At 67.5% G+C, this 57,671-nt stretch carries 45 protein-coding genes and 2 tRNA genes (1 of these 47 running past the window's edge); 31 read left to right on the top strand and 16 right to left on the bottom strand.

What is annotated here, in order from left to right; genetic code table 11:
• From carA to ABDW59_RS18505, 4 genes are all read left to right on the top strand, one after another.
• Positions 1-786, top strand: partial view of a glutamine-hydrolyzing carbamoyl-phosphate synthase small subunit gene (carA, locus tag ABDW59_RS18520; RefSeq protein ID WP_343631815.1) — the 3' portion only. Its footprint begins 375 nt before the window's first position; 786 of the gene's 1,161 nt are visible here — the last part of the coding sequence; its start codon lies off the left edge, out of view; it ends in the stop codon at positions 784-786.
• Positions 787-804: 18 nt separating this feature from the next.
• On the top strand, positions 805-4,071 hold the full coding sequence (gene carB / locus ABDW59_RS18515; RefSeq protein ID WP_343631813.1) for a carbamoyl-phosphate synthase large subunit: 3,267 nt from the start codon (positions 805-807) through the stop codon (positions 4,069-4,071).
• A gap of 84 nt (positions 4,072-4,155) precedes the next feature.
• A complete protein-coding gene (gene greA, locus ABDW59_RS18510) occupies positions 4,156-4,632 on the top strand; it encodes a transcription elongation factor GreA (protein WP_343631810.1) in 477 nt (158 codons plus the stop codon).
• Positions 4,633-4,645: 13 nt separating this feature from the next.
• Positions 4,646-5,095: a DUF4149 domain-containing protein gene (locus ABDW59_RS18505; protein ID WP_343631808.1), complete on the top strand. Its 450-nt coding sequence runs from the start codon at positions 4,646-4,648 to the stop codon at positions 5,093-5,095.
• A 124-nt stretch (positions 5,096-5,219) separates the two neighbouring features.
• On the opposite strand, the gene ABDW59_RS18500 is transcribed toward ABDW59_RS18505, so the two are convergent.
• Positions 5,220-5,696 carry a YhbY family RNA-binding protein gene (locus ABDW59_RS18500; RefSeq protein WP_343631806.1) on the bottom strand — a complete coding sequence of 159 codons (477 nt, stop codon included), beginning with the start codon at positions 5,694-5,696 and terminating at the stop codon, positions 5,220-5,222.
• A gap of 18 nt (positions 5,697-5,714) precedes the next feature.
• Between ABDW59_RS18500 and ABDW59_RS18495 the strand changes: the two genes are divergently transcribed.
• The 11 genes from ABDW59_RS18495 to phoR all read left to right on the top strand — a co-directional run bounded on the left by ABDW59_RS18495 (position 5,715) and on the right by phoR (position 18,302).
• Positions 5,715-6,389, top strand: a complete 675-nt coding sequence (locus ABDW59_RS18495) for an RlmE family RNA methyltransferase (protein ID WP_343631804.1) — start codon at positions 5,715-5,717, stop codon at positions 6,387-6,389.
• A gap of 255 nt (positions 6,390-6,644) precedes the next feature.
• Positions 6,645-8,549, top strand: coding sequence for an ATP-dependent zinc metalloprotease FtsH (gene ftsH, locus ABDW59_RS18490; protein ID WP_343631802.1), 1,905 nt, complete (start codon positions 6,645-6,647; stop codon positions 8,547-8,549).
• Positions 8,550-8,717: 168 nt separating this feature from the next.
• Positions 8,718-9,566, top strand: coding sequence for a dihydropteroate synthase (folP, locus tag ABDW59_RS18485; RefSeq protein ID WP_343631800.1), 849 nt, complete (start codon positions 8,718-8,720; stop codon positions 9,564-9,566).
• A gap of 142 nt (positions 9,567-9,708) precedes the next feature.
• A complete protein-coding gene (gene glmM / locus ABDW59_RS18480) occupies positions 9,709-11,043 on the top strand; it encodes a phosphoglucosamine mutase (RefSeq protein ID WP_343631798.1) in 1,335 nt (444 codons plus the stop codon).
• Between the two features lie 517 nt (positions 11,044-11,560).
• Entirely contained in the window at positions 11,561-12,550 is a 990-nt protein-coding gene (pstS, locus tag ABDW59_RS18475; RefSeq protein ID WP_343631822.1) for a phosphate ABC transporter substrate-binding protein PstS, read from the top strand.
• Between the two features lie 218 nt (positions 12,551-12,768).
• A complete protein-coding gene (gene pstC, locus ABDW59_RS18470; RefSeq protein WP_343631796.1) occupies positions 12,769-13,704 on the top strand; it encodes a phosphate ABC transporter permease subunit PstC in 936 nt (311 codons plus the stop codon).
• Positions 13,701-14,561 (top strand): phosphate ABC transporter permease PstA, encoded by an 861-nt coding sequence (pstA, locus tag ABDW59_RS18465; protein WP_343631794.1) that lies wholly within the window; start codon positions 13,701-13,703, stop codon positions 14,559-14,561. The genes pstC and pstA overlap by 4 nt, the downstream gene beginning before the upstream one ends.
• A 50-nt stretch (positions 14,562-14,611) precedes the next feature.
• Entirely contained in the window at positions 14,612-15,397 is a 786-nt protein-coding gene (pstB, locus tag ABDW59_RS18460; protein WP_067064275.1) for a phosphate ABC transporter ATP-binding protein PstB, read from the top strand.
• A gap of 19 nt (positions 15,398-15,416) precedes the next feature.
• Positions 15,417-16,124: a phosphate signaling complex protein PhoU gene (gene phoU / locus ABDW59_RS18455; protein WP_067064277.1), complete on the top strand. Its 708-nt coding sequence runs from the start codon at positions 15,417-15,419 to the stop codon at positions 16,122-16,124.
• An 89-nt stretch (positions 16,125-16,213) separates the two neighbouring features.
• Positions 16,214-16,915, top strand: coding sequence for a phosphate regulon transcriptional regulator PhoB (phoB, locus tag ABDW59_RS18450; protein WP_343631736.1), 702 nt, complete (start codon positions 16,214-16,216; stop codon positions 16,913-16,915).
• Between the two features lie 7 nt (positions 16,916-16,922).
• Positions 16,923-18,302 (top strand): phosphate regulon sensor histidine kinase PhoR, encoded by a 1,380-nt coding sequence (gene phoR, locus ABDW59_RS18445; RefSeq protein ID WP_343631734.1) that lies wholly within the window; start codon positions 16,923-16,925, stop codon positions 18,300-18,302.
• A 141-nt stretch (positions 18,303-18,443) separates the two neighbouring features.
• Here phoR and ABDW59_RS18440 read toward each other — a convergent pair whose 3' ends face one another.
• From ABDW59_RS18440 to trxA, 4 genes are all read right to left on the bottom strand, one after another.
• A complete protein-coding gene (locus tag ABDW59_RS18440) occupies positions 18,444-20,093 on the bottom strand; it encodes a hypothetical protein (protein WP_343631732.1) in 1,650 nt (549 codons plus the stop codon).
• A 166-nt stretch (positions 20,094-20,259) separates the two neighbouring features.
• Positions 20,260-20,526, bottom strand: a complete 267-nt coding sequence (locus ABDW59_RS18435) for a type B 50S ribosomal protein L31 (RefSeq protein WP_343631730.1) — start codon at positions 20,524-20,526, stop codon at positions 20,260-20,262.
• Positions 20,527-20,765: 239 nt separating this feature from the next.
• Positions 20,766-22,028, bottom strand: a complete 1,263-nt coding sequence (rho, locus tag ABDW59_RS18430; RefSeq protein WP_343631728.1) for a transcription termination factor Rho — start codon at positions 22,026-22,028, stop codon at positions 20,766-20,768.
• Between the two features lie 240 nt (positions 22,029-22,268).
• Positions 22,269-22,598 carry a thioredoxin TrxA gene (trxA, locus tag ABDW59_RS18425; RefSeq protein WP_067064289.1) on the bottom strand — a complete coding sequence of 110 codons (330 nt, stop codon included), beginning with the start codon at positions 22,596-22,598 and terminating at the stop codon, positions 22,269-22,271.
• Positions 22,599-22,850: 252 nt separating this feature from the next.
• Here trxA and ABDW59_RS18420 point away from each other — a divergent pair, with 252 nt between their 5' ends.
• Together ABDW59_RS18420 and ABDW59_RS18415 are read left to right on the top strand one after the other, a co-directional pair.
• A complete protein-coding gene (locus tag ABDW59_RS18420; protein ID WP_343631724.1) occupies positions 22,851-25,709 on the top strand; it encodes a PD-(D/E)XK nuclease family protein in 2,859 nt (952 codons plus the stop codon).
• Positions 25,706-29,188 carry a UvrD-helicase domain-containing protein gene (locus ABDW59_RS18415; RefSeq protein WP_343631722.1) on the top strand — a complete coding sequence of 1,161 codons (3,483 nt, stop codon included), beginning with the start codon at positions 25,706-25,708 and terminating at the stop codon, positions 29,186-29,188. The genes ABDW59_RS18420 and ABDW59_RS18415 overlap by 4 nt, the downstream gene beginning before the upstream one ends.
• A 63-nt stretch (positions 29,189-29,251) precedes the next feature.
• On the opposite strand, the gene ABDW59_RS18410 is transcribed toward ABDW59_RS18415, so the two are convergent.
• A complete protein-coding gene (locus tag ABDW59_RS18410) occupies positions 29,252-29,998 on the bottom strand; it encodes a hypothetical protein (protein ID WP_343631720.1) in 747 nt (248 codons plus the stop codon).
• A gap of 85 nt (positions 29,999-30,083) precedes the next feature.
• On the opposite strand from ABDW59_RS18410, the gene ABDW59_RS18405 reads away from it, so the two are divergent.
• A complete protein-coding gene (locus tag ABDW59_RS18405) occupies positions 30,084-30,776 on the top strand; it encodes a glutathione binding-like protein (RefSeq protein ID WP_343631718.1) in 693 nt (230 codons plus the stop codon).
• Between the two features lie 65 nt (positions 30,777-30,841).
• Here ABDW59_RS18405 and ABDW59_RS18400 read toward each other — a convergent pair whose 3' ends face one another.
• A complete protein-coding gene (locus tag ABDW59_RS18400; protein ID WP_343631716.1) occupies positions 30,842-31,069 on the bottom strand; it encodes a hypothetical protein in 228 nt (75 codons plus the stop codon).
• Positions 31,070-31,078: 9 nt separating this feature from the next.
• Positions 31,079-31,900, bottom strand: coding sequence for a PEP-CTERM sorting domain-containing protein (locus ABDW59_RS18395; protein WP_343631714.1), 822 nt, complete (start codon positions 31,898-31,900; stop codon positions 31,079-31,081).
• A gap of 358 nt (positions 31,901-32,258) precedes the next feature.
• On the opposite strand from ABDW59_RS18395, the gene ABDW59_RS18390 reads away from it, so the two are divergent.
• Together ABDW59_RS18390 and ABDW59_RS18385 are read left to right on the top strand one after the other, a co-directional pair.
• Positions 32,259-32,516 carry a hypothetical protein gene (locus tag ABDW59_RS18390; protein WP_343631712.1) on the top strand — a complete coding sequence of 86 codons (258 nt, stop codon included), beginning with the start codon at positions 32,259-32,261 and terminating at the stop codon, positions 32,514-32,516.
• A 105-nt stretch (positions 32,517-32,621) separates the two neighbouring features.
• Positions 32,622-32,698, top strand: a tRNA-Pro gene (locus ABDW59_RS18385).
• Between the two features lie 360 nt (positions 32,699-33,058).
• Here the strand turns inward: ABDW59_RS18385 and ABDW59_RS18380 are convergent.
• Positions 33,059-33,301 (bottom strand): hypothetical protein, encoded by a 243-nt coding sequence (locus tag ABDW59_RS18380; protein WP_343631710.1) that lies wholly within the window; start codon positions 33,299-33,301, stop codon positions 33,059-33,061.
• 387 nt (positions 33,302-33,688) lie between these two features.
• On the opposite strand from ABDW59_RS18380, the gene ABDW59_RS18375 reads away from it, so the two are divergent.
• Positions 33,689-35,674, top strand: coding sequence for an OPT family oligopeptide transporter (locus tag ABDW59_RS18375; RefSeq protein ID WP_343631708.1), 1,986 nt, complete (start codon positions 33,689-33,691; stop codon positions 35,672-35,674).
• Positions 35,675-35,764: 90 nt separating this feature from the next.
• Positions 35,765-35,841: transfer RNA gene (locus ABDW59_RS18370), tRNA-Arg, on the top strand.
• Between the two features lie 51 nt (positions 35,842-35,892).
• Here the strand turns inward: ABDW59_RS18370 and ABDW59_RS18365 are convergent.
• Positions 35,893-36,930, bottom strand: a complete 1,038-nt coding sequence (locus ABDW59_RS18365; protein ID WP_343631820.1) for a phosphotransferase family protein — start codon at positions 36,928-36,930, stop codon at positions 35,893-35,895.
• 102 nt (positions 36,931-37,032) lie between these two features.
• Positions 37,033-37,746 (bottom strand): Crp/Fnr family transcriptional regulator, encoded by a 714-nt coding sequence (locus tag ABDW59_RS18360; protein WP_343631706.1) that lies wholly within the window; start codon positions 37,744-37,746, stop codon positions 37,033-37,035.
• A gap of 259 nt (positions 37,747-38,005) precedes the next feature.
• Between ABDW59_RS18360 and ABDW59_RS18355 the strand changes: the two genes are divergently transcribed.
• Positions 38,006-40,153: a hypothetical protein gene (locus tag ABDW59_RS18355; RefSeq protein WP_343631704.1), complete on the top strand. Its 2,148-nt coding sequence runs from the start codon at positions 38,006-38,008 to the stop codon at positions 40,151-40,153.
• 27 nt (positions 40,154-40,180) lie between these two features.
• Here ABDW59_RS18355 and ABDW59_RS18350 read toward each other — a convergent pair whose 3' ends face one another.
• From ABDW59_RS18350 to lptF, 5 genes are all read right to left on the bottom strand, one after another.
• Entirely contained in the window at positions 40,181-41,350 is a 1,170-nt protein-coding gene (locus tag ABDW59_RS18350; RefSeq protein ID WP_343631702.1) for a pyridoxal phosphate-dependent aminotransferase, read from the bottom strand.
• A 20-nt stretch (positions 41,351-41,370) separates the two neighbouring features.
• A complete protein-coding gene (locus tag ABDW59_RS18345) occupies positions 41,371-42,315 on the bottom strand; it encodes a CysB family HTH-type transcriptional regulator (RefSeq protein WP_343631700.1) in 945 nt (314 codons plus the stop codon).
• Positions 42,316-42,322: 7 nt separating this feature from the next.
• Entirely contained in the window at positions 42,323-42,742 is a 420-nt protein-coding gene (locus ABDW59_RS18340; protein ID WP_343631699.1) for a CbiX/SirB N-terminal domain-containing protein, read from the bottom strand.
• A 71-nt stretch (positions 42,743-42,813) separates the two neighbouring features.
• On the bottom strand, positions 42,814-43,974 hold the full coding sequence (lptG, locus tag ABDW59_RS18335) for an LPS export ABC transporter permease LptG (protein WP_343631698.1): 1,161 nt from the start codon (positions 43,972-43,974) through the stop codon (positions 42,814-42,816).
• Complete coding sequence (gene lptF / locus ABDW59_RS18330; protein ID WP_343631696.1) at positions 43,971-45,158, bottom strand: LPS export ABC transporter permease LptF; 1,188 nt, start codon at positions 45,156-45,158, stop codon at positions 43,971-43,973. Before lptF ends, lptG begins: the two co-directional genes overlap by 4 nt.
• Before the next feature lie 28 nt (positions 45,159-45,186).
• On the opposite strand from lptF, the gene ABDW59_RS18325 reads away from it, so the two are divergent.
• The 8 genes from ABDW59_RS18325 to ABDW59_RS18290 form a co-directional block, all read left to right on the top strand.
• A complete protein-coding gene (locus tag ABDW59_RS18325) occupies positions 45,187-46,650 on the top strand; it encodes a leucyl aminopeptidase (protein ID WP_343631694.1) in 1,464 nt (487 codons plus the stop codon).
• A 40-nt stretch (positions 46,651-46,690) separates the two neighbouring features.
• Positions 46,691-47,119 carry a DNA polymerase III subunit chi gene (locus ABDW59_RS18320; RefSeq protein WP_343631692.1) on the top strand — a complete coding sequence of 143 codons (429 nt, stop codon included), beginning with the start codon at positions 46,691-46,693 and terminating at the stop codon, positions 47,117-47,119.
• Between the two features lie 263 nt (positions 47,120-47,382).
• Positions 47,383-48,525, top strand: a complete 1,143-nt coding sequence (locus ABDW59_RS18315) for a branched-chain amino acid ABC transporter substrate-binding protein (protein WP_343631690.1) — start codon at positions 47,383-47,385, stop codon at positions 48,523-48,525.
• A gap of 478 nt (positions 48,526-49,003) precedes the next feature.
• The gene (locus tag ABDW59_RS18310; RefSeq protein WP_343631688.1) at positions 49,004-50,383 is read left to right on the top strand and encodes a TIGR03013 family XrtA/PEP-CTERM system glycosyltransferase; all 1,380 of its coding nucleotides are present in this window, start codon (positions 49,004-49,006) and stop codon (positions 50,381-50,383) included.
• A gap of 89 nt (positions 50,384-50,472) precedes the next feature.
• Complete coding sequence (gene prsK, locus ABDW59_RS18305; RefSeq protein ID WP_343631686.1) at positions 50,473-52,611, top strand: XrtA/PEP-CTERM system histidine kinase PrsK; 2,139 nt, start codon at positions 50,473-50,475, stop codon at positions 52,609-52,611.
• Entirely contained in the window at positions 52,608-53,972 is a 1,365-nt protein-coding gene (gene prsR, locus ABDW59_RS18300; RefSeq protein ID WP_343631684.1) for a PEP-CTERM-box response regulator transcription factor, read from the top strand. Before prsK ends, prsR begins: the two co-directional genes overlap by 4 nt.
• A gap of 87 nt (positions 53,973-54,059) precedes the next feature.
• Positions 54,060-56,936 (top strand): XrtA/PEP-CTERM system TPR-repeat protein PrsT, encoded by a 2,877-nt coding sequence (gene prsT / locus ABDW59_RS18295; protein WP_343631682.1) that lies wholly within the window; start codon positions 54,060-54,062, stop codon positions 56,934-56,936.
• Positions 56,937-56,998: 62 nt separating this feature from the next.
• A partial coding sequence (locus ABDW59_RS18290; protein ID WP_343631680.1) for a GNAT family N-acetyltransferase occupies positions 56,999-57,671 on the top strand: 673 nt, incomplete at its 3' end.

Genomic DNA, 57,671 nt, shown 5'->3' with positions numbered 1-57,671 from the left:
CGCGTGCTGCGCGAGAACGGTGCCCAGAACGGCTGCATCTTGGCGCTGGACGCCGGTGAGCACATCACGCAAGCCCACATCGACGAAGCCGTCGCGCTGGCCAAAGGCGCGCCCAGCATGGCAGGCCTGGATCTGGCCAAAGTCGTGAGCCGCACCGAGCGCGAAACCTGGACCGAAACCGAGTGGACGCTCGGCCAAGGCTACGGCGAGCAGACCGCCCCGAAGTTCCATGTCGTCGCCTACGACTTCGGCGTGAAGAGCAACATCCTGCGCATGCTGGCCTCGCGCGGCTGCAAGATCACCGTCGTGCCGGCGCAGACGCCCGCGTCGGAGGTCTTCGACCTCGAGCCGGACGGCGTCTTCCTGTCCAATGGCCCCGGCGATCCGGAGCCTTGCGACTATGCGATCAAGGCGACCGCGCAGCTGATCGAGGCGGGCATTCCGACCTTCGGCATCTGCCTGGGCCACCAGATCATGGCGCTGGCCTCCGGCGCCAAGACCTTCAAGATGAAGTTCGGCCATCACGGCGCGAATCATCCAGTGAAGGACCTGGACAACGGCCGCGTCAGCATCACCAGCCAGAACCACGGATTCGCGGTCGACCCCGAGTCGCTGCCCGCGAACCTGCGCCCCACGCACGTGAGCCTGTTCGACGGCACGCTGCAGGGCCTGGCCCGCACCGACAAGCCGGCCTTCTGCTTCCAGGGTCACCCGGAAGCGAGTCCCGGCCCGCACGACATTTCGTATCTGTTCGACCGCTTCATCGGTCTGATGTCCAAGGCCTGATGAAGGGGGAGACGAGTTATGCCCAAGCGTTCTGACATTAAAAGCATCCTCATCATCGGCGCCGGCCCGATCATCATCGGTCAGGCCTGTGAGTTCGACTATTCGGGCGCCCAGGCCTGCAAGGCGCTGCGCGAGGAGGGCTACAAGGTCATCCTGGTGAACAGCAACCCGGCGACCATCATGACGGACCCGGACACCGCGGACGTCACCTACATCGAGCCCATCACCTGGCAGGTGGTCGAGAAGATCATCGCCAAGGAGCGTCCCGACGCGATCCTGCCGACCATGGGCGGCCAGACCGCGCTGAACTGCGCGCTGGACCTGCACAAGCACGGCGTGCTGGACAAGTACAAGGTCGAAATGATCGGCGCCAACGAGCACGCGATCGAGAAGGCCGAGGACCGTCTGAAGTTCAAGGACGCGATGACCAAGATCGGACTGGGCTCGGCCCGCTCCGGCATCGCCCATTCGCTGGAAGAGGCCTGGGGCGTGCAGAAGCGCATCCACGCCGACATCGGCGGCAGCGGCTTCCCGATGGTGATCCGCCCCAGCTTCACGCTGGGCGGCACCGGCGGCGGCATCGCCTACAACCCGGAAGAGTTCGAGGAGATCTGCAAGCGCGGCCTCGACCTGTCCCCGACCAATGAGCTGCTCATCGAGGAGTCGCTGATCGGCTGGAAGGAATACGAGATGGAAGTGGTCCGCGACAAGGCGGACAACTGCATCATCGTGTGCTCGATCGAGAACCTGGACCCGATGGGCATCCACACCGGCGACTCGATCACCGTGGCCCCGGCCCAGACGCTGACCGACAAGGAGTACCAGCTGCTGCGCAACGCCTCGATCGCGATCCTGCGCGAGATCGGCGTGGACACCGGCGGCTCGAACGTGCAGTTCTCGATCAACCCGGTCGACGGCCGCATGGTCGTGATCGAGATGAACCCGCGCGTGTCGCGTTCGTCGGCGCTGGCCTCCAAGGCCACCGGCTTCCCGATCGCCAAGATCGCCGCGAAGCTGGCCGTCGGCTACACGCTGGACGAGCTCAAGAACGACATCACCGGCGGCATCACCCCGGCCTCGTTCGAGCCCAGCATCGACTACGTCGTGACGAAGATTCCCCGCTTCGCCTTCGAGAAGTTCCCGATGGCCGACTCGCATCTGACGACGCAGATGAAGTCGGTCGGCGAAGTGATGGCCATGGGGCGCAACTTCCAGGAGTCCTTCCAGAAGGCGCTGCGCGGCCTGGAAACCGGCATCGACGGCCTGTCCGAGGTCAGCACCGATCGCGAGGAGATCGTGCAGGAAATCGGCGAGCCGGGCCCGTCGCGCATCCTGTTCCTGGGCGACGCCTTCCGCATCGGCATGACGCTGGACGAGGTCTTCGAGGAAACCAAGATCGATCCGTGGTTCCTGGCCCAGATCGAGCAGCTGATCAAGATCGAGCAATCGCTGGACGGCCGCGCGCTGGCCTCGCTGAGCGCCGATGAACTGCGCCTGCTCAAGAAGAAGGGTTTCTCGGACAAGCGTCTGGCCAAGCTGCTGGGCACGAATCAGCACGAAGTCCGCAAGACCCGTCACGCGCTGAACGTGCGTCCGGTCTACAAGCGCGTCGACACCTGTGCCGCCGAATTCGCGACGCAGACGGCCTACATGTACTCGACCTACGACGAGGAGTGCGAGGCCAATCCGACCGACAAGAAGAAGATCATGGTGCTGGGCGGCGGCCCGAACCGGATCGGCCAGGGCATCGAGTTCGACTACTGCTGCGTCCATGCGGCCCTCGCGATGCGCGAGGACGGCTACGAGACCATCATGGTCAACTGCAATCCGGAGACTGTCTCGACCGATTACGACACCTCCGACCGCCTGTACTTCGAGCCGGTGACGCTCGAGGACGTGCTGGAGATCGTGGCCAAGGAAAAGCCGGTCGGAGTGATCGTGCAGTACGGCGGCCAGACCCCGCTGAAGCTGGCGCTGGACCTCGAGGCCAACGGCGTGCCCATCATCGGCACGACCCCGGACTCCATCGACATCGCCGAGGACCGCGAGCGCTTCCAGAAGCTGTTGCATGAGCTGGGTCTGCGTCAGCCGCCCAACCGCACCGCGCGCAATGAGGACCAGGCCGTCGCGCTGGCCAATGAGATCGGCTACCCGCTGGTCGTGCGCCCGAGTTATGTGCTGGGCGGCCGCGCGATGGAGATCGTCCACGGCGACAAGGACCTCGAGCGCTACATGCGCGAGGCCGTGCGCGTCAGCGAGAAGTCGCCGGTGCTGTTGGACCGCTTCCTGGAGGACGCGGTCGAGGTTGACGTCGACTGCATCTGCGACGGCGAGGACACCATGATGGGCGGCATCATGGAGCACATCGAGGCGGCGGGCATCCACTCGGGCGACTCGGCGTGCTCGCTGCCCCCGTACACGCTGTCCAAGGAACTGCAGGACGAGCTGCGCCGTCAGACCGCGGCCATGGCCAAGGCGCTGAAGGTTGTGGGCCTGATGAACGTGCAGTTCGCGATCCAGGGCGACGTGACCAAGGGCCTGGCGGAGAACACGGTTTACGTGCTCGAAGTCAATCCGCGCGCGTCGCGCACGGTGCCGTTCGTGTCGAAGGCGACCAGCCAGCCGCTGGCCAAGATCGCCGCGCGCTGCATGGCGGGCGTCAAGCTCAAGGATCAGAAGGCCGCGGGCGGCAAGCCCCCGGTCGAGATCCAGCCGCCGTACTTCAGCGTCAAGGAGGCCGTCTTCCCGTTCAACAAGTTCCCTGGCGTGGATCCGATCCTGAGCCCGGAAATGCGTTCGACCGGCGAGGTGATGGGCGCGGGCCGGACCTTCGGCGAAGCGATGCTCAAGAGCCAGCTCGGCGCGGGCTCGCGCCTGCCGCGTCAGGGCAACGTGCTGATCACGGTCAAGAACAACGACAAGGACCGCGCGGTGGTGCTGGCGCGCGACCTGGTGGCGCTGGGCTTCGGCGTCGTCGCGACCAAGGGCACGGCGGCCGCGATCGAAGCGGCCGGCGTGCCGGTGCGCGTCGTCAACAAGGTCAAGGACGGGCGTCCGCACATCGTCGACATGATCAAGGGTGGCGACATCCAGCTGGTCTTCACGACGGTCGATGAGACCCGCACCGCGATCGCCGACAGCCGTCACATCCGTCAAGCCGCGCTGGCCAATCGTGTCACCTACTACACGACCATGGCCGGCTGTGAAGCGGCCGTCGAGGGCATGAAGCACAAGGACGGTCTACTGGTGCAATCGCTGCAAGAGCTGCACGCCGAACTGCATTAAACTGCCCCGTCCATTCCGCCGCCGCTCGCTCAGCGTCCCTGAGCGGCAGCGGCGGTTTGTTTTGTTTTTCAAGGTTCTAGAGACATGGCCACGATCCCATTGACCAAGCGCGGTGCTGAGAAGCTCAAGGAAGAACTGCATCGACTCAAGACGGTCGAGCGTCATGCCGTGATCAACGCGATCTCCGAAGCTCGTGCCCAGGGCGATCTGTCCGAGAACGCCGAGTACGAAGCGGCCAAGGACAAGCAGGGCTTTATCGAGGGCCGCATCCTCGAGATCGAGGGCAAGCTGGCCGCGGCGCAGGTCATCGATCCGGCGTCGGTGGACGCCGGCGGCAAGGTGGTCTTCGGCACCACGGTCGATCTGGAAGAAGAAGCCTCCGGCAACGAGGTGACCTATCAGATCGTCGGCGACGACGAAGCCGATCTGAAGCAGGGCCTGATCTCCATCAGCTCCCCAATCGCGCGCGCACTGATCGGCAAGGAAGCCGGCGACGTGGCCGAGGTGCAAGCCCCGGGCGGCATCAAGCGCTACGAGATCGTCGAAGTCCGCTACATCTGAGGACGGGCCGGCGATGCTGCTGCGCATCCGTGCCCTGCTGGCGACCCTGTGGGCTGGCGAGTTGCTGACGGTGGCCTTGCTGGCCGCGCCGAACGCGTTCGCCACCTTGGAGCGCGCGGTGGCGGGTCGTTATGTCGGGCGACTGTTCGAGATGGACGCGCGATTTGCATTGGTCGCGGGCATTCTGCTGATCCTGATGGAGCGGCGTCTGCATCGGGACGGCGAGGTCGGCGGTTCGGCGATGAGCGCCGGCTTCCTGCTGCCGCTGCTGGCGATCGGCTTCACCGCGGCGGGCTATTACGCGCTGGAGCCGATGATGGAGGCGGCGCGGCAAGGGCAGGGTAGCTGGACCTTCCTGCAACTGCATGCGGTGTCGCTGGTCTTCTTCGGTTTGCGGACGCTCGCGGTGTGCGTGCTGGCGTGGCGGGTGATGCCGCGCTTCGCGTCAGCCTTGCGGACCTGAGTGTTCCATGGCGGCCATTGACGCGGCCGCGACGTGTCAAGCTGAAAAAAGAAAGACGGCCGAAGGGCCGTCTTGTCGTTGATGTCCTCGCGAATCCCGAAGGCTGCAAGAACCTTGAGCGGGCTCAGCCTTGGCTGGCCTTCTTGACGCTGGTCTGGCGCGGCTTCTTGGCGCGCTTGACTTCGCCCCCCTGCGTGACGCGCTGGTTGCCTAGCACGGTGACCTTCTTGATCTGCGGGCGGTTGTTGCCGCTCTTGGAGAACTTGACGATCTTCACCGTCCTCGGAGCGGGGCGGGCGTTCTCGCTGACGACCTTTTCCTTCTCCGGCATCGGGCGCCACAGGACCAGCAGCTTGCCGATGTGCTGAATCGGGGCGGCGTCGAGCGAGTCCGACAGTTGGGCGAGGATCTCCTCGCGACCTTGGCGATCGTCCGACATCACGCGGACCTTGATCAGGCCATGGGCCTTGAGCGCGGCGTCGACCTCCTTGGTCACGGCGGCGGTCAGGCCATCGGCGCCTATCATCACCACCGGGTCAAGATGGTGTGCGTCGGCACGCTTTTCCTTGCGCTGGGCAGGGGTCAATTGAATAGCAGGCATGTGCCTATTATCCGTGCAATGAAAGTCGATACCAAAAGCAAGAAGGTCAACAAGGCGTGGCTCAACAACCACGTCAACGATCCTTACGTCAAATTGGCCCAAAAAGAGGGTTATCGCTCCCGCGCGGCCTACAAGCTCAAGGAAATCGACGAGGAGTTCCAGCTGATCCGTCCGGGGCAGGTGGTTGTCGACCTGGGGGCGTCGCCAGGCGCCTGGAGCCAGTACCTGCGCCGCCGCTTCGCGCCGAAGGAGGCGGGGGCAGGCGGCGCGGCAGTCGGCCAGCTGAATGGCCGCATCATCGCGCTGGATCTGCTCGATTTCGAAGCCATCGAGGGTGTGGAGTTCATCCAAGGCGATTTCCGTGAGGACGAGGTGCTCGCGCGGCTCGAGGCCATGCTGGGCGGCTCGAAAGTGGATCTTGTGGTGTCGGACATGGCGCCCAATCTCTCCGGCATCGAGAGCACCGACGCGGCTCGCATCGAGCACCTCATCGAGCTGGCGCTGGACTTCTCGAAGCAGCATCTGAAGCCGGAAGGTGCGCTGGTTGCCAAGGTGTTCCATGGCAGCGGCTACGACCAATTGGTCCACGCGTTCCGGGCGCAGTTCAAAAAGGTCAAGACGAGCAAGCCGAAGGCGTCTCGGGAGCGGTCGTCGGAGAACTTCCTCGTGGGCATCGGACTGAAATCGACGTGAGACCCGTGTCGTGCATGGTCGGTCCGGGTCGGAAAGCATCAGGATTCGATGGGGAAGTCGTGATCAGGCGGGCAAGTCCGGCGCGCTTCTCCCCGTCGAAACGATGACGCCGTGGCAATATCTATCGAGGCGTGTGGAAATGCCAATCAGGGCAGGGGACTTGACTGTCCTAGAATCAACCCTATATGCCGTGAAAGACTGCCTCGGCCGCTTATCGGCGGGCAAGGGCAGTGATGGAATGACAAAGGAGTCGCGGTGAACAATCAGTGGTTCTCGAAAGTGGCTGTGTGGATGGTGATCGCCCTCGTGCTGTTCACCGTCTTCAAGCAGTTCGATCGCAGCGCAACCCAGGGGAATCCGATCGTCTACTCTGACTTCCTCGAGGAAGTTCGCGCGAAGCGCATCAAGCAGGTGACGCTGCAGGAGACCCCAGCCGGTACGGAAATCGTCGCGCAGACGAGCGATGGCAACAAGCTCCGCACGACCGCCCCCTACATGGATCGCGGTCTGGTCGGCGACCTGATCAACTACGGCGTCAAGTTCGACGCCAAGCCGCGTGAGGAGCCCTCGGTCCTGATGAGCATCCTGCTCAGCTGGGGGCCGATGCTGCTGCTGATCGCCGTGTGGGTGTACTTCATGCGGCAGATGCAGGGTGGCGGCAAGGGCGGTGCGTTCAGCTTCGGCAAGTCCAAGGCGCGCATGCTCGACGAGGCCAACAACAGCACGACTTTTGCCGACGTTGCCGGCTGCGATGAGGCCAAGGAAGAGGTCAAGGAGCTGGTGGACTTCCTGAAGGATCCCCAGAAGTTCCAGAAGCTGGGCGGCCGCATCCCGCGCGGCGTGCTGCTGGTCGGCCCGCCGGGTACCGGCAAGACGCTGCTGGCCAAGGCCATCGCCGGCGAGGCCAAGGTCCCGTTCTTCACGATCTCGGGCTCCGACTTCGTCGAAATGTTCGTCGGTGTCGGCGCCGCTCGCGTGCGTGACATGTTCGAGCAGGCCAAGAAGAGCGCCCCCTGCATCATCTTCGTCGACGAAATCGACGCGGTCGGCCGCCATCGCGGCGCGGGCCTGGGCGGCGGCAACGACGAGCGCGAGCAGACCCTCAACCAGATGCTGGTGGAGATGGACGGCTTCGACACCAACCTGGGCGTCATCGTGATGGCCGCGACCAACCGTCCGGACATCCTGGACCCGGCGCTGCTGCGCCCGGGCCGCTTCGACCGCCAGGTCTACGTGACGCTGCCAGACGTGCGCGGTCGCGAGCAGATCCTGAACGTGCATATGCGCAAGGTGCCGGTCGGGCAGGACATCCGCGCGGACATCCTGGCGCGCGGCACCCCGGGCTTCTCCGGCGCGGATCTCGCCAACCTGGTCAACGAAGCCGCGCTGTTCGCCGCCCGCCGCAATGGCCGGGTCGTGGACATGCAGGACTTCGAGAAGGCCAAGGACAAGATCATGATGGGCCCCGAGCGCAAGTCCATGGTCATGCCCGAGGAAGAGCGCAAGAACACCGCCTATCACGAGGCCGGTCATGCGCTGGTCGCGCGCCTGCTGCCCAAGACCGATCCGGTCCACAAGGTGACGGTGATCCCGCGTGGTCGTGCCCTGGGCGTGACGATGCAGCTGCCGGAAGGCGACCGCTACAGCATGGACAAGGAGCGCATGCTGTCGACGATCTCGGTGCTCTTCGGCGGTCGCATCGCCGAGGAGGTCTTCATGAACCAGATGACCACCGGCGCCAGCAATGACTTCGAGCGTGCCACGGCGATCGCTCGCGACATGGTCACCCGCTACGGCATGACCGACGAGCTGGGTCCGATGGTCTACGCGGACAACGAAGGTGAAGTCTTCCTGGGCCGCTCGGTCACGAAGACGACCAACATGTCCGAGGAGACCATGCGCAAGGTCGATCAGGAGATCCGCAAGATCATCGACGAGCAGTACACGACTGCTCGCGACCTGATCGAAGGCAACAAGGACAAGATGCACGCGATGGCGACGGCGCTGCTCGAATGGGAAACCATCGACGCCGAGCAGATCGACGACATCATGGATGGACGTCCGCCCCGTCCGCCCAAGGACTGGACGCCCCCGAGCAACAAGGCTGACAGCGGCGGTACGCCGGCGGTCACCACGGGCGGAGCTCCGGCAGCGGCCTGATCTCGAGGCGTACCACCACGTGGAGCCCCTGCAACTCCCTTTGAAGGCCGGTCCCAGGACCGGCCTTCTGCATTTCATATGCGCCAAGGGCTCTTTCGGCTTACGTCATACTGGCGGCTTGGCCGCGGCGCGCTGAGCGCTTGCCGCGAGCATGAGACTCACCCGCCCATGACCATCTCCCAGATCTGGAAAACCACCCGCTTCGACCTCGACTTGGCGGAGCGTCCGCTTGTCATGGGCATTGTCAACGTGACGCCGGATTCGTTCTCCGACGGCGGGCAGCACGATGACGCGATCCGGGCCATCGACTTTTGCGAGCGCCTGTTGGACGAGGGCGTCGACATCCTCGACATCGGCGGTGAATCGACGCGGCCCGGCGCCCCGCGACTGGCTGTCGACGAGGAATGGCGTCGGTTGGAACCGGTGCTGCGCGCCGCGGTGAACTTCGGCGTCCCGGTCTCGGTCGATACCTGCAAGACCGAGGTCATGCGGCGCGCGCTTGACCTGGGCGTGGACATCATCAACGACGTGCAGGCCTTGCGCGACGAGGGCGCCTCGGCGCTTCTTGCCGCACATGGCACCGCCGGCATCTGCCTGATGCACATGCGCGGCCAGCCGGCCGGTATGCAGCAGCTGACCGATTACGGCGATGTGGTGGCGGAGGTCGCCGTTTTTCTGCGGGAGCGCCTGGATCACCTTCTGTCGCTGGGCGTGGCGGCGGATCGAGTGACGCTGGATCCGGGCTACGGATTCGCAAAGACTGTCGAACAGAATCTGGAGTTGCAGCGACGTCAGCGGGAGCTTCTGGCGCTGGGGAGGCCGCTGTTGATCGGCTGGTCGCGCAAGTCGACGCTGGGCGCGGTGACGGGCAAGGCGGTGGATGAACGGGTTGCCGCCAGTGTGGGCGCAGCGGTGGCCGCTGTGTCGCTGGGCGCGCGCGTGGTGCGTGTGCATGACGTCGCGGCGACGGTCGACGCGCTCAAGGTCTGGCAGGCCTTCGGCGGGCTGCAGGCCTGAGCATTTCTCCCCCATTTCTCCTCCTCATTCCCCCTGATGGTGGATTGAGCGCGCTGACGAGCCTGGCGGGCGTCTGCCGCCCCTGCGGCTTCGGCGACAATCGTCGGATTCAGAAAATCCGATGCAGCAGGAGGTTGATTCAATGAGCCGGAAGTATTTCGGGACCGATGGAATCCGCGGGACCGTGGGCCAGACCCCGATCACCCCTGATTTCATGCTTCGACTGGGCCACGCCGTGGGGCGCGTGCTCAAGCGCAGCTACAGCAAGCCCAGTGTTCTGATCGGCAAGGACACGCGCATCTCCGGCTACATGCTCGAATCGGCGCTCGAGGCGGGCTTTGCTTCCGCCGGCGTGAACGTGCTGTTGACCGGTCCGTTGCCGACGCCCGGCGTCGCCTATCTGACTCGTGCGCTGCGCCAGCACCTGGGCGTGGTGATCTCGGCCTCGCACAACCCGTTCGAGGACAACGGCATCAAGTTCTTCTCGTCCAAGGGCGAGAAGCTGCCCGACGCCTGGGAGCTGGACGTCGAAGCCGTGCTCGATGAGCCGCCCGTCTGGGTGGACTCGGCGGGTCTGGGCCGCGCGCGTCGACTGGATGATGCGCAAGGGCGCTACATCGAGTTCTGCAAGGCCAGCTTCAGCAGCGATCTCAGCCTGCGTGGCATGAAGCTGGTGGTGGACGCGGCGCACGGCGCGGCCTATCAGGTGGCGCCATCGGTGTTCCATGAGCTCGGCGCCGAGGTCATCCCCATCGGCACCAAGCCCGACGGCTACAACATCAACGACAAGGTCGGCGCCACGGCGCCGGCGGCGGTGGTCGCCGCGGTCAAGGAGCATGGCGCCGATTACGGCATCGCGCTCGACGGCGATGCGGACCGGCTGCAGATGGTGGATGGCCAAGGCCGCCTCTACAACGGCGACGAGCTGCTCTACGTGATGGTCGCGGACCGTCTGGCCCGTGGCGAACGCGTCCCCGGCGCGGTCGGCACGCTGATGACCAACATGGCGGTCGAGGTCGCGCTGCGCCAGCGGGACGTCGAGTTCGTCCGCGCCAAGGTCGGCGACCGCTACGTCCTGGAGGAGCTGGCCGCTCGCGGCTGGCAACTGGGTGGAGAGGGCTCCGGCCACCTGCTCGCGCTGGACCGCCACACGACCGGCGACGGCATCGTGAGCAGCTTGCTGGTGCTGGAGGCCGTCTGCCGCAGCGGTCGTCCGCTGGCGGATCTGTTGGACGGGGTGTCGCTGTTCCCGCAGACCCTGATCAACGTGCGCCTGCAGGCTGATCAACAGGACTGGAAGAGCAATGCCGCGCTCGCCCGTACCGAGGCCGAAGTGACGGCCGAACTCGGCGACCGAGGTCGGGTGCTGATCCGCAAGTCCGGCACCGAGCCGCTGCTGCGCGTCATGGTCGAGGCCAGCGATGCGGCGCTCGCGCGGCGCTGCGCCGAACGTCTGGCGGACGCGATCCGCGGTTGAGAGGCGTCACGCGCCTGGCCGGTCGATGATTCGATCGGCGCGCTCCGAAGCCGGGCCTGGGCCCGGCTTTTTCGTTTCCGCCTTGCCGAGCCCCGCTGAATGATCTGCCCAAAAAATGGCCGCCGACGCGTGAGCGACGGCGGCTGAATGGCATTGGTTGCGGTCGCTCGGTGCGACTCTTCGGGGGCTGTTTGGGGAGGCCGGAGACAATCGGCCGACCTGGTCGGTGCCCGATCATGGTGCGAGACAGGCGCCGAGAAGGGTTTCCCCGCACGGCCTGCAGGCTAGGGGTCGAAAATGACAGGTCGGTGAATCGAATATGACAGAGCGGCTGACAATCCCGTTTCTCCTCTGGGGCGCTCTCCGTAACGAGATTTTTCCGAGCCTGGGTCGGCGTCATGGATGTGTCACATAGAGGTCATAGCATCCGTCCCGTTCGCCAACCAACCCCTAGCGATAGGACTGAATGACCATGAATCAACTGCGTGCTGGCCTGCTGTTCGCCGCTTGCGCCGCCATGTTCTCCGCGGCCCATGCTCAAGAGGTGACCGGTGCGGGAGCCTCCTTCCCGGCGCCCGTCTACACGAAGTGGGCCGACGCCTATAACAAGGCCACCGGTGTCCGCATCAATTACCAGTCCGTCGGTTCCGGTGCCGGCATCAAGCAGATTCAAGCCAAGACCGTCGACTTCGGCGCGTCGGACGCTCCCCTGAAGGACGACCAGCTGGCCAAGGACGGCCTGGTGCAGTTCCCGACCGTGATCGGCGGCGTGGTGCCCGTCATCAACGTCAAGGGCATCAACCCCGGTCAGCTGAAGCTGGACGGCAAGGTTCTGGCCGACATCTACCTGGGCAAGGTCACGAAGTGGAATGACCCCGCCATCGCCGCCCTGAACGCGGGCGTGTCGCTGCCGGACGCCACCATCGCCGTGGTCCGCCGCGCCGACGGCTCGGGCACCAGCTTCCTGTTCACGAACTACCTGTCCAAGGTCAATCCCGAGTGGAAGGACAAGGTCGGTGAAGGCACGGCCGTGAACTGGCCCACCGGCGCCGGCGGCAAGGGCAACGAGGGCGTGTCCTCGTACGTGACCCGTCTGCCCAACTCGATCGGCTACGTCGAGTACGCCTATGCCAAGCAGAACAAGATGACCTACGTCCTGATGAAGAACGCCAGCGGCGCCTTCGTCAGCCCCAGCGATGACGCCTTCAAGGCCGCCGCCGCCGGTGCCAAGTGGGAACAGTCCTTCTACCAAGTCCTGACCGAGCAACCGGGCAAGGACAGCTGGCCCATCACCGGCGCGACCTTCATCCTGATGCACATCGCCCAGGACAAGCCGGCCAGCGCCGCCGCCACCCTGAAGTTCTTCGACTGGGCCTACACCCAGGGCGACAAGATGGCCGACGAGCTGGACTACGTGCCGCTGCCCACCAGCGTCAAGGATCTGGTCCGCAAGCAGTGGGCCTCCCACGTGAAGGACGCTTCCGGCAAGGCCATCGCTTACAAGTGATCGCCATCTGCTGAAAACAGCCCGGCGCTCCTGATTCAGGGGTTCCGGGCTTTCGTACAAGACGCGTCCGGCGACGCATCGGACGCGACAAGACGTCGTCTGAGATTCAAAACACCAGCGGAGGCCCCGTGGCCGCAATACTTCCAGCCAATTCCCTAGATCGACAGCGCGGCGAGGAGCGTACCCAACCCCAGGGCCGTCCCCCGCAACGCCGCCGCGTGGCCCCTTGGGCGGACACGGTGTTCTCCCTGCTGACCCATGGCGCGGCCTGGCTGACCTTGGCCCTGCTGGCCGGCATCATCGGCTCGCTGCTGATCGGCGCGGCACCCGCCATCAAGCAGTTCGGGCTGGGCTTCCTGGTGAACACGGACTGGGATCCGGTCCAGGAGAAGTTCGGCGGCCTGGTGATGATCTACGGCACGCTGATGACCTCGTTCATCGCGCTGCTGATCGCCGTCCCGGTGAGCTTCGGCATCGCGCTGTTCCTGACGGAACTGGCCCCGGGCTGGCTGCGCCGCCCGCTGGGCATCGCCATCGAGCTGCTGGCCGCGGTCCCGTCCATCGTCTACGGCATGTGGGGCCTTTTCGTCTTCGGCCCCATCCTGGCAACCTACGTCCAGGAGCCGATGCAATCGCTGCTCAGCGGCATCCCGTACCTGGGCGCGCTGGTGTCCGGCCCGCCCGTCGGCATCGGCATTCTGTCGGCCGGCATCATTCTGGCCATCATGATCATCCCGTTCATCGCGTCGGTGATGCGTGACGTGTTCGAAGTCACCCCGGCGATGCTGAAGGAGTCGGCCTACGGCCTGGGCTCCACGACCTGGGAAGTGGTCTGGAAGGTCGTGCTCCCGTACACCAAGACCGGCGTGGTCGGCGGCGTGATGCTGGGCCTGGGCCGCGCGCTGGGCGAAACCATGGCCGTCACCTTCGTGATCGGCAACATGAATCAGCTGAAGTCGCTGTCCATGTTCGAGGCCGCCAACACCATCACCTCGGTGCTGGCCAACGAGTTCGCCGAATCCGGTCCCGGCAGCCTGCATCAGGCCTCGCTGCTGTACCTGGGCCTGGTGCTGTTCTTCATCACCTTCGTGGTGCTGGCGTTCTCCAAGGTCCTGCTCAACAAGCTCAAGAAGAACGAAGGAGCCCGTACATGAGCGCCACCTCCGCCAACCGCATGGCGATGTACCAGAAGCGCCGGCGCATCAACGTCATCGCGCTGACGCTCTCGCTGGGGGCGATGTCCTTCGGCCTGATCTGGCTGGTCTGGATCCTGTTCGAGACCATCACGCAAGGGATCGGCGGCCTGAACTGGGCCACCTTTACCCAGATGACTCCTCCGCCGAACTCGGATGAGGGCGGCATCGCCAACGCGATCTTCGGTTCGGCGCTCATGGTCTGCCTGGCCACGTTCGTGGGCACCCCGATCGGCGTGCTGGCCGGTGTCTACCTGGCCGAGTACGGGCAGAAGACCTGGCTGGGCGCCTCGGTCCGCTTCATCAACGACATCCTGCTGTCGGCCCCGTCGATCGTGGTGGGTCTGTTCGTCTACACCATGATCGTGGTGAAGCTGCGCAGCTTCTCCGGCATGGCGGGTGTGATCGCGCTGGCGCTGATCGTGATCCCGGTGGTCATCCGCACGACCGAGAACATGCTGAGCCTGGTCCCCAACGCGCTGCGCGAGGCGGCCTACGCGCTGGGTACGCCCAAGTGGAAGGTCATCATGACCGTGACGCTGAAGTCGGCGCGCGCGGGCGTGATCACCGGTGTGCTGCTGGCGCTGGCCCGTGTCTCGGGCGAGACCGCGCCGCTGCTGTTCACCGCGCTGAACAACCGCTTCTGGTCCACCGACCTGACCGGCCCCATGGCCAACCTGCCCAAGGTGATCTTCGACTTCGCGATGAGCCCCTACGGCAACTGGCAGAAGCTGGCCTGGGCGGGCGTGTTCATCATCACCATCGGCGTGCTGCTCCTGAACATCCTGGCCCGTGTCCTGTTCAAGGAAAAGCACTGACCGGCCCGTCGGTCTCCGCCCCGCATTCAAACGAATTCAAGAGAATCAACATGGACGTCAAAGTCGATATGCCGGTGACCGAGAAGGCCAAGCTCTCGGTGAAGAACCTCAACTTCTACTACGGCAGCTTCCACGCGCTGAAGAACATCAACCTGGACATTCCGGAGAACAAGGTGACCGCCTTCATCGGTCCCTCGGGCTGCGGCAAGTCCACGCTGCTGCGCACGCTGAACCGCATGTTCGAGCTCTATCCGGAGCAACGCGCCGAAGGCCAGATCCTGCTGGACGGGGAGGACATCCTCACCAGCAAGGAAGACGTGTCGCTGATCCGTGCCAAGGTCGGCATGGTGTTCCAGAAGCCGACGCCGTTCCCGATGTCGATCTACGACAACATCGCCTTCGGCGTGCGTCTGTTCGAGACGCTGTCTCGCGTCGAGATGGACGAGCGCGTGGAGTGGGCGCTGAAGAAGGCCGCGCTGTGGAATGAAGTCAAGGACAAGCTGAACCAGAGCGGTTCGGGCCTGTCGGGCGGTCAGCAGCAGCGTCTGTGCATCGCCCGGGGTATCGCCATCAAGCCGGAAGTCCTGCTGCTGGACGAGCCCTGCTCGGCGCTGGATCCGATCTCGACCGGCAAGATCGAGGAGCTGATCCACGAGCTCAAGCACGAGTACACCGTCGCGATCGTGACGCACAACATGCAGCAGGCCGCGCGTTGCTCGGACTACACCGCCTACATGTACCTGGGCGACCTGATCGAATTCGGACCGACCGCGGAGCTCTTCATGAAGCCCAAGCGCAAGGACACGGAAGACTACATCACCGGTCGTTTCGGCTGATCAAACAGGGAGCAACAACATGACCGACAAGCATCTCTCTACTCAATTCGACGCCGAGCTCAGCGGCATCTCCACGCGCGTCCTGGAGATGGGCGGCCTGGTGGAATCGCAGGTCGCGCAGGCCGTCGAGGCGCTGGGCTCCTTCAGCGGCGACATCGCCAGCCACGTGCTGAAGCAGGAAGAGATCGTCAACACGATGGAGATCGAGATCGATCGCGATCTGTCGACCATCATCGCCCGCCGTCAGCCGACGGCCCGCGATCTGCGCTTGCTGATCGCCGTGTCCAAGACCATCGCGAATCTGGAGCGCGTCGGCGACGAGGCGGCCCGCATCGCCCGCACGGTGCAGCGCCTGATCAATACCGGCGTGTCCAGCCGCCTGCGTCTGCCGATGTCCGACCTGTCGTACGAGGCCGAGCTGGCCACCGCGCAGCTGCGCAAGGCGCTGGACGCCTTTGCCCGCCTGGACGTGGACCGCGCGCTGGAAGTGCTCAAGGCCGACGACCAGATCGACAAGGAATTCGACGGCCTGATGCGCAAGCTCATCACCTACATGATGGAAGACCCGCGCACCATCTCGTCGTCGATCGACCTGGTCTTCGTCGCCAAGGCGATCGAGCGCGTGGGCGACCACGCCAAGAACCTGGCCGAAGTCATCATCTACGTGGTCAAGGGCACCGACGTCCGCCACAACACCCCCGACGCCGTCGAGAACATGGTGCGCTGAGCACCGCAGCGATGAACCCGAGCGGGCCGGCGCCGCTCCCCTGAGGGAGCCGCCGCCCCGCGAGGAACGAACAAGAGGAGTTACCCCGCATGAGTCGCATCCTGGTCGTCGAAGACGAATCCGCCATTGCCGAACTGATCTCCATCAACCTGCGCCACGCCGGTTTCGAAGTGACCCTGGCCGGCAATGCCGAGCAGGCCCAGCTCGAAGTCGACCGCGTGCTGCCGGATCTGGTCGTGCTGGACTGGATGCTGCCGGGCCAGACCGGTCTGGCGCTGGCCCGCCAGTGGCGCGGCGCCACCCGCACGCGCGAGCTGCCCATCATCATGCTGACGGCGCGCGCGGAAGAGATGGACAAGGTGTCCGGTCTGGACGCCGGCGCCGACGATTACCTGACCAAGCCCTTCTCGACCAACGAGCTGCTGGCCCGCATCCGCGCGGTGCTGCGCCGCAAGGCGCCCGAGGCCCTGGATTCGGCGGTCGACGTGGGCGGTCTGGTGCTGGATCCGGGCACCCGCCGCGTCAGCCGCGAGGGCGTCGAGGTCAAGCTCGGCCCGACCGAGTTCCGCCTGCTGCATTTCTTCATGACGCACCCGGAGCGCGTGCACAGCCGCTCGCAGCTGCTGGACCGCGTCTGGGGCGATCACGTCTTCATCGAGGAACGCACCGTCGATGTCCACGTCAAGCGGCTGCGCGAGGCGCTGGAAAAGGTCAACTGCCAGCGCATGATCGAAACGGTGCGCGGCGCCGGCTATCGCCTGACCCAGCAGAGCAGCGCCCTGTCGGCCTGATCCCGCCATGGCCTGGATGTTGTCGCGGGTGCTGATGCTGGTGCTGTGCACCGGCGTCGCGGGTGGCTTGGGGTGGTGGCTGGGTGACTGGATCCGGATGCCGCATCTGGCGGCCGCGCTGGCCGCTGGTCTGGCCGTCGTGATGATGGCGCTGTGGGATGCGGCGCGCGCGCACCGCTTGATCGGCTGGCTGCGCGGCGACCAGGAGGACGACGCGCCCCGGCTCGGCGGCCTCTGGGGCGAGATCGCCTACCGCGTCGAGCGCGGCCTGCGCGACCGCGAGCGCCGTTATGAGCGCGAGCGCCAGCAGTTGGAGCAGTTCCTGCTCGCGATCGAGGCCTCGCCCAACGGCGTGATCCTGCTCGACGGGCAGGACCACATCCAGTGGTGCAACGTGGTCGCGGGCGATCATTTCTCGCTCGATCCGCAACGGGACAAGCTGCAACGGATCACCAACCTGGTCCGTTATCCGGCATTCGTTTCGTATCTCCAGAACGGCAACTTCCAGCAGCCGCTGACGCTGAGCAACCTGCGCGGCAAGTCCACCGTGCAAGTGCTGGTGCGGGATTACGGCGTGGCCGGCGAGTGTCGCCGGCTGGTGCTCTCGCTGGACGTCACCGACCGCGAGCGCAACGAGGCGATGCGGCGCGACTTCGTCGCCAACGTCTCGCACGAGGTCCGTACGCCGCTGACCGTGCTGGCCGGCTTCATCGAGACCATGGCCAGCCTGCAGCTGACCGAGGCCGAGCGCAAGCGCGTGCTGCATCTGATGCAGCAGCAGACGACGCGCATGCAGACGCTGGTCGGCGACCTGCTGACGCTGGCGCAGCTTGAGGGCAGCCCGCGTCCGCCGGCTGATCATTGGATCTCGCTGGATCCGCTGCTGACCCGCATCGCGGCCGATGCGCAGGCGCTGTCGGGCGGTCGGCATGAACTCGTCTGCGAGCGCCAGACCGGCGTCGAGCTGGCGGGCGTCGAGACCGAGGTGCTGAGTTCCATCGCTAACCTGATGAGCAACGCGGTGCGCTACACGCCGGAGGGCGGGCGCATCGAGCTCCAGTGGCGCTGGTTGCCGGACCATGGGGGAGAGATCGCGGTGATCGACAACGGCCCGGGCATCGCGCGCGAGCATCTGCCGCGTTTGACCGAGCGCTTCTATCGCGTCGATGGGAGCCGCTCCCGCGACACCGGCGGCACGGGGCTGGGGCTGTCCATCGTCAAGCACGTCGTGCAGCGCCATGGCGGCGAGCTGCGCATCGAGAGCGAACCGGGCAAGGGCTCCAAGTTCAAGCTGATCTTCCCGGCGGCGCGCATCCGGCTGGCTGACTCGACGGCGATGGGCGATGAGTCCGCACCCGCAGCGCTGGCGGGCGGCGAGGATCTCTGATCCGCCATCCGCCATCCGCCATCCGCCATCCGCCATCCGCCATCCGCATTCAGCGTTCCAAAGATCCGATGAAGAACGGCCGCTCGATGGGCGGCCGTTTTGCTTGGCGCGCAGCTTGGAGGGGCTTGCGCCTCCCGCCGATCAGCGGTCGCGCGCCAAGACCAAGTAGGTGCCGAAGCGATCCGTCGGGCGCCGCACGACGCCGAGCACATGCCAGCCTGATGGCGCTGCGGGCGTGGCCTCGCCCTGCGCCAGCATGCCGAAGGAGCACTGGGTGGCGTTGAACTCGCGCGTGGCGTCCACGGTCCAGTGACCTTGGAACTCAAGCGCCGCCAGTGTCGGCAAGGGCAGGGCGGGCGCGGCGATGCAGTCGACCTCGGCCGGCAGGTGGGCCGCGATGCGGTCCACCAGCGGCTTGTTGCTGCGCGCGTAGTCCAACGGATGCAGGCCCAACGTCATCGCCAGCAGCCAGGCCAGCGCCACGCCGCCGGCGGGCAGGGCCAGGCTCTTCCAGATCGCGTGGCGATGGCGCGCGGTGCGCCAGCGCACCAGCCAGATCCAGGCCAGCGAGCCCAATACCGCCAGCACGAAGCTCAACAGCCCGAACTGCGGTTCATAGCCTTGCGCCAGGCGGCGGACATTGGACAGGAACTTGGCCGGCCAGCCCAGCTGCAGCGCGCTGTAGTAGAGCCACAGGAAGATCGCCCCGGCGCTGAAGAAGAAGACCGAGAACCAGTCGAGCAGGGCGCTCGCGCTGCGTTGGAAGGTCGGCAGGGCGAAGCTCGCCAGCACGGCCAGCGGCGGCAGGGCCAGCAGCAGGGCGCGGTCATCGGCGCCCATCAACAGGCTGCACAGCAGGGGCACCAGCGCGGCCAGCAGCGGCACCGAGATGTGGCGCCGCATCAGGTGCGAGCGCCAGCGCCACAGCGACCAGGCCGCCAGCGGCCAAGCCGGCCAGCAGAACCAGCCGATCAGGCGCAGCCAATCGAGCACGCTGCGGCCGCTGCCACGCAAGCGCCAGGCCCAGCCATGCATGGGCCAGGCGACCAATGCCGCCAGCGCCATCGCCGCCAGGATCCAGGGCAGGAACTTGCGGGCGTCCTCATAGGTCGAGCGGTGGCAGAGCCAGAGTGCTCCGAGGGCCAGCGCCAAGGCCACGGCGGGTGCGCCGCTGGTGGCCAGGACGGGCAGCGCGGTCAGCATCGCGGCGCGCGCCTTCCAGGTGCGGAAGGGCAGTGCCGCCAAGCTGTAGACGAACAACGTGATGCCCAGCAACTGGAGGATCTCGGGTGTCGTCTCGTGGCCCAGGCGCAGCAGGCCGACGCTGGCGATCAGCGCGAGCAGGCAGCCATCGGCCATCGCGCGGGCGTAGTCGACCGCATGGGCCTCGCCACCGAAGGCGAAGGCCACGGGCTGGGCGGCCTCGGTGCGGGCCAGGTGCAAGCAGCTATACCAGGCCAGTGCCAGGACCGCGGCCAGCATCAGGCCGAAGGGAATGCGCGCGGCCAGCGAGGGCTCCAGGAAAGGGAGCAGTTTGATGCCGAGTGCGCCGATCCAGTACGGGAGCAGGCCGCCCTCGGCGGGGATGCCAGCGATGGCGGGTTGCAGCCAGGACGCGTGGCCCTGCGCGATGCTGGCGATGAAGCCGAAGGCGGTCAGGTCCGCATTGCGCCAAGGGTCGCGGCCGAACAGGCCGGGCAGCACGTAGGCGGCGCACAGCAGCAGCAGGGCCCAGCGCGGAATCGGGTGCGTGCTGCGCTCGGCCACGACGGCCGGGGTGGGCAAATTCATGCGCTCGTCTCGTTCTCGTTGTTCGATTCTGGGGCGCATCATGCCGCAGCTTGGCAGGGCTCAAGTGAAGAAAGCCCGAAGCCGAGCGGACATGAAAAAAGGCAGCCGGATCGGCTGCCTTCTGTTCGTCGTCTGACGGGCCCGAAGACCCGGCAGAGAAGCCTGATCAGGCCTTCTTGGGGACGATGCCGGCAAACTTGTTGCGGAACTTCTCGACGCGACCGCCCAGGCTGTCCACGCTCTTTTGCGTGCCGGTGTAGAACGGGTGCGATTCGCTGGAGGTTTCCAGCTTGACCAGCGGCAGCTCGCGGCCGTCGTCCAGCTTGATCGAGTCCTTGGTCGTCACCGTCGAGCGGATGATGAACTGCGAACCGTTGGACTGGTCCACGAAGACCACGTCGCGATAGTTGGGGTGAATGCCTTCTTTGGCCATGTCGAATACCTCGCTGCGGTGCCGCCAGCCACACTGCCCCTTGCAGTGCACTTGTCGACAGCGGAAAAACGCGGAGTATAGCTGAAAACGCAGAAGCCGCCCAGAGGGCGGCTTCCTTGAAGTCCAGCATGCGATGAAGGCGGTCCTACTGCGCCGACCTTCCCAGCCAGTGCGCGCACGACGCGCACTGTCCTTCGATCGGCGTCGGACAGGCCGCAGGGCCTGTCCTCGGTCCGATCTCAGCCCCCGCGCCGCATCATGTCGAAGAAGTCATGGTTGTTCTTCGAGGACTTCATCTTGTCGAGGATGAACTCCATCGCCTCGATCTCGTCCATCGGATACAGCAGCTTGCGCAGGATCCAGGCCTTTTGCAGGATCTCCGGCTTGAGCAGCAGCTCTTCGCGGCGGGTGCCCGACTTGTTCAACAGGATCGACGGGTAGACGCGCTTCTCGGCCATGCGGCGATCCAGGTGGATTTCGCAGTTGCCGGTGCCCTTGAACTCTTCGTAGATCACCTCGTCCATCTTGGAGCCGGTGTCCACCAGCGCGGTGCCGATGATGGTCAGCGAGCCGCCTTCCTCGATGTTGCGCGCCGCGCCGAAGAAGCGCTTGGGGCGCTGCAGCGCGTTGGCGTCCACGCCGCCGGTCAGGACCTTGCCCGAGCTCGGGAGCACGTTGTTGTAGGCGCGCGCCAGGCGGGTGATCGAGTCCAGCAGGATGATCACGTCCTTGCGCAGCTCGACCAGGCGCTTGGCGCGCTCGATGACCATCTCGGCGACCTGCACGTGGCGGGCGGCCGGTTCATCGAAGGTCGAGCTGATGACCTCGCCGCGCACGGTGCGCTGCATCTCGGTCACTTCCTCGGGGCGCTCGTCCACCAGCAGCACCATCAGGTGGGCGTCGGGATAGTTGGCCGCGATCGAGTGCGCCAGATGCTGCATCATCATCGTCTTGCCCGACTTCGGTGGGGCGACGAGCAGCGCGCGCTGGCCTTTGCCCAGCGGAGCGATCAGGTCGATGATCCGGCTGGTGATGTTGTCCTCGCTGCGGATCTCGCGCTCAAGCTTGAACTGCTCCTTCGGGAAGAGCGGGGTCAAGTTCTCGAACATGATCTTGTGCTTGGACTCCTCCGGGGTCAGGTCGTTCACGCGGTCGACCTTGACCAGGGCGAAGTAGCGTTCACCGTCCTTGGGGACGCGCACTTCGCCTTCGATCATGTCGCCGGTGTGGAGGTTGAAGCGGCGGATCTGGCTCGGAGACAGATAGATGTCGTCCGTGGACGCCATGTAGCTGGTCTCGGGGGAGCGCAGGAAGCCGAACCCGTCGGGCAGGACTTCCAGCACGCCGTCGCCGAACACCTGTTCGCCGGCCTTGGCGCGCTTTTTCATGATCGCGAACATCAGCTCCTGCTTGCGCATGCGGGCGACGTTGTCGATCTCCAGCTCTTCGCCCATCTTGATCAGGGCGGAGACGTGAAGCGCCTTCAGTTCAGAAAGATGCATGGGGGGGTTGACCCGGTCTGTCGTCCAGGGCCTGCCAAGGCCAGGGACACAAACAACGGCGAGCCCAAGGGACGCGCGTGCCGCGTTGGTGCGGACTTGAGAGATGCGTGGAGTCTTGGGCGCCGAGTCCACGCGCTCACCCGGAACGATCAACGGCGTCCAAGAGACGCCGAGAAGAGCCCGGGAGGGCGTGTTGGCAGTTGACCGCCGAGGTCGCTAGGGCCCCGGCGGATCGGATGATTATAGATTGGCGTCGAGGAAGGACGTCAACTGGGCCTTGGAGAGCGCGCCGACCTTGGTCGCCGCCAACTGGCCGCCCTTGAACAGCATGAGCGTCGGGATGCCGCGGATGCCGAACTTGGCGGGGATGTCGCGGTTCTCGTCGACGTTGAGCTTGGTGATCTGCAGGCGGTCGCCGTAGTCCTTGGCCACTTCGTCCAGGATGGGGGCGATCATCTTGCAGGGGCCGCACCATTCGGCCCAGTAGTCCACCAGCACGGGCTTGTCGGACTGGATGACGTCGCTGTCGAACGAGGCGTCGGAGATGTGTTTGATCTGTTCGCTGCTCATGGAGATGGTCCTTGCGTGATGTCCCTGCCGGGGCAGGATGCCTCGGTCGGTCAGGCGGCCGGCCGGGAGACAATGCGTCGCCACGAGGGCCCAGGGCTGCAGGGAGCGATGATTCTCACACAAGCCCGGAAACCTCGGCCCGAGTAGGCGCACCGGCTACATGACGGTGCGCGAAGCGGATCTCAAGGCGGCCGGACATGGCCGTTCGCTATCGTCGCCATCAACCGAATCTTCAGCCTGTCCACTCTGTCGATGCCGCCGTCCTTCGCTCCGCCCGCCTCATCGCTTGCCTCGCCGCTCGCTTCATCGTCTGCCGCGGCCTTCACGCCGGGGCAAGCGCCGACCCCGGTCGACTTCCCGCTCACTCCGGCCCACACCAGCGCCGCGATCTGGGAAGGCGTCACCCGCCGGGCCTCGGACTGGCTGGAGGCCCAGGGCCTGTCGGCCCGCGACGCGGTGCTGCTGCTTCCCTTTGCCCAGCATCTGCAGCCGGCGCGGCTGGCGTGGATGAAGCTCTCGCGTTGGCAGCCGCGCATCGAGACGACGCGCAGCCTGGCCTCGGCGCTGGGGCCGGCGGCGCTGTCGCAGCCCCTGCAATTGACCGGAGACGCCGCGATCGACGCGCTCACGGCTCGCACACTGCTGCGGGGGCAGACCTGGGCCGAGGGGCTGCGGGACGAGGATCCGCGCGCCCACGATGCCGCGGTCGAGCGTCTGGTCGAGGCCGCGAATGCGCTGGCCGCCGCCGCCCGACTTCGCGCGCCCGATCGCCGTGCCGAGTTCTGGGAGCGGGGGCGACAGCTGCTGGCCGCGCAGAGCGGCGTCGGGCATCTGGAGCGCGCGCTGCTGGCCGTGGCGCTGGAGTGGGCCGCCTCGGACCCGCGCGCCCCGGCCACCGACGGGCTCTTCGCGCTGCGCCCGAGCGCTTGGCTGCATTTGCAATGCGGCGGGCCGGACCTGCTGGCGGACGCGCTGCTGGACAGCGCCGAGGCGGCCGGCATTCCGTGCCTGCGTCTGAGCGCGGACCTGCCGCTGGATGAGCTCTTCGCCGGCGGCGCGCCGCAGGGGCGCATCGAGCAAGCCGTCTGCGAGGACTTCGAGGACCTCGCCCAGTGCAGCGCGGCCTCGGTGCTGGATCACTTGCAGGCCGGCCGCGCGCCGGTGGCGCTGATCGCGCAGGATCGGGTGCTGCTGCGCCGCGTGCGCGCGCTGCTGGAGCGTCAGGGGCTGGGCATCAAGGACGAGACCGGCTGGACGCTGGCCACCACCGCGCCGGCGGCGCAGCTGATGGCGATGCTGCGCGCGGCTCGGCACGGAGCCGGCGTCGACGACTGGCTGGCCTGGCTGAAGACGCCGCTGGCCGCGTCGCTCAGAGACGTGGGCGGCGCGGGCGCGCTGTCGGCGTTGGAGGCCAAATGCCGGCAACGCGGCTGGTCCTCGCCGCTGGCGGTGCGTACCGACTGGCTGCCGGCGGGGAGCGCCCGGATCTGGGCGCGCGCGCAAGAGGCGCTCGCCCCCTTGCAGCACCGCGGCGCGCAAGCGCTGGAGCAATGGCTCCAGGCGCTCAAGGACGTGCTGGAAAAACTCGGCGCCGACGAGCAGCTCAAGCGACAGCCCGCCGGCGGTCCGCAGGTGCTGGACACGCTGTGGCTGAGCAAGTCGCCCTGGCCGGGCTCGGCGCACGAGGCGGTGCTCAAGGAGGCGCAGCTCAGCGCGTCGGAGTTCGTGGGCTGGGTGTCCGACACGCTGGAGGCCGGCCAATACCAGCCGCCGCTGGAGGGCGGACTGCAAGTGATGATCACGCCGCTGGCGCGCACCATGCTGCGGCCCTTCGGCGCGGTGGTGCTGCCGGGCGCGGACGCGGCGACGCTCGGCCCGGTGCCGCCCGGACCGGTGCTGGTGGGGGACCGGCTCGCCCGTGAGCTGGGTCTGCCGACCGTTGAGGACAAGCGCCAGGCACTGGCCTGGCAATTCGCGCAGCTGATGCGCGCACCGGCGCTGACGCTGCTGCGTCGCGGCCACGTCGGCAGCGAGCCGCTGGCTGCCAGCCCGTTGCTGGACCGGCTGGATCTGGCACTGCAGGCGGGCGGTCACGGCCCGCTGCCGCACTGGACTGATCCGCGCATCGCCGCGCCGGTGGCGCCCGCGCACACGGCCCGGGCGAGTGCGCGCGCGCAAGGCCGCTTGCCGTCTGCGATGAGCGCGAGCGCCGTTGAATCGCTGCGCCAGTGTCCCTACCAGTTCTTCGCCCGCGTGCTGCTGGGTCTGCGCGAGTCCAACGAGCTCGAGGTCCAGGCCGACAAGCGCGATTACGGCACCTGGCTGCATGCGGTGCTGCACCAGTTCCATGACGAGCGGGCGCGGGGCGTCGATCCGCTGCTCGACGACGCGGCGCGGATCGAGCGCGCGGCGCAGGACCAGATGCGCGAGCTAGGCCTGTCGGCGGCGGAGTTCCTGCCGTACTCGGCCAGCTTCGCGCGCTTCGCGCCGGCCTATCTGGGCTGGCTGGCCGAACGCGAGGCCGAGGGCGAGCGCTTCGCCCAAGGCGAGGTCGAGCGGCGCGTGCGGCCCTGGGCCGGCATCGAGCCGGCGCTGGAGGACCTGGTGCTGCTGGGCCGGCTGGACCGCATCGACGCGGCGCCCGACGCGCGCGTGCTGATCGACTACAAGACCGGCAGCGTGAAGGGCCTGAAGGACAAGGTCGCCGATCCGCTGGAGGACACGCAGCTCGGCGTCTACGCCATCCTGATGGGCGCCGGCCACGCCGCAGACTCCTCGCACCGATTGAATCTCTCCCAAGGTTCGAATCTCTCCCAAGGCTCAGCCCCCTCGCAAGCCTCGGTCAACCCCCTCTCCCGCAAGGCGGGAGAGGGTGGGGGAGAGGGTCTTCGCGCCCAATACCTCGCCCTCGACGACAGCAAAGGCATCGCCTCGATCGAGCACGAGGACGTCTCGACCACCGCCGCCGTGATGCTCGACGGCCTTCGCGCCGACCTGATGTCCATCCACGCCGGCGACCCCTTGCCCGCCCTGGGCGAGGGCGCCGCCTGCGACTACTGCGAGATGCGCGGCCTATGCCGCCGCGACGATTGGGAAGGAGCCGCGCCGTGAGCGCTCAAGCCGCCTACACGCTCAACGACGCGCCGGTCGCGCGCGAGCGCTTCTACGAACTCGCCTGCGACCCCGCGCGCAGCGTCGTGGTCGAGGCCTGCGCCGGCGCGGGCAAGACCTGGATGCTGGTGTCGCGCATCCTGCGCGCGCTGCTGGACGGCGCGCAGCCGCAGGACATCGTCGCCATCACCTTCACCCGCAAGGCTGCCGGCGAGATGCGCGCCCGCCTGAGCGAGTGGCTGCACGAGTTCGCCCATTGCGACCACGACGGCCGCATCACCGCGCTGCGCCAGCGCGGCCTGCCGCAGGCGCAAGCCGAGGCGCTCGCGCCCCAGCTGGCGACGCTGCAACAGCGGCTGCTGCAATCAGCGCGTCCTGTCGAGATCCGCACCTTCCATGCCTGGTTCTCGCAGCTGCTGCGCGCCGCGCCGCTGGAGCTGCTGCGCGTGCAAGGCCTGTCCCCCGAGCTGCAGCTGCTGGACGACGAGAGCGACCTGATGCCCGAGCTCTGGCAGCGCTTCCACACCGCCGTGCTGGCCGACGAGACGCTGCTGGCCGATTACCGCTCGCTGAGCCTGATCCACGGCCGCAACAAGCTGATCGGCTGGCTGGAGTCGGCATTTTCCAAGCGCGTCGAACTGCGGCTGGCGCATCAGCATGGCCGCCTCCTGGACAGCATGCCGACGGCGGCCGAGGTGGTGCCCGAGTTCGCCGCCTTCGCCACACCGCTGGACGCCTTCGGGCCGATGCGATCGGACCTGCAGTCGCTCGCCATCGAGCTGGGGCAGGGCAAGAACAAGACGCAGAAGACCGCCGCCGTGGCGGTCGAAACCGCGCTGACGAACTTTCCCGCCGGCGCGGGCGCCGATGCCGAGGCACTGGCCGCCGTGCGCGCCGAGCTCTTCACCCAGAAGGGCACGCTGGTGAAGGCGCTCGGCGATTCGCCCTTGCTGCTGCAGCTGGGCGATCAGCTCACGCGCTTGCAGCAGGCGCTGGATCAGGAGTGCGCGCGGGCCTGGCATCAGCAGATGTGCGGGCTGGCGCTGGTGCTGCTGGACGAGTTCGAGGGCCTCAAGCGCGAGCGCGGCTTCGTCGACATGAACGACCTGGAGCGCGGCGCGCTGGCGCTGCTGGGCGATCCGGCGCTGTCGGGCTGGGTGCAGGAGCGGCTGGACAGCCAGGTCCGGCATCTGCTGATCGACGAGTTCCAGGACACCAGTCCGCTGCAATGGCATGCCCTGTATGCGTGGCTGTCGGGCTATGTCGGCGCGGGGGGCGGCGTCAGCGGGCAGCGGCCGCCGTCGGTGTTCATCGTCGGCGACCCCAAGCAGAGCATCTATCGCTTCCGCCGCGCGGAGCCGCGTGTCTTCGCCGCGGCGCGCGATTTCGTGCGCGAGGGGCTGGCCGGCGTGCTGCTGGCCTGCGATCACACGCGGCGCAATGCACCGCCGGTGCTGGATGCCGTCAATGCGGTGTTCGAATCGGCGAGCCTGGCGCAGCAGTACTCGGGCTTCCGCGCGCACACGACCGAGGCGTCGGAGCCGCAGCCGCTGGATGGGGTGTTCTTCATCGACGGCGATGAAGAGGAGGGCGATGAGGCCGAGGGCTCGTCGCGCGATCCCCGGGTTTGGCGCCCCAGTCTCACCGAGCCGCGCCGCGAGCCCGAGCTGCATCGTCGCGAGGCCGAGGCGGCGCGCATCGCCGCGTGCGTCGCCGATCTGCTGACGCGTGGCGAGGCGACGCCGGGCGAGATCTTCGTGCTCGCCCGCAAGCGCGAGGGGCTGCGGGTGCTGGCGCAGGTGCTGAAGGCGCGCGGCATCGCGCATGCGGCGCCCGAGGACATGGCGCTGCTGGACGCGCCCGATGTGCGGGACCTGCTCGCCTTGCTGGATGCGTTGGCGTCGAGCGGGCATCAGCTGTCGCTGGCGCATGCGCTGCGCAGTCCGCTGTTCGGCGCGAGCGAGGCCGATCTGCTGTGGCTGGCCGCCGAGGCGCGCTCGGCGCGCTGGCTGGGCGTCGAATGGCCGGTGGAAGCGCCTGCGCGAGCGGCCGAGCCGGCGAGCGAATCGGCTGTGATGGACGAAGCCGTTGGGGTGGACGAAGCCGTCGCGCTGAGCCAGGCGCCGACCCCGGCCCCGACCTCCCGGAGCTGGTGGGAAGTCCTGCTGCAAGCGGAGCCGGAGACGCTCAGCGACACGCTGCGCCGCGCGCAGTCGCTGCTGTCGCGCTGGGCGTCGATGGCGGTGCTGCGCAGCCCGCACGACCTGCTCGACGCGATCGTCCATGAGGGCGATCTGATGGCGCGTCTGGCCGCGGCTGTCCCGGGCAGCGAGCGCCGCGCGCGTCTGCATGCGGTGGAGGCGCTGCTGTCGTTGGCGCTGGAGCTGGACGGCGGACGCTACGCGGGGCTCTATGGTTTCGTGCGCGCGCTCAAGAGCCGGGCGCTCAAGCTGGGCGCGCCGGCCGAGCCGGACGCGGTGCAGTTGCTGACGGTGCATGGCGCCAAGGGACTGGAGGCCAAGGTCGTCATCCTGATGGACGCCGAGGCGGGCCCCGCTCGCGCCGAGAGCATGGCGCTGGCGATCTCGTGGCCCGTTCACGAGCCCGTGCCTCGCACGGTCGCTTTCATCGTGTCCGAGGCCAAGCCGCCGCCCGCGTTGCAAGCGCTGCTGGACGACGAGAAGGATCAGCGCCAGCGCGAGGAGCTCAATGCGCTCTACGTCGCGATGACGCGGGCACGGAGTCGATTGATGCTGAGCCGCACGCCGGCTCGGCGCGCCAGCGCGAGCGCCACGTGGTGGGCGCGGATGCAGCCGCTGGCGACGGCGCTCGCCGTGCCGGAGGTCGAGGTGTCGGCGACGTCGGCGGAGGTCGGCCTCTCAGGGTTGAAGCTGCTGCCGCGCGTGGAGCCGCTGCCGGCGCCCGATGAGACGGTGGACGATGCGGAGGTCGCGGTCGGGCAGAGTCCCGACGAGGTCGACGAAAGCGCCGCGCTCGGCGAGGCGCTGCATCGGGTGCTCGAGTGGCGCAGCGGGCCGCAAGGGCGCGCGCATTCGCTGGAGCGTCTGATGGACGCCGCCGCGCAGATGTACGGGCTGGACAAGCGTCGCGACGATAGGCTGCGCCGCAGTGTCGCCGCCATCCTCGGGAGCCGGGATTGCGCGCCGTTCTTCGATGGGGAGGCGCTTGAGTGGCAGGGCAATGAGGTGCCGCTGAGCTGGCGTCATCACGACATGCGGCTGGACCGGCTGGTCTGCCGTCTGGATGCGGCGGGTGTGCCGACGTGGTGGGTGCTCGACTACAAGCTGCACCCGGCGCCGCAGAACAACCCGGAGTACATCGCCCAGCTGTGGCGCTATCGCGAGGCGGTGATGGCCTTGCAGCCCGGTGAACCGGTCCGCTGCGCCTTCATCACGGGGCAGGGGAGGCTGGTGGATTGCACCGAGCAGGTCGCGGGGGCGGCGGATCTGTTTGCGTGAGCGCGGAAGACCCTCTCCCCAGCCCTCTCCCGCAAGCGGGCGAGGGGGGCAGGCAGCCTCCCTTCACCCCGCCGCGTTGTAATCCCCCTCCGATGGCCGGCTGTGCCATGCCACCGACGTCGTCGTTGGCCACGGTCCCCCGTCCCCGATCCGCTGATGCACGGCCTGGGCCGCGATCGCCGCCGCCTCCAGCACCCGCACCAGCGCCTGGATCTCGCCCAGCGACGGCTCCGGCATCGCCGTCCGCAGATAGACATTCCCGCGCAGGCTCAGCAGCACGAACGGCCGTCCCTCGATCAGCACATCCTGCGTGGCCTGCGCCAACCGGTCTGACAAATCCTTGTCCAGCCAGGCCATCAGCAGCTCGCGGTTGATGCCCAGCGCGCCGAAGCGCTGCCGCACCAGCTTGGATTCGATCTGCGACTGCTTGGGGAACATCACCAGCCAGCGCATCTCCTCCGGCGTGTCCGTGTCCACCCGCGTGCGCAGCGTGTCCGTGTAAGCCTCGAAGACGCTGCGTTCCAGATGCTCCATCAGCTTGCGCTCGATGATCATCATCTGCATGTCGGCATTGAGCTTGAGCTCACAGCGCATGCGCAGTTCGTGGCCCTCGATGTAGCTGCGCTGCGAGGGGCCCCACTCGATGCGGGTCAGGCCGGGCAGGGTGCGGGGCAGGTCGATCACCAGACCGCGACCGTCGCGGGCGTGGCGCAACTGGCCGCCGCGGTCGTCGGCCCATTCGCGCAGGGGGCGCCAGCGCGCGGCATTGGCGCGGGCCGTGAGCCACTGTTTGACTTGTTTGATTACCATGAGGTGGGACGATGCGCGGGCGCCGCGGTGCGCGGGCATCGGATGGCCGACGACCGGGGCCTCGCGCCCCAACGGAGAACGCAGAATGATCGAAGTGTATTCATGGCCCACGCCCAATGGCCACAAGGTCCACATCATGCTGGAGGAATGCGGCCTGCCTTACCGGGTCATTCCCGTGGACATCGGCGCGGGCGAGCAGTTCGACGCCAAGTTCCTGTCCTTCAGCCCCAACAACAAGATCCCCGCCATCGTCGATCCGGTGGGACCGGACGGCCGTCCCATGGCGCTGTTCGAGTCCGGCGCGATCCTGCTCTACCTCGCCGGCAAGACCGGCCGCTTCCTGCCGGCCGACACCCGCGGCCGCTACGAGGCGCTGCAGTGGCTGATGTTCCAGATGGGCGGCATCGGGCCGATGCTCGGGCAGACGCACCACTTCCGGCTCTACGCGCCCGAGAAGATCGAGTACGCCATCGACCGCTACACCAACGAGGCCAAGCGTCTTTACGGCGTCGTCGACAAGCGCCTGGCACACAGCAAGTACATCGCCGGCCCGGACTACGGCATCGCGGACATGGCGATCTTCCCGTGGCTGCGCGGCTGGAAGAATCAGGGCGTGGACCTGGCCGAATATCCGCATCTGCGCGGCTGGTTCGACGAGATCGCGGCGCGCCCGGCGGTGCAGCGCGGCGTCGCGGTGCTGGAGGAAAAGCGTCGGCCGCTGGTCGACGACAAGGCCCGCGAGCAGCTGTTCGGGGCGGCGCAGTACAAGCGCCGCTGAATGCCGGCAGCGGCTCGGCGCGGGCGTCGCGTCGTCTGCGCTGATCCTCGCGGCAGCCGCGGGGGTCAGATCTTGCCTAGACGCGCGCGGTCGCCGAGCTCGGTGAGCCAGCGTTTGCCGTCCTCGCGGATCGGCGTGGCCAAGCCCTTGTCCTGCAGGCGCTGCTGCATCTCCTCGCTGACGGGCATGCCGCCGGGCGATTGCGGGATGAAGTAGAGCGCGGCCCGCTCTTCCGGCGTGATGACCAGATCGGCGGGAGGGACGGGGGAGTTCAGATGAGGCGCGGCGGACATGCCGAATTATCAGGCCTCCCGGCGGCGGCGAACCGCGAAGGCGGCCAGACCGGCGATCGCCAGCAGCGCCAGGGAGCCCGGCTCCGGCACGGCGTTGACGCGCGGCGAGACGAAGGCCAAGGCATTGGCCATCAGCAGGGCGCCGTCGGTCGACGAGTCCCACTGGCCGGGCGAGGCATCGCCGGACACGGGGTAGAAGTTCAGACCGACCACGGGGGCGTTGTGGTCCAGGCGGTAGGCGGCCAGCGGCTGGCCGGTGCTCCAACTCGCCACCAGCGTGCTGCCGGCCTTGAGCGTCAGTCGGTTGTTGCACTGGCCGGTGGCGGCGTTGATCGCGTCGATGCCGGCCATCAGCGGGCTGCCCGGCAGGGCGACGGTGCCGAGCGTGCCGCAAGCTGCTTGATAGAGGGTCGAGTTGAAGACGTCGTAGTTGCCGGTGACGAAGCGGCCGCTGAGGCCGCGCAGGCCGACGGTGAAGTGCGACAGGCCCGCTTCGACCACGCCGCCGCCGGCGTCCACGAAGTCGGCCAGCACGTTGCCCAGGAGAGTCGCGCTCGAGTAGGCGCGGTCGGAGAAGACCAGTACCGCGTCATAGGCGCTCAGCTGAGCGAGCGTGGGCGTCGCATTGCCGACGTCGAAGATGTCGACGCTGCCGCTGATCAGGCCGGTGGCGGAGATCTTCTTCTGGATGTCGACCAGGCCGGCCTGGCCGCTGGCGTTGGGTGCGCCGAGGATCAGGGCCGATGCGTTGGCGGCGACGGCGCCCAGGCACAGCGTCGCGGCGACGAGGGTGGAGCGGACCAGGCGCAGGGAAGCGGGAATGCGGGACATGGTGACGGACTTCTTCTTGTGGTTGTGATGACGGGTGAAGCGTCCCTCGAAGCAACATCCGCGCCATTGGGCGGCGGCCCTTGATACCTCAAGGACTTGGCCATTGGCGCGAGGGAAGGTCAAGGGGCGGGTGTAAGGCGGGCCGACAGTGTCGGGGCGAATGCCGCGCGGGCTCGCCCGCTCGGTTTCAAGTCAGGCATGTCGAATGCGGAGCGTCTTCGCGCAGGGGCTTAACGGCGCGCGGCATGGCGCCTGGAGGCGGTTGGAGCGACACTTGCCCAGCGTGGACGCGGCGAGCCGGCGCCAGGGTCGGGTCTTGAGCCGCCAATCCCATGCACAACCAGAAGGAGCCCTCTCCATGCAGAGCAACACCGAGCACACCGACAAGGTCGGTGCCGTCGAGAGTCACAACGGACGCTGGTTCGTCCGAGAGGTGGTGGGGGAGGCCGCACCGTTCCGAGCGCGATACCTGGTGATCGCCGCGCATGCGCAGCCGGACGGGCAGGCGGTGCTCGACGGCTATTGGCATGAACTGGAGCGGAGCTTCGACTCGTGGAACTACGCGGCGGATGCGGCGCTGGAGGCGGCGCAACGGGCGATTGATTTCAGGCCGTGAGGGTGTCGATCCCCGTGGGCTCGGAGCGCTGAATCGCTCTCTCAAACGAGCACCGGGGCGTTCATTCGAAGCGCCTGAAAATCGCGCTACAATCTGCGGCTTCGTCGGGGCGTAGCGCAGCCTGGTAGCGCATCTGCTTTGGGAGCAGAGGGTCGCGAGTTCGAATCCCGCCGCCCCGACCATCATTTCGAAAGCCGCAAGGAGTGTTTGCTCCTTGCGGCTTTTTCGTTTCCGGTCCAGCCCTCTCGGCTCCGGTGTTTCCCGTCCCGCAAATCGGTGTTCACGATGCGACCACAGCTCCGTTACGCTTCTCTCACAAGCAGAAGAACGACGAAGAGACAAGAAGCGCAGCAAGCGTTGGACGTCGAGGGAGAAGCATGGGAACGATCTCGGGATGGGGCGAGTGGGCCTTGGGCGTGGCGGCGTGCGTCGCGCTGATCGGCATCTTGTGGCGGAGCGCGCGACGCGCGGCTCGCCGAGATGCGGCGCTCACGCCAGAAGAGCGGATTCAGCGGGACAAGGACGATGCCTGGTGACGCAGGCTAATCAGCGGGGCTGCAAGGGCTGATCGCCCGTTGCGCTGCGTCGCTGAGGCTCGCATCATCGGCACCCGAAGCGGTGCCGATGCTCAGCACGACGAAGGACAGTCCAAGCATGCTGAGCGCCAACACGAAATCGCCGATGGCCTGCTCGACGCTGAGCGACCAACGCCAGATGCCTATGGCCACGCATGCACCCGCGATCGCGGCCAGCCCGATGGCCCCGACCTTCCACCCGAGGTTCATTCTTCTCTCCCGTGCATCGGACCCCAGAGCAGTGCGGGAGGCACCGCGCCCAGCGCCGATGTGGCGCACCGATGACCGTGCCGATGCGCCCCCGCTGTGGCGCGAGGCCGCCGCCGCTCTCTGGAGCGATCGCTGGCACGGCTCAATGCGCGATACAACTCGCAACATGTGTGCCAGTTCGCGGAACCGGACGCCGTGCTCTGACCCTTCCGCTATCGCACATCCACACCTGAAACCGGGTGGAAACCCTTAGCGCGCACCTGCGTCAGCACGATGTCAGCCGAGGACAATGCGCGCTGTTTTTTGTTTCAGAACAGCGTCCTTCCAGGTCACGAGCCGGGAGTCGGGGCGCCGCAGCGGGCAGGCCCCGAAGGATCGAGCACAAGCATGGCGCTACAGCATTTGACCGACGAACAGGTCCGCACCTGGTCGCGCGCGCAGAAGGACGAGTGGTGGTTCAAGAACGTCTTCCGGGGCGACATGGCGCAGCTGTCGCTGCGCTCGGGCCTGACGGGCTTTTTGCTGGGCGGCGTGCTCGCCGCGACCTCGCTGTACATCGGCGCCAAGACCGGCATCAGCGTCGGCGTCGGCCTGACCTCGGTGATCCTGGCCTTCGCGATGTTCCGCATCCTGGCCCAGCTCGGATGGGCCGCGGACTACACCATCCTCGAGAACAACTGCACCCAGTCCATCGCGACCGCCGCGGGCTATGTGGTGATGCCGCTGATCTCCAGCCTGGGCGCGTACATGCTGGTCACCGACCGCATCATCCCGTGGTGGCAGATGATGATCTGGATGACCATCACCGCCACGCTGGGCGTGCTGGTCGCCTTCCCGATGAAGCGGCGCTTCATCAACGAGGACCAACTGCCCTTCCCTGAAGGCCGCGCCTGCGGCGTGGTGCTGGATTCGCTCTACAACGGCGAGGGCGGAGAAGGCATGTACAAGGCCGCGCTGCTGGCCAAGGTCGCCGGACTGGCCGCGTTCTACCAAGCCATCGTCAGCGATGGCTGGATGAAGCTGATCCAGTTCAAGATCCTGCGCATGGACAAGTGGGCCGGCATGACCGAGCCCTGGGTCTTCCACGACCGACTGGACGAGTACTACTACACCCTGGCCGTCAAGGCCGACCTGTGGATCCCCAAGATCCTGGGCACCGACTTCCGCGTGCTGGGCCTGCGCCTGACGCTGGATGCCGCGATGCTGGGCGTCGGCGGCCTGATGGGCATCGCCGTCGCCACCAGCTGCCTGATCGGCGCGGTGATGAACTTCGTCGTGCTGGCCCCGCTGATGATCCAGGCCGGCGACATCGTCCAACGCATCTCGCCCACCGGCGCGGTGATCCCGATCTCGCGCGTGGAGATTGTCAACCAGTGGTCGATGTGGTGGGGCGTGACGATGATGGTCGCGGGATCGCTGACCAGCCTGCTGGCCAAGCCGGACCTGTTCCTGGCGGTGTTCAAGGCCTTCGGCCGCAAGAAGAACGCCCCTGCCGGCAACGACCTGCTGGCTCACATCGAAGTGCCGCTGTGGATCTCCTACGTCGGCGTTCCCGTGATGGGGCTGCTGGCGGCCTACGTGGCGCATCTGTTCTTCGGCGTGCCCATGGGCATGGCGCTGATCGCCCTGCCGCTGATCTTCGTGCTGACGGTGATCTGCACGAACTCGATGGCGCTGACCTCGTGGACGCCCACCGGCGCGCTGTCCAAGATCACGCAGTTCACCATGGGCGCGATCGACCGCAGCAACCCGGCGGCCAACCTGATCCCCGCGGGCATGACCTCGGACATCGCCTCCAACGCCGCGAACCTGCTGTCGGACATCAAGCCCGGCTACATGCTGGGCGGCAAGCCGCGTCATCAGGCGGTCGGCCACGTGATCGGCATCCTGGCCGGCGCGCTGTCCTGCGTCCCGCTGTATTACCTGCTGTTCCTGCCGAAGAACGCCGACGGCGTGCGCACGACGGCGACCATCATCTCGGAGCAATTCGCGATGCCGGCCGCAGTGCAATGGCGCGGCGTGGCTGAGATCATCGCCAAGGGTCTGCACGGTCTGCCGACCTCGGCGCTGATCGCGATGGGCGTGGCCGCCGCTTGCGCCGTGGTCATCGAAGTGCTGCGCATGGCGACCAAGGGCAAGTTCCCGCTGTCGTCGGTGTCGATCGGTCTGGGCGTGGTGCTGCCGCCGGAGTCGACCTTCGCGATGTGGGTCGGCGCGATGATCTTCTGGGTCATGGGCCGGATCTACGGCAAGCAGCCCGGCTCGACCGGCTGGAAGCGCTGGGTCGATGGTTGCGAACCCGTGTGCGCGGGCCTGATCTCGGGCGCGGCGCTGATGGGCATCGGCAACGCGATCGTGAACGTGCTGATCTGAGCATGAAGCCACGGCAAGCGCCGTGGCACAATTCGGGCCCCTTAGAGGACGTGGGAACGTGCTTCAAGGGGCTTTGTCTTTCGACACTGTCTGCCCGTAGCTCAACTGGATAGAGCAGCTGCCTTCTAAGCAGCAGGTCGGGGGTTCGAGTCCCTCCGGGCAGGCCAAGATCCGGGCTCGCCGCGGCAGTGCCGCGACGGCCAAACGCGCAACTTCCTTCAACCCGCCTGTTGCGCCAACTGCCACCCCAATTCCGCCATCGGCTTGGCGCCGGCCGCCGCCTCGCGCGCCTGGGCGCTGGACGCGGTGCCGTCCTCGACCCGCTTGGCGATGCCTTGCAGGATCCCGCAGATCCGGAACAGGTTGTAGGCCAGATAGAAGTTCCAGTCCTTCATCACCGCCTGCGCGTCCCCGCGACCGGTGCGTTCGCAATAGCGGCGCACGTACTCGAGCTCGTTGGGGATGCCCAGCGACGCCAGGTCCACGCCGCCCAGGCCGCGCGCCGCGCCGCTTTTGCGGATGTGCCAGGACATGCAGTGGTAGCTGAAATCCGCCAGCGGGTGCCCCAGCGTCGACAGCTCCCAGTCCAGTACCGCCAGCACCCGCGGCTCGGTCGGATGGAAGACCAGGTTGTCCAGCCGGTAGTCGCCGTGGACGATCGCCACCTCGCGCTCGTCGCGCGCCGAGTCCGGGATGTGCGCCGGCAGCCAGTCGATCAGACGATCCATCGCCTCGTTCGGGCCGGTGATCGAAGCCTGGTATTGCTTGGTCCAGCGGCCGATCTGGCGCTCGAAATAGTTGCCCGGCTTGCCGTAGCTCTCGAGTCCCGCCGCGCGGAAGTCCACGCGGTGCAGCGCGGCGATCACACGATTCATCTCCTCGTAGATCGCGGCGCGCTCCGCGTTCGAGGCGCCGGGCAGCGTCTGGTCCCAGAGCACGCGGCCCTGCATGAACTCCATGACATAGAACGCCCGGCCGACGACGGACTCGTCCTCGCACAGCGCCAGCATGCGCGGCACCGGCACGTCGCTGCCGGTCAAGGCGCGCATCACGGTGAACTCACGTTCGATCGCGTGCGCGGAGGGCAGCAGCTTGGCCACGGGGGCCGGCTTGGCGCGCATCACATAGGTCGCGCCCGGCGTGATGAGCTTGTAGGTCGGATTGGACTGGCCGCCCTTGAACTGCTCGATCGTCAGCGGGCCGGCGAAGCCCTCGATCTCGCGCGCCAGCCAGGCGGCCAGCGCCTCGTTGTCCATCGCCTGCGAAGGGGCGCGGGTGCCGGTGAATGCATCGTCCACGGAGTCTCCTGGTTTGTCGTGATTCTGGGATCGCGACTCCCGGAGAACGTCCGGGAGCGCTCAGCGATTGGCGATGGCCAGCAGCTTCTCTTTGCTCAACACCACCAGCCGGGTCGGTTCGACGCGGACCGCGCCCTCGCGCTCGAAGCCCTTGAGCTCCTGGTTGACCCGCTGCCGCGAGGCGCCCAGCAACTGCGCCAGATCTTCCTGCGCCAGCTGCAGGCCGATGCGGATCTCTTCCGTCTCCGCGCCCTGCGTGATGCCGTAGCTGCGCGCCAGCAAGAGGATCTGCTTGGCCAGGCGCGAGGCCAGCGGACGCGTGTTCAGGTCCTCGACCACGTCGAACATCAGGCGCAGACGGCGGCAGTTCAGCCGCAGCAGCGCCTCGTACAGCTCGGTGTGGCGGTGCAGCAGGTCCTTGAAGTCGGGCTTGCGGATCACCAGCAGCGTCGTCTCGCCGTGCGCGCTGGCGTCGTGCGTGCGGGGCAGGCCGTCGAAGAGGGCGATGTCGCCGAACCAGATGCCCGGCTCGACGTAGGTCAGCGTCACCTGCTTGCCCGACAGCGACACCGAACTCACCCGCACCGCGCCGCGCGCCACGCCTATCCATTCCTCGGCCGGCTCGCCACGCACCGACATCAGCGCGCCGTCGGTCAGACGCCTCACGGTGGCGCGCGCCAGAATGTCGCTGCGCAGCGGCAGAGACAGCTTGGAGAACCACGGCCCCGACTCGATGTTGTTGCGTTCAGAAATTGTAAGAACCGAGCTGTTCATGCTTTGTCGCTGGCGTGACAAGCCAGCGGTCTCCTGATGTTCATGGTTGTCGCGGCCTATTGTGCGGGACAGCCAGCGGAGCTGCAGGCACGTCTTGACCCCTTGTGCACATCGTCGGGCGATCCCTGATTCGAGGCGGTGCCTGACTGAGATAGGCGAGAACGGCGCGCAACGGTCCGGGAACCGGGCGCTTTTCCGGGTTTTCACCGGGGACCAGCGTGCTAGAGTGAAACGCACGGCAACATCAACAACAGCGGGAATGAATCGAGACCTTCACGACCCGCGCGGCCTGTCGCCAGCGCTCAGCGTTCTCGTCATCGCCTGTCTTTCGTCCATGTCCACGTCGACATGGGCCCTCGGCGTGGGGCGCCCGCAGACGGCCTCGTCGCTGGGGCAGCCGCTCAATCTGCTGTTCCCGGTCCAGCTCTCAGCCGGCGAGAGCATTACCCCCGAATGCGTTCGCGCCGAAGTCCAGTCCGGCGACAACCCCATCCATCCGGGCGGCCTGCATTGGCAGCTCGAGGGCGATGGCCAGCGCGTCACCGGCGTGCGGCTGCGCAGCGCGCAGCGCATCGACGAGCCCATCGTCTCGGTCCAGCTGAGCCTGGGCTGCCCGTCGCGTCTGACGCGGCAGTACACCGCCTTCATCGACCCGCCCGGCCTGGGTGGCGATATGCCGCCCGAGGCCGGTACGCCGGTCGCGCCGCCGGTGTCGATCGCCTTGCAGGCGCAGCAGGAAAACAATCCCGTGGCCGCCCGCCCCGCGGCGCCCAGCGGCGCTGCGGCGGCGCGTCCCACGCAAGACCTGGCCCTCGCAGCCGCAGCGAGTCCGTCCGCCGTCACGCCGCCCGCGAGCGCGCCGGCGCGCCCGCGCAAGCCGGCCCGCAAGAACACGGAAGCGATCGCCGGCGCTGCCGAATCGACGAGTGCGGCCGGCAAGCCCACCCGCAGCGCGTCCTCCGCGAGTCCCGCTGAGCGCCGCGCCGGCAAGAACGTGGCGACCGCGCCGCGCCTCTCGCTGGAACCCATCGAGGCGCTGTCCACCCCATCCCCCGCGCTGCTGGCCGCCGAAGCCGCCGCCAGCGCGGCGAGCGCCGCCGAGCAGGCTCAGCTGCAGATGGCCGCGATGCAGAAGCAGGTCAGCGAGCTGCAGGCCGAGCAGAAGCGCACCCTGGCCGCGATGTCCGCGCTTCGGCAGGAGCTCCAAGCCGCCCGCGAGCAGGCCGCCAATGGCAGCTCGTCTTCTTCCCCTTGGGTGCTGGGCCTGAGCCTGCTCAGCCTCGCGCTCGCGGCGAGCAGTCTGCTGCTGTGGCGCAGCAATCGCGCGCAGCGGCGAGAGGCCGAGCAGCACTGGCTGAGCGATTCGGCGGTCGATTCGACTCCCGACGGCGCGGTGGAGCCCGCGCTCCCCCCCATCAGCGCGCAGCTGAGCACGCAGACCGCGCACGCTTCGCCGGTGGTGGACAGCTCGCCCGCCGCCTTGATGTCGCATCTGGCGACCGACGGTCCGCTGGTGTCGACCGCGCCCACCACGATTCCAATGCCGCTCAGCGTCGTCGAGCCGACCCATCCCGCGCCGCCGACCCCGCGCGCCCCGGCGCCTGTGGCGCCCATGGCGCGCCCAGTGACCACTGCGGCCGATGACGCCTTGCAGGCGCTGGCCGCGGTCGATTCGCTGGAGCCGCTCAGCCTGCAGCTCGACGGCGGCGACACGCGTCCGGCGCCGTTCTCGGCGGACCTGGGCCGCGCCGGTGGTCTTGGCGGCACAGTCACCGTCGAGGAACTCATCGACCTCGAGCAGCAGGTCGATTTCTTCATGGTGCTCGGCCAGGACGATGCAGCCATCGAGCTGCTCTCTTCACGCCTGAACCAGCGCGACGCGGCCAGCGGGTTGCCCTTCCTGAAGCTGATGGAGCTCTATCAGCGTCGCGGCGATCGGGAAGCCTTCGATCGCGTCGGCGCCCGCTTCGCCGAGCAGTTCCACGCCCGTTCCCCGTCGTGGAGCGACGACCTCAATGAAGGCGAGGGACTGGAGGCACATCAGGAGCTGATCGATCGGCTGGAGGCTGCCTGGCAGGACCCGGGCGGCAGCATGAGCCTGTTGCAGGATCTGCTGTCCAAGCACCAGGAGTACAGCGGCGACCTGGGCCTTCCGGCCTATCGCGATCTGCTGATGCTGTACGCGGTGGCGCGCGATCGTTCCGAGCACGAGGTGCACGGCGACTCGATCGACGTGGTGCTGCCGCTGGACGCGACCGCCGCGCCGGACATGATGGCCACGATGGTGTGGCAGTCGCCGCCTCCGGCGCCGGGTGCGCCCGCACCCGCGCGGAGGCTCACGCAGTCGGTCGACCTGGATCTGTCGCTGGTCGAGGACGAAGCGCCGCGCGATCCCAAGTCGCGCTGAGCGATCTCGAGCGCCCGGAGCGCTCGCTCAGATCCTCTTCAGACGCGTCAGCGCCTCGTCCAGCGTTTCATCCCGCTTCGCGAAGCAGAAGCGGATGACCTTCGCGTCGCTGCCGGCCGAATGGAAGGCGGACAGCGGAATCGCCGCGACGCCGATCTCCCGCGTGAGCCACTGGCACAAGGCCATGTCGTCCATCGCGGCCAGCGGCGCCGGCAGCCCCGCGTAATCCACGCACTGGAAGTAGCTGCCCGGGCAGGGGCGCAGCGCGAAAGCGGTGTCCGCCAGCCCCGCGCGGAAGCGGTCGCGCTTGCGCTGGTAGAAGTCGCTCAGGCCCAGATAGGGCGCCGGATCGCGCATGTAGCTCGCCAGACCGTGCTGCATCGCCGAGTTCACGGTGAACACGTTGTACTGGTGGACCTTGCGGAACTCCGCCATCAGCGCCGCCGGCGCCGTCACGTAGCCGACCTTCCAGCCCGTCACGTGATAGGTCTTCCCGAAGCTCGACACCACGAAGCTGCGCGCCGCCAGCTCGGGCAGGCGCGACACGCTCTGATGCTGCAGGCCGTCGTAGACCATGTGCTCGTAGACCTCGTCGCTGAGTACCAGCACCTCGGTCCCGTCCAGCAGCTCGGCCAACTGGCGCAGATCCTCGGGCGTCCAGACCGCGCCGCTGGGGTTGTGGGGGCTGTTGATCATCAGCACGCGGGTGCGCGGCGTCAGCGCGGCGCGGATGCGATCGAAGTCGGGGCGGAAGCTGGCCGGGTCCAGCGGCACCGGCACCATCACGCCGCCGGCCAGCACGATGTTGGGCGCATAGCTGTCGTAGGCCGGCTCCAGCACGATGACCTCGTCACCCGGATGCACGACCGACAGCAGCGCCGTCAGGATGGCTTGGGTCGCGCCGGCGGTGACGGTGATCTCGGTGTCGGGGTCGTACGCGTGGCCGTAGAGCGATTCGATCTTCGCCGCGATGGCCTGACGCAGCGCCGGCACGCCCGGCATGGGTGGGTACTGGTTGTGGCCGGCGCGCATGGCGGCATTGACCGCGTCCAGCAGCGCCGGATCGCCTTCGAAGTCCGGGAAGCCCTGGCCCAGGTTGACCGCCTGGTGCTGCTGCGCCAGCGCCGACATGACGCTGAAGACCGTCACGCCCAGATTCGGGAGGCGGCTCGCGGGAACGGGGGTGTGAACACGCATGGTCGGAAGCTCAGAGAGGCTCAAAGGTCGTAATCACTGGATTCGCCGTTCATCGCGCGCTGCAGCAGCGTGCGGTTCAGGCGGTCGGACAGCAGCTCGGCGAAGCTGTAGACGTAGTTGCGAAGATAGGCGCCGCGCTTGAACGCGATCCGCGCCACGTTCTGGCCCAGCAGGTGGCCCAGCGGGCGGGAGACCAGCTCGCCGCCGGGCGGGTCCTCGCGCACAGCCATCTCGGCCACGATGCCGATGCCCAGGCCGAGACGGACGTAAGTCTTGATGACGTCCGAGTCGATGGCCTCGAGCACGATGTTGGGCTTGAGGTGGCGCTGCGCGAAGGCGCGGTCGATGCGGGTGCGGCCGGTGAAGCTGGGGTGATAGGACACCAGCGGCTGCGCCGCCAGGTGCTCCAGGTCGATGCGCTCCATCTGCGCGAGCGGATGCTCGGCCCGCATCACCAGCACGTGCTGCCACTCGTAGGCGGGCAGTGTCACCAACTCCTCGAACTGGGACAGCGACTCGGTCGCCAAGCCCACGTCGGCGGTCTCGTCGATCAGCATCTTCGCGACCTGGTCCGGGCTGCCCTGATGCAGACCGATGTTGACCTGCGGGAACTGCTTGCGCAGCTGGGTGACGGGGCCGGGCAGCACGTAGCGCGCCTGCGTGTGGGTGGTGGCGATGGACAGCGTGCCGACGTCCTGCTTGGAGTACTCCTCGCCGATGCGCTTGAGGTTGCCCACCTCGCGCATGATGATCTCGATGGACTTGAGCACCTGCCGGCCGGGCTCGGTGATGCTGCGCAGGCGCTTGCCGTGGCGCGAGAAGATGTCGACGCCGAGCTCTTCCTCCAGCTCCAGGATCGCCTTGGAGACGCCGGGTTGCGAGGTGTAGAGCGCCTTGGCGGTCTCGGTCAGGTTCAGGTTGCGGCGCGCGGCCTCTTGCACGAAGCGGAACTGGTGCAGGTTCATGGCAGGGTCACGGCGAGGAGGGGAAAGCTGGGGTGGACAGCGGGTCGATGGGGATGCGCGCGGCCTCGACCAGATCCAGCGTCGCCGCGGCCATGGCGGCGATCACCGAACGCTGCTCGCCGATGGCGTCGTGCAGCAGGAAGAGGATGCCGGGATGCGCGGCCCGCAGCGACTCGATCAGCGGAGGGACGTCGCGGCGCACATGGCCGCTGGCGCCGAGGAACATCGGTACCACCTGGATGCGCTGGCAGCCGCGCGCGGCCAGCGCGCCGGCGGCGGTCGCGATGTCCGGCGTCATCAGCTCCAGATAGGCGAGTGCGATAGGCAGGTCGGGCCGGCGCGCCTGCAGCTCGGCGGCGATGGCTTGGAACGGAGCGGCCCAGGCGGGATCGCGCGCGCCGTGAGCGAAGAGCAGCAGACCATCCATGGCGAATCCTCCGGAAAGCGGGCCGGCCTCGTGACCGGCCCCATGACCGTCACGGTCGGCGATGGGGGACGTCATCGATAGCGGACCAGCCAGTAGAACGCGGCCATCGAGATGCCGAGATAGAACAGGCTGGGGGCCGACGCGACCAGCCACGGCGTCCAGTCGCGCAGCAGGCCCAGGTGGCCGGCGATCGCGTTCAGCACCACGAAGCTGATGCCCAGCATGATGCCGCCGAAGACCTTCACGCTGATGCCGCCGCTGCGGAAATGCAGATAGGCGAAGGGCAGGGCCAGCGCCACCATCACCATGCAGGCGAAGGGATAGAAGGCCTTGCGCCAGAACTGGATCTCCGGCTGCGCCGAGGACTGCTCCTGCGAGGACAGGTGGCGGGTGTAGCGATACAGCTCCAGCGTCGACATGTTCCAGGTCGGCTGCACCGCGGCGGTCACCACGCCTGCCGGGAGCTGGCTCTGCCAGGTGTAGGTCGGCAGCAGCAGCTCACGCACCGTCGGGTTGTCCGACAGCTTGTCCTGCGAGACCGCCGGATCCTTGTGATCGGGCGCGGCCGCGGCCTGGGCGCTCAAGGGTGTGGGCGTGCGGGTCCATTGCATCAGCCGCACGTCGTTCATCTGCCAGCGGCCGGAGGCGTCCACCGTCGCGTTCTTGGCGGTCAGGCGGGTGGCCATCGCGCCCTTGGCGTCGAACTCGAAGATCAGCACGTCCTCCATGGTCCCGTTGGTTCGGGCCCGACCGACGTGCACGGCATAGCTGAAGTCGCCGTCGCGGTCCTTCATCCAGGCGCCAGCCGCGTTGGACACGCCGGTGGACGAGGACTTGAGCAACTGCGCCTGCTTGTCCGCCCACGGGGTGACGAAGTCGCCGACCACGAAGGCCAGCACCGCGAAGACGAGCGCGAGCGTGCTCAGCAGACCCAGCGCCCGTTGCGGGCCCAGGCCGCCGGTGCGAAGGATGGTGAATTCGCTGGACTGCGCCAGGCGGGCCAGGCTGAAGATGGTGCCGATCAGCACGGCGATGGGCATCAGCTCGTAGAAGCGGCCCGGGAGTTTGAGCACGCAGGACCACAGCGCCAGGCCGACGCCCAGGCCCAGGCGCTGGAAGCGGTCGAGGTCGTCGATGAAGTCGACGAAGAAGAACAGCGCCAGGAACCCGGCCATGACCAGGGTGAAGGAGCTCAGGATGTCGCGGTACAGCAGCCGCCGGACGGTTCTCATGTGGGCATTCCCGGCGTGGAAGTGGACATCGAGGCGGGCGCGATGATCGCGCCGGCGGGGGCTTGGGCGGCGGCCGCCGCGGGCTCGGCGGGCGGCGGGATCACGCCGCTGCGCGGGGCGCCCAGTCGCGCGCCGTGGTCGCGCCAGACCAGCAGCAGCAGCGTCACCAGGAAGGCCGCGCCGTGCAGCGTCGCCAGGCCCGGGATCAGCTTCATCTTGCCGGCGGCCACCCAGCTCTGGCTGAGGTTGATCAGGTTGAAGTAGACGATGAAGGCCAGCAGCGCGAACAGCAGGTTCCAGTTGCTGGCGCGGCGCGGGTTGGTCGCCGAGATCCCGATGCCCAGCATCACCAGATTGACGCAGCCCAGGATCATGCCGAAGCGCCAGGCCAGCTCGCCGTCGTTCAGATTGCCGCGCTCGCGCAGCAGCTCCAGCGTCGGGCGGGTCTTGGGCGGCTTGCTGCCGCCGCCGCGCATGACCTCGTCGTCGACCACCACGCGGTACTGCTGGAAGCGCGCCACGGCCTTCTCGCCGTTGCGGGTGTCCAGGTCGTTGCGCTGACCGTGCTCCAGCACCAGCGTGCGGTTGTTGCCCTGCGTCACCAGCGCGCCGCGCGCCGAGGTCGTCACCGACTCCAGGTGCTCGGTGTTGCTCATGATGAAGACGTTGCGGGCGGCGCTCTCATTGGCCGGATCGCGCTCGATGAAGAACACGCGGCCGCCGTCATTCGAGGTCTGGAATTGGCCGGGCGCGACGCGGGAGAGATCGCTGCGCTGCTCGAATTGCTCGCGCAGCTGGGCGCTGCTCTCGTTGCTCCAGGGCCAGACGATGGTCATCAGGACCGCCACGACCACCAGCACCGGCGTGGCCATCGTCAGCACCGGCCGCACGAAGCGCGACAGGCCCAGTCCGCTCGCGAACCAGATGGTCATCTCCGATTCCTTGTACATGCGCCCCAGCGACATGACCACCGCGACGAAGAGCGACAGGCTCAGCATCACCGGCAACTGCGCCAGCGCCAGATAGCCCAGCGACAGCAGCACGTGCTGCGGGGCGACCGAGCCCTTGGCCGCCAGGCCAAGCGATCGCACCAGCAGCATCGTCACGACGATGGTCAGGATGACCACGAACGCCAGTCCGAAACTGCGGGCAAGTTCTTTGCGTACTGATGAATCGAATAACATCCGGGCACTCTATCTACTTCTCGGTATTATGGACTTTCGCTCTCAGACCGCGTCCCTCGACGCGCTGGCGTCGCACGGTGCCGACGCCCTCGTGCTGGTCATCGCCGGCGACGCGTTGCCGGCCTCGCTCGACAAGGCGGTGGCCGCGCTGATCAAGGACGCCGTCAAGCTCGGCGATTTCGAGTTCAAGACGGGTCAGGTCTTGACCCTGGTCCGTCCGGCCGGTCTGAAGACCGCACGCCTGATCATCGCCGCCAGCGGCTCGGCGTCGCTGAAGGCCGCCCGCAGCGCGCTGTCGTCGGCGCTGGGTCAGCTCAAGGGCCGCGGCGCCGCGGCCGCTTCGGTGATCTACGCCGGCTTCGGTCCGGATCTGACCGAATCCTTGGCCGAACAGACCGTGCTGGCCGCGCTGGAGGCGACCTACGTCTACCGCGAGACCAAGCCCAGCGCCCCCGCCGCGTCCAAGCTGACCAAGCTGACGCTGCTGGTCGGCAAGGACGACGTCAAGGCCGTCAAGGCCGGTCTGGTGCGCGGCCAGGCCATCGGCGCCGGCGTGGCCCTGGCGCGCGAATGCGCCAACCTGCCGCCCAACGTCGCAACCCCGGCCTACCTGGCCGACCAGACCAAGGCCCTGACCCGTTCGCACGGCATCAAGGTCGAGGTGCTGGACCAGAAGGGCATCGAGAAGCTGGGCATGGGCTCCTTCCTGTCCGTGGCCAAGGGCTCGGACGTGCCCCCGCGTTTCATCGTCGCCAAGTACGAAGGCGCCGCCAAGACCCAGGCCCCCGTGGTCCTGGTCGGCAAGGGCATCACCTTCGATTCGGGCGGCATCTCGCTGAAGCCGGGCGCCGGCATGGACGAGATGAAGTTCGACATGGGCGGCGCGGCTTCGGTGCTGGGCACCCTGCGCGCCGTGGCCGAGCTCAAGCCCAAGATCAACCTGGTCGTGCTCATCGCCGCCTGCGAGAACATGCCCAGCGCCCGTGCCGTCAAGCCGGGTGACGTGGTCACCTCGATGTCGGGTCAGACCATCGAGATCCTGAACACCGATGCCGAAGGCCGCCTGATCCTGTGCGACGCGCTGACCTATGCCGAGCGCTTCAAGCCCGCGGCCGTGGTCGACGTGGCGACGCTGACCGGCGCCTGCGTGATCGCCCTGGGCGGCGTGCGCTCCGGCATGTACGCGAGCGACGACGAGCTGGCCTCGGCCCTGAGCGCCGCTGGCGACGCCGCGCTGGATCCGTGCTGGCGCCTGCCGCTGGACGACGAGTACTCGGAAGGTCTGAAGACCAACTTCGCCGACGTGGCCAACGTGGCCGGTCGCGAGGGCGGCTCCATCACCGCCGCGAAGTTCCTGCAGCGCTTCGCCTCCAAGTACCGCTGGGGTCACCTGGACATCGCCGGTACCGCCTGGAAGGGCGGCGGCGCCAAGGGTGCCACCGGTCGTCCGGTCGGCCTGCTGACGCACTTCGTGCTGTCGCAGGTCCGCTGAGCGCGGATCGCGTTCGGCGGATCAGGGGAGGGCGCGTCCGGTGACGGAAGTCAACTTCTATACCGGCGTGCCCGACCGACAGCTCTACGCCTGCCGCCTGCTGCGCAAGACGCAGGCGGCCGGTCTGAGCGTCGGCATCTGGGGCCCGATGCGGCTGCTGGAGCGGCTGGACCAGACGCTGTGGACCTTCGAGCCCGGCGAATTCATCCCCCACCTGCTGCTGCGCGGGGAAACCTCGGCGCTGCTGCGGGAGCGCACGCCGATCCTGATGTCCGACCAGCTCGACCAGCTGACCGGGTGCCAGGTCTTGCTCAACTTCGAGCCCGAGGTCCCTCCCGGGCTGGAGCGCTTCGAGCGCGTGCTCGAACTGGTGTCCACGGACGCCGATCAGGTCGCCGCGGGCCGTGCTCGCTTCAAGGCCTACAAGGCCCTGGGCCTGACGCTGAACCATCACGTGATGTCGACTTGAGGTCGGCTTGAAGCCGGCCCGATTCCGCCCTGAGATCACACCAGTGGGCGGAAATCCGCACTCGTTGCACGAGGGGTGTGCGCGCTGTCGCACTCCTGCGAAAACCATCCGGGTTTGCCCCGGTGACAAGGGCGCGACAACGCCCGCCGCGTGAGCAGGTTCACAGCATTTTCACTATGGAGTCGCTTCGGCCTTCGGGGTATGGTCATCCGCGTTGAGAACTCAACGTCATTCCACATTTCCCCGAGTCGGAGGATCCTGAGATGCAATCGAAGCTGAATGTGATCGTGGGTGCGGTCGCCCTGTCCCTGGGCGGCGCCGCGCTGGCGCAGGATGCGGTGGTCAAGATCGGCCACGTCGGTCCCACCAGCGGCGCGATCGCGCACCTGGGCAAAGACAACGAGCTGGGCGCCCGCATGGCCATCGATGAGCTGAACGCCAAGGGCGTCACCATCGGCGGCAAGAAAGTGAAGTTCGAGCTGCTGGCGGAAGACGACGCCGGCGATCCCAAGCAAGGCACCGCCGCCGCGCAGAAGCTGGTCGACAGCAAGGTCAACGGCGTCATCGGCCACCTGAACTCCGGCACGACGATTCCCGCGTCCAAGATCTACAGCGACGCCGGCATCCCGCAGATCTCGCCCTCGGCGACCAACCCCAAGTACACCCGCAACGGCTACAAGACCGCGTTCCGCGTCGTGGCTGACGACGTGCACCTGGGCGGCACGCTGGGCAAGTACGCCGTGACGCAGCTCAAGGGCAAGTCCATCGCCGTGATCGACGACCGCACCGCCTACGGCCAGGGCGTCGCCGACGAGTTCGAGAAGGGCGTCAAGGCCGCCGGCGGCAAGGTCGTCGGTCGCGAGTTCACCAACGACAAGGCCACGGACTTCACCGCCATCCTGACCTCCCTGAAGGGCAAGAAGCCCGACGTGGTGTTCTTCGGCGGCATGGACGCCGTGGCCGGCCCGATGCTGCGCCAGATGAAGCAGCTGGGCATCGAAGCCAAGTTCATGGGCGGCGACGGCATCTGCACGGCCGAACTGCCCAAGCTGTCCGCCAACACCGTCGCCGACAGCCAGGTCGTCTGCGCGGAAGCGGGCGGCGTCGAGGGCGAGTCCAAGAAGTCGCTGGACGCCTTCAAGACCAAGTTCAAGGACAAGTACAAGGTCGACGTCCAGATCTATGCACCCTACGTGTACGACGCGGTCAACGTGATGGCCGACGCCATGGTGCGTGCCAAGTCCTCCGATCCCAAGGTCTACCTGCCTGTGCTGGCCAAGACCTCGGATTACAAGGGTGTGACCGGCACCATCGCCTTCGACGCCAAGGGCGACATCAAGAACGGCGCGCTGACCCTGTACACCTACAAGGGCGGCAACCGCGAGCAGATCGCCGTGGTGCGCTGATCCCCGCGACGAGCTTTCCGCTCTCTGAAAACGCCCACTTCGGTGGGCGTTTTTTTTCGCTGCGTGAATCCCGACCGGAGCGCCGTGCGGGGGGGGCGCAACTGTCCCCTGATCGTGGGATCACCCCCCTCACTCGCGTGCATTCCCGCACGCGGGTGGCCCAAAGCATTCAGTCAGGGGGTTTGCGCCTACCGGCCGCTACAGACAATCGCACCCGTCAACCGGCCGCTGGCTCGAAACGAGCATGTCATAGAGAGCCCACGGCGGTCGACGACATCGGGTAAGTGCAACCGGGATTGCAAGGCGTGAGCCCCTTCAAACGGGGGGCTTTCAAGCCAGGGGGTGGGAGGCATGATGCCCCCCGCAACAGACGTCACCCTCTGTAAGAGGTGGGGCATCGGTCGCGTAGCAGTCCAAGGTTCAGCCCAGGTCGTCGACAGCGTCCTCCGCGGACGCCGGGACCACTTTGGGGACTGGCATGATTCGAATTTTTAACCATTACCTCCATCGTCGTACCCTGATCCAGGTGATGTTCGACCTGGGTCTGATCGTGGCGGCGGTCTTTGCGGTGGCGTTGAGCCAGGGCAGCAGCGAGCACATGATGAGCTTCGCTGCGTCTTACGGCCTGTCTCTGGCGGGCGGGATGTTCGTCATCAACTCCGCGTCCGGTCTCTACTCCCAATCCCACAAGCGGTCGCTGACGCAATCCTGCGCGCGGGCGCTGTTCGCGTTGCTCATCGGCCTGCCGCTGGCCTACGGCCTGTTCAGCCTGATCCCCGCGACCGTCTCGCATCGCGAGCTGCTCACCACCACCGCCATGCTGGCCGTCGCGCTGGTGATGGTGCACCGCGTTTATGCCGCGCATTCGGGCGCCCAAGGCGCCGGCCGGACCAAGATCCTGATCTTCGGCAGCGGCCATGCCGCGCTGGCCGTCAGCGAAAGCCTGCGCGCCGCGGACCCGCATGCGCAGATCGTCGGCTTCCTGCCCGGTCCGAATGAAGTGGACCCACAAGTCCCGGTCGACCAGGTCATCGCCTCCAATGAAAGCCTGACCGACGCCGCCATGCGTCTGGGCGTGGACGAGATCGTCGTCGCGCTGTCCGAGCGCCGCGGCGGCAGCATGCCGCTGCGCCAGCTGCTGGACTGCAAGCTCTACGGCATCCGTGTCGTGGACCTGGCCACCTACTTCGAGAAGACCCTGGCGCAGATCAAGATCAGCCACGTGCATGCGGGCTGGCTGATCTTCGGCGACGGCTTCAATCAAGGCGTGCTGCGCAGCGCGGTCAAGCGCGTCTTCGACATCGCGTCCTCGCTGCTGCTGCTGATCTGCACCGCGCCGATCATGGCCGTCACCGCGCTGCTGATCAAACTCGAATCGCCCGGCGGTATCTTCTACACGCAAGAGCGCGTCGGCTTGAACGGCGCGACCTTCAAGGTGATCAAGTTCCGCAGCATGCGCAACGACGCCGAGAAGGATGGCCGCCCGCAGTGGGCGACCAAGAACGACGCCCGCGTCACCCGCGTCGGCAACTTCATCCGCAAGGTCCGCATCGACGAGCTGCCGCAGCTGATCAACGTGCTGCGCGGCGAGATGAGCATGGTCGGTCCGCGTCCGGAGCGGCCGTTCTTCGTCGACGAGCTGGTCGCGCAAATCCCGTATTACGCGGTGCGTCACAGCGTCAAGCCGGGCGTGACCGGCTGGGCGCAGGTGCGCTACGAATACGGTTCCACCATCGAGGATTCCCTCGAGAAGCTGCAGTACGACCTGTACTACGTCAAGAACCACACCCTGTTCCTCGATCTGCTGATCATGCTGGAAACGGTGGCCGTGGTGCTGACGGGCCGGGGGGCGCGCTGAGCGCGGCGCCGGAGCTTCGCGCTCCCAGCGCCTCGCCCGGTTCGCGCCCGTCGTCCACCCACGCGGCGCACGCGGCGGGGCATTGATCCATGTGGCATGACAGTCTGAGCCTGGGCACCGCGTCCGGGATCGTCGCGGTATTGGCGCACCTGGCCCTGGCGGTGGCGGTGCTGCCTCAATTCGGCCAGCAGCGGCGTCGCGCCCTGCGCCTGGAAGCCGCGCTGCTGCTGACCGCCTTGTGGGCCGGTCTGGACGCGGCGGTGGAGCAGGGCTGGCTCGGCCATCAGCAATGGCCCGCGATGCTGCTGCTGCCGCTGTGCGACGTCTTGCGCTACGGGGCCTGGTTCGCCTTCATCCTCGGTCTGATCGAGCCCCGCGCTGATGACTTGGCCGCCGGCCGTCATCCGGCCGCGGGCGTCGTGCGTCCCTTGCAAGGCCTGGCGGGCGCCGGCGTGATCGCCGCCGTCGTGCTGACGCTGTGGCATTACTGGAGCGCCCAGCCCTTCAGCGAGCAGCAACGGCCGATGACCCTGGCCTGGTTGGGCCTGGCGGTGTTCGGGCTGGTGTTGCTGGAGCAGATGCTGCGCAACATCCACGTCGACGCCCGATGGAACGCCAAGCCGGTCTGCCTGGGACTGGGCGCGGTCTTCGCCTTCGACGTCTTCGTCTTCTCGCAGGCTTCGCTCTTCCAGCAGTTCGACAGCGATGCGCTGAGCGTGCGCGCCGCCGTGCACAGCCTGGCCGTGCCGCTGTTGTGGCTGGCCAGCCGCCGCCACAAGAAGTGGCTGGACAAGCTGCATGTCTCGCGCACCGCGGCCTTCCATTCGGCCACGCTGCTGATCGTGGGCGTGTACCTGCTGGGCGTGTCCGGCATCGGCTACTACGTGCGCTACACCGGCGGCGAATGGGGCCGCGCGCTGCAGCAGGTGCTGCTGGCGGTGGGCGTGCTGGCGCTGCTGGTGATGGGGCTGTCGGGCTCGCTGCGCGCGAAGCTGCGGGTCTACATCAGCAAGCACTTCTTCAGCTATCGCTACGACTATCGCCAGGAGTGGCTGCGCTTCACCGCGATGCTGTCGGCCAGCGCGTCTCCCGCCGAGCTGGGCGAATCGGTCATCCGCGGTCTGGCGCATCTGGTCGAGAGCCCGTCCGGCGCGCTGTGGCTGCGCCGCGGCGGCGGCGCCGAGGACTATCAGCAGGCCGCCCGCTGGAACCTGGTCGACGCGCGCGATCCCGTCACGCCCGACGCCGCGATGCTGCATCTGCTGCGTGACCGCGCGTGGATCGTGGACCTGGACGAATGGCGCCGCCGCCCCGAGGCCTACGAGCACATCGCGCTGCCGGAGGCCGTGGCCGGCGATCCGCGGCACTGGCTGCTGGTGCCGCTGCTCAACGCCGGCGCGCTCACGGGCTGGGTCATCCTGGGCCAGCCGCGCACCCGCATGGAAGTGAACTGGGAGGTGCGCGACCTGCTGCGCACCGCCGCCCAGCAGGCCGCCAGCTACCTGGCGCAGATGCAGGCCGCCGAGGCGCTGCTGGAGGCGCGCAAGTTCGAGGCCTTCAACCGCATGTCGGCCTTCGTCGTGCACGACCTGAAGAACATCGTCACGCAGCTCTCGCTGATGATGAAGAACGCCAAGCGGCTGAGGGACAACCCGGAGTTCCAGCAGGACATGCTGGACACCGTTGAAAACTCGCTGGAGAAGATGCGCCAGCTGATGCTGCAATTGCGCGAGGGCGACAAGCCGCATCACGGCAGCGCCGGCGGCGTCGCGCTGACGGCCATCGCCCGGCGGCTCGCGGCGGCGGCGGTGAGCAAGGGCCGCGCGCTGGAGCTGGAGCTGCGCGACGAGGTCAGCGCCCGCGGGCACGAGGAACGCATCGAGCGCGTGCTCGGCCATGTGGTGCAGAACGCGCTGGACGCCACGCCCATCGACGGGCGCGTGTCGCTGCGATTGCAACGCATGGGCAGCAACGCGCAGGTGGAAGTGGAAGATACTGGCTGCGGCATGACCCAGGAATTCATGGACCAGCGGCTGTTCAAGCCCTTCCAGACGACGAAAGCCGCAGGCATGGGCATCGGCGCCTACGAGAGCTATCAGTACCTGCAGGAACTAGGGGGGAAGATCAACGTGGAAAGTGCGCCCGGACGAGGCACCAAGGTGACCATCTTGCTGCCGCTGTTTTTCGCCCAGTCGGGCAGTGACGCCGGACTGGTGGAGGCCCGATGAGCGCTCAAGCTCCGTCGCTGCTCATCGTCGAGGACGACCTCGCGCTGCAGAAGCAGCTCAAGTGGTCCATGGATCGCTTCGAGTCGGTCACCGCCGACGACGTCGCCACCGCGGTGCTGCAATTCCGCCGGCACAAGCCGCCCGTCGTCACGATGGACCTGGGCCTGCCGCCGGACCAGGACTCGGTGTCCGAAGGCTTCCGGCTGCTTGAAAAACTCATCGAGTTGGAGCCGAGCACGAAAGTGATCGTGCTCACCGGCCAGAACGACCAGGGCAACGCGCTGCGCGCCATCCGCATGGGCGCCTACGATTTCCTGTCCAAGCCGGTGGATCCGGACGTGCTGGTGCTGACCGTGGAGCGCGCCATGCGCCTGCACGAGCTGCAGCAGGAGAACCAGCGCCTGCTGACCCAGCAGGACGGCGAGCCCACCGGCAAGCTGGTCACGCGCGACGCGCAGATGCAGCGCATCTGCCGCACCGTCGAGCGCGTGTCCGGCAGCGACGCCACCGTGCTGCTGCTCGGCGAGAGCGGCACCGGCAAGGAGGTGCTGGCGCAGTCGTTGCACGACGCCTCCAAGCGCAAGGGCCGCTTCGTCGCGATCAACTGCGCGGCCATCCCGGAAGCGCTGCTGGAGAGCGAGCTCTTCGGCTACGAGCGCGGCGCCTTCACCGGCGCGACCAAGACCACCATCGGCAAGATCGAGACCGCCAACGGCGGCACGCTGATGCTCGATGAAATCGGCGATCTGCCAATGTCGCTGCAGGCCAAGCTGCTGCGCTTCCTGCAGGAGCGCAACATCGAGCGCCTGGGCGGCCGGCAGGAGATCGCGGTGGACGTGCGCATCGTCGGCGCGACGCACCAGGATCTGAAGGCCAAGATCGAGCAGGGCCTGTTCCGCGAGGACTTGTATTACCGCCTGGCCGAGATCGTCGTCGACATCCCGCCGCTGCGCGATCGCGCCGGAGACGCGGTGCTGCTGTCCCACGCGTTCTTGCGCCGCTTCTCGTCCGAGCAACGCCGGCCCATCCTGCGCCTGTCCGACGAAGCCATCCGCGCCGTCGAGGCGCACCGCTGGCCGGGGAACGTGCGCGAGCTGCAGAACCTCATGAAGCGCGCGTCCATCATGGCCGACGGCGACCGCATCACCGCCGACGACCTGGGCTTGCCGGTGCCGGGCGGCGATGCGCCGTCCGCGGACCAGGAGCTGGACCTGCGCACGGTGCGCGAGCGCGCCGAGCGTCAGGCGGTTGTCGCCGCATTGGCACGGACCGATGGCAACATCGCCAAGTCCGCCGATCTGCTGGGCGTGAGCCGCCCGACTTTGTACGATCTCATGGCCCGCCTCGGCATCAAGGCCTGAGCGGTGAACCGCAAGCCGCGGCGCGCAGAATGCGGCGGCTTTGTCCTTGAGTTCCATCCGATTCACGTGACCGCGAAAGAGACACGCATGTCCCGCAAGAACCAGAACGGCCCCGCACAGGGGCGACAAGCCGGCGCGGAGGGCGCCACCGACCGTCGATCGGGGCTGCAGGCCCGCCGCCTGATGCGCGGCGGCGCGGGCGCGCTGGCGCTGGGATCGGCGCTGCTGCTGGCCGGCTGCTTCGGCGACTCGGCGCAGGACCTGCTGAAGTCGGCCAAGGAACACCTGGACAAGAAGGACGCCAAGGGCGCGGTCATCCAGCTCAAGAACGCGCTGCAGAAGGACGACTCGCTGGCCGAGGCGCGCTTCCTGCTGGCCCGCGCGCTGCTGGACAGCGGCGACGTGGCCGGCGCGGTCATTGAGGCGGACAAGGCCAGGACGCAAGGCTTCAAGAGCGACGCCATGTCGGCGCTGCAGGCCAAGCTGCTGATGCGCCAGGGCAAGCTCGAGGAGCTGTTCGCCCAGTTCGGCGCGGTCCATCTGGCCACCGCGGCCGACGAAGCCGATCTGCAATCGACGCTGGTCAGCGCCTACGTGGCCAAGGGCGATCTGCCCAAGGCGCGGACGGCCGTCGACGCGGCGGTGCGCGCGGCGCCGGACTCGGCCGCGGTGCGACTGCTCAACGCGCGATTGCTGGCGACCGAAGGCAAGGCGACCGAGGCGCGCGCCGAAGTGGACGCGCTGCTGGCCAAGACGCCCGACTCGGCCGAGGCCTGGACCTTCAAGGGGGAGCTGCAGACCAATGCCAAGGAGCCGGCCGCCGACGCGATCGCGAGCTTCCGCAAGGCGCTGTCGCTGGACAAGAAGCAGACCGCCGCGCATTCCGCGCTGGTCAACCTGCTGATGCGCGAGGGCGACAAGGCAGGGGCCGCCGCGGCGCTCAAGGAGATGCGCGCCGCCGTGCCGACGCAGCCGCAGACGCTGTTCCTGGGCGCGATCATGGCGCTCGAGGCCAACAACCTGAAGGAAGCGACCGAGCTGTCGCAGGCGCTGCTCAAGATGGCGCCGAGCAACGACAACGCGTTGTATCTGGCCGGCCGCGTCGCGCTGGCCAACGGCGATCTGCGCTCGGCGGAATCGAATTTCGCCAAGGTCCTGAACTCGGCGCCGGAGGCGGTCAACGCCCGCGTCGCGTTGGCCCAGCTGCAGCTGCGCGCCGGCGATCTCGATCAGGCCATGTCCACGCTGCAACCCGCGCTGGACGCCAAGATCCCCAACAGCGAGGCGCTCTCGCTGGGCGCGGCCATCCGCCTGCGCCAGGGCCAGGGCGCCGAGGCCGAGCGCCTGATGACCCGCGCCAGCGAGCTCAATCCCGGCGACATCCGCAGCCGCATCGGCCTGGCGCTGGCGCAGATCCAGAAGGGCCAGGAGGCGCAGGGCATCGCGGCGCTGCGCACGCTGACGGCGCAGGATCCGGGCACGCTGGCGGACACCGCGCTGATCAGCGCCCTGGTGCGCAAGCGCGACGACGCGGGCGCTCAAGCGGCGATCTCGGCGCTGGAGAAGAAGGCTCCCAAGGCCGCCACCGCGCCCGAGCTGCGCGGCAGCCTGGCCAAGATCCGCGGCGACAAGGCCGGCGCCCGCGCCCAGTTCGAGGAGGCCGCCAAGCGTGAGCCGGCGTCGATGAGCGTGGCCAACAGCCTGGCCGAGCTGGACATGCTCGACGGCAAGCCGCAGGACGCGGTCAAGCGCTATGAAGCGGTGCTCAAGGCCGATCCCAAGCAACTGCGCGCCGAGCTGGCCGTCATCGGCCTGAAGCTCAACAACCAGCTGATCGACAAGGACGCCGCCGCCAAGCGTCTGGTCGAGCTGACCAAGTCGCATCCGGACGACGTGCCGACCCGCACCGCGGCGGTGTCGCTGCTGGCGCAGCAGAAGGACCTGAAGCAGGCGCTGTCGCTGGCACAGGAAGGCGTCACCGCCTATCCGGACAAGGCCGAACTGATCGACCTGCTGGGCCAGGTGCAAGCCTCCAGCGGTGAGCGCCAGCAGGCCCTGACCAACTTCAACAAGGTCGCGACGCTGATGCCGCGCTCACCGCTGGGCCAGATGCGCCTGGCCGAGCTCGCCGTGCAGTCGGGCGACAAGGAAGCGGCGGCGACCGCGCTCAAGCGCGCTCAGGGGATCGCCCCGGGTGATGCCGAACTGGCCCGCAAGGTCGCCGAGCGCGCCATGCAGATCCAGAAGCCGGAGATCGCCTTGACCGCGGCCAAGGGTCTGCAGACCGCCGCGCCGCAGTCGCCCACCGGCTGGATCCTGGAGGGCGATCTTGCCCGCGCCCGCAAGGACTGGTCGGCGTCGCTGGCCTCGTACCGCAAGGCCGAGCAGATGGCCGGGGATTCGGCCAGCACCGATCTGGCGATGGCCCTGCATGGCACGCTGGTGCAGGCCGGCAAGAAGGACGAGGCGGCCAGCTACGCCAATGGCTGGCTGGCGCGCCACAAGCAGGACGCGCTCTTCCTGTACCACCTGGGCGATGTCGCGCTGCAGCAGTCCGACTTCGCGCAGGCGGACCAGCGCTATCAGGCGGTGCTGGCGCTGAGCCCGCGCCATGCCGCGGCGATGAACAACATCGCCTGGCTGCGTGTGCGCGCCGGCAAGGCCGATGAAGGCCTGAAGTTTGCCGAGAAGGCCAACGAGCTGCGTCCGAAGACACCCCCGTACATGGACACCTGGGCCGAGGCCCTGGCCGCCAAGGGCCAGACTGCCAAGGCGATCGAGGTCCAGAAGCAGGCCGTGGAACTGGCGCCGTCGGTGGCGGGATTCCGCCTGCGATTGGCGCAGCTGTATGTGGCGGCGGGCAACAAGACGGAAGCCCAGGCGGAACTCAAGCGCCTGGCTGATCTGGGTCCGAGTTTCGATCAACAAGCCGAGGTGCAGAAGCTGCAAGCCTCGATCCGCTGAGGCGCTTCGAATCGCCCAGGCGGGCCGACGGCGCGCGGACCACCGCGCCCAGGGAGACGGTCATGAGCCAGATTCGACGTTCCAGTCTGCGCAAGCGCTTCCATCAGGGGCTGCGCAGTGTGTTTTCCAGTCTGCCCAAGCCGATCCGTTTCGGCATCTACCGGCGCATGGTCGATTGCGACCCCGCGCCGTCGGAGCGGCTGGAGCTGAAGGTCGCCGACACGCGGGAGGAACTGGACGCCTGCTTCCGCATCCTGCACGACGCCTACGTGGGCAGCGGCTTCATGAAGCCCGACCCCAGCGGCATGCGGGTGACGCAGTACCACGCGCTTCCCACCACGACCACGCTGTGCGCCAAGTACGACGGGGTGGTGGTAGGCACCATCTCGATGGTGCGCGAGGGGGTGTTCGGCTTCCCGCTGCAGTCGGTGTTCGACCTCGAGGGGGTGCGGGCCAAGGGCGGCAAGATCGCGGAGATCTCGGCGCTGGCGGTGGCACCGGCCTTCCGCAAGACCGGCGGGGCGATCCTGTTCCCGCTGATGAAGTTCATGCACCAGTACTGCACCGAGTATTTCGATACCCGGCACCTGGTCATCGCGGTGAACCCCGACAAGATCGAGCTCTACGAGGCGCTGCTCTTCTTCAAGCGCCTGCGCGAGCAGACGGTGGACAACTACGACTTCGCCAACGGCGCGCCGGCGGTGGGGGCGACGCTGGACCTGCACGAGGCCGACC

Origin of the sequence: Roseateles sp. (assembly GCF_039595295.1) — a bacterium.
In the GTDB taxonomy this organism is placed as follows: Bacteria; Pseudomonadota; Gammaproteobacteria; order Burkholderiales; family Burkholderiaceae_C; genus Roseateles.
This window is presented reverse-complemented; position numbering and strand designations above follow the sequence as displayed.

Bases quoted from the DNA above. Each gene is read 5' to 3' on its own strand.
- ABDW59_RS18390 (WP_343631712.1), top strand. From the start codon at position 32,259: ATGCAGAGCAACACCGAGCACACCGACAAGGTCGGTGCCGTCGAGAGT.
- greA (WP_343631810.1), top strand. From the start codon at position 4,156: ATGGCCACGATCCCATTGACCAAGCGCGGTGCTGAGAAGCTCAAGGAA.
- folP (WP_343631800.1), top strand. From the start codon at position 8,718: ATGACCATCTCCCAGATCTGGAAAACCACCCGCTTCGACCTCGACTTG.
- ABDW59_RS18355 (WP_343631704.1), top strand. From the start codon at position 38,006: ATGAATCGAGACCTTCACGACCCGCGCGGCCTGTCGCCAGCGCTCAGC.
- ABDW59_RS18325 (WP_343631694.1), top strand. From the start codon at position 45,187: ATGGACTTTCGCTCTCAGACCGCGTCCCTCGACGCGCTGGCGTCGCAC.
- glmM (WP_343631798.1), top strand. From the start codon at position 9,709: ATGAGCCGGAAGTATTTCGGGACCGATGGAATCCGCGGGACCGTGGGC.
- ABDW59_RS18350 (WP_343631702.1), bottom strand. From the start codon at position 41,350: ATGCGTGTTCACACCCCCGTTCCCGCGAGCCGCCTCCCGAATCTGGGC.
- ABDW59_RS18500 (WP_343631806.1), bottom strand. From the start codon at position 5,696: ATGCCTGCTATTCAATTGACCCCTGCCCAGCGCAAGGAAAAGCGTGCC.
- phoU (WP_067064277.1), top strand. From the start codon at position 15,417: ATGACCGACAAGCATCTCTCTACTCAATTCGACGCCGAGCTCAGCGGC.
- ABDW59_RS18420 (WP_343631724.1), top strand. From the start codon at position 22,851: ATGCCGCCGTCCTTCGCTCCGCCCGCCTCATCGCTTGCCTCGCCGCTC.
- ABDW59_RS18345 (WP_343631700.1), bottom strand. From the start codon at position 42,315: ATGAACCTGCACCAGTTCCGCTTCGTGCAAGAGGCCGCGCGCCGCAAC.
- ABDW59_RS18410 (WP_343631720.1), bottom strand. From the start codon at position 29,998: ATGGTAATCAAACAAGTCAAACAGTGGCTCACGGCCCGCGCCAATGCC.
- ABDW59_RS18435 (WP_343631730.1), bottom strand. From the start codon at position 20,526: ATGGCCAAAGAAGGCATTCACCCCAACTATCGCGACGTGGTCTTCGTG.
- prsK (WP_343631686.1), top strand. From the start codon at position 50,473: ATGTGGCATGACAGTCTGAGCCTGGGCACCGCGTCCGGGATCGTCGCG.
- ABDW59_RS18400 (WP_343631716.1), bottom strand. From the start codon at position 31,069: ATGTCCGCCGCGCCTCATCTGAACTCCCCCGTCCCTCCCGCCGATCTG.
- phoR (WP_343631734.1), top strand. From the start codon at position 16,923: ATGGCCTGGATGTTGTCGCGGGTGCTGATGCTGGTGCTGTGCACCGGC.
- ABDW59_RS18310 (WP_343631688.1), top strand. From the start codon at position 49,004: ATGATTCGAATTTTTAACCATTACCTCCATCGTCGTACCCTGATCCAG.
- trxA (WP_067064289.1), bottom strand. From the start codon at position 22,598: ATGAGCAGCGAACAGATCAAACACATCTCCGACGCCTCGTTCGACAGC.
- ABDW59_RS18505 (WP_343631808.1), top strand. From the start codon at position 4,646: ATGCTGCTGCGCATCCGTGCCCTGCTGGCGACCCTGTGGGCTGGCGAG.
- ABDW59_RS18395 (WP_343631714.1), bottom strand. From the start codon at position 31,900: ATGTCCCGCATTCCCGCTTCCCTGCGCCTGGTCCGCTCCACCCTCGTC.
- phoB (WP_343631736.1), top strand. From the start codon at position 16,214: ATGAGTCGCATCCTGGTCGTCGAAGACGAATCCGCCATTGCCGAACTG.
- ABDW59_RS18360 (WP_343631706.1), bottom strand. From the start codon at position 37,746: ATGAACAGCTCGGTTCTTACAATTTCTGAACGCAACAACATCGAGTCG.
- ABDW59_RS18315 (WP_343631690.1), top strand. From the start codon at position 47,383: ATGCAATCGAAGCTGAATGTGATCGTGGGTGCGGTCGCCCTGTCCCTG.
- rho (WP_343631728.1), bottom strand. From the start codon at position 22,028: ATGCATCTTTCTGAACTGAAGGCGCTTCACGTCTCCGCCCTGATCAAG.
- pstB (WP_067064275.1), top strand. From the start codon at position 14,612: ATGGACGTCAAAGTCGATATGCCGGTGACCGAGAAGGCCAAGCTCTCG.
- prsR (WP_343631684.1), top strand. From the start codon at position 52,608: ATGAGCGCTCAAGCTCCGTCGCTGCTCATCGTCGAGGACGACCTCGCG.
- prsT (WP_343631682.1), top strand. From the start codon at position 54,060: ATGTCCCGCAAGAACCAGAACGGCCCCGCACAGGGGCGACAAGCCGGC.
- lptF (WP_343631696.1), bottom strand. From the start codon at position 45,158: ATGTTATTCGATTCATCAGTACGCAAAGAACTTGCCCGCAGTTTCGGA.
- ABDW59_RS18495 (WP_343631804.1), top strand. From the start codon at position 5,715: ATGAAAGTCGATACCAAAAGCAAGAAGGTCAACAAGGCGTGGCTCAAC.
- ABDW59_RS18380 (WP_343631710.1), bottom strand. From the start codon at position 33,301: ATGAACCTCGGGTGGAAGGTCGGGGCCATCGGGCTGGCCGCGATCGCG.
- lptG (WP_343631698.1), bottom strand. From the start codon at position 43,974: ATGAGAACCGTCCGGCGGCTGCTGTACCGCGACATCCTGAGCTCCTTC.
- pstS (WP_343631822.1), top strand. From the start codon at position 11,561: ATGTTCTCCGCGGCCCATGCTCAAGAGGTGACCGGTGCGGGAGCCTCC.
- carB (WP_343631813.1), top strand. From the start codon at position 805: ATGCCCAAGCGTTCTGACATTAAAAGCATCCTCATCATCGGCGCCGGC.
- ABDW59_RS18405 (WP_343631718.1), top strand. From the start codon at position 30,084: ATGATCGAAGTGTATTCATGGCCCACGCCCAATGGCCACAAGGTCCAC.
- pstA (WP_343631794.1), top strand. From the start codon at position 13,701: ATGAGCGCCACCTCCGCCAACCGCATGGCGATGTACCAGAAGCGCCGG.
- ABDW59_RS18440 (WP_343631732.1), bottom strand. From the start codon at position 20,093: ATGAATTTGCCCACCCCGGCCGTCGTGGCCGAGCGCAGCACGCACCCG.
- ABDW59_RS18340 (WP_343631699.1), bottom strand. From the start codon at position 42,742: ATGGATGGTCTGCTGCTCTTCGCTCACGGCGCGCGCGATCCCGCCTGG.
- ABDW59_RS18375 (WP_343631708.1), top strand. From the start codon at position 33,689: ATGGCGCTACAGCATTTGACCGACGAACAGGTCCGCACCTGGTCGCGC.
- ABDW59_RS18365 (WP_343631820.1), bottom strand. From the start codon at position 36,930: ATGGACAACGAGGCGCTGGCCGCCTGGCTGGCGCGCGAGATCGAGGGC.